This window comes from Streptococcus mitis (assembly GCF_023109105.1).
Taxonomy (GTDB): Bacteria; Bacillota; Bacilli; order Lactobacillales; family Streptococcaceae; genus Streptococcus; species Streptococcus mitis_BW.
The window spans coordinates 56,243-103,046 of the sequence record NZ_JALDTZ010000005.1 but is presented as its reverse complement, the minus strand read 5'-3'; the positions used below and the strand labels follow the sequence as shown (position 1 = coordinate 103,046).

Genomic DNA, 46,804 nt, shown 5'->3' with positions numbered 1-46,804 from the left:
CTTGACACGGATTGCCACTGGTTTTTAGGGTTTTTATCAGACTAACTTCCACTTGAATTAGCGATGGAACTTAGTTTGGGAATTTAGCTCAATTTTTTAGTTTTTCTGTTTAGAAATTCATTCACTGTAAACTTTGTCAACAATCTGTCTATTGTACAAAAAAGAAAGCTCATTTCTAAGCTTTCTTTGCAATCATTTTTTCTGCTTCTTGTTCTAAAAATAGTTCCAAAATTTTCTTTGTCAATGTAATCGCCGCTGACAAGGCAAGAGAAACGATTAAATAATTAGCTACTAAGCCGTGATCTCCAACCAATGGCGGTTTTGTCAAGAATCCGTAATCGCCACCTGTCACCAAATTGACCACAAAAATCAAGGCATTTAGGGCAAAGGTCATGAGAAAAATTCCCTTCACATCCAGCAACCGCGCATTATACTGTCTCAATAGATAAACTAGAGAGTTCCCCAAGAGTGCTAAATGCCCAAAGATAAAGGATAAAATCGCAATATGTGGGAAAGGATAAGCATCTGGCACTGGATAAACAAAGGCTGCTAATGTCCCAAATGTTCCTAGTAATGCAAAATACTGCCTAAATTTAGACTGACCAGGAAGCAAGAGCACCACAAACATAGCCATACGGCAATGGTAAAAAGGTAGACTTTCTGACAGTGGCATATGATTGACCCAATACCAACCATAAAGGAGAATTAACTGAACCGCCTGTAAAATCTGGAAAAATCGTTGGTAAGCCTTCTTTTCACGATAACGATAGGCCGTATAAAAGGTCAAGGCCAAGAGCGTAAATAGGCTAACATACCAAAAAAGGTCAAATTTGGGTGGCTCTGTTGCTTGGGTCGTAAAGAAAATATCCCATAAATTCATCTAGTCTTCCTCATGATTCAAAATTTTCCTGCATATTATTATACCACGCTACTTAAGAAAAATGGATTTAGAAATACGATAATCATCTTCTTAATCAAGATATTGCTCCCTCTGACCTTGATAAACCTGCCAAAGAATCTCTATTTGCTCCTTGGTAATGCGTTTTTCTGATAAGGTTGGCAGTTGGTCAATGGCAAAAAATTGAAGGTCAGCAATTTCTTGATTTTCTTGGAATTGTCCATCAAGAAGCTTACATTCAAAAACAAACTTTGTATATTGTTTGCTCTGTAGTTGGAAACGATTGGTATCAAAAACAGCTAGTAGTCTTTCTACTTTGGCTTCAAAACCAGTTTCTTCTTCGATTTCCTTGAGAATATTTTCGGTTGGAGAATAGCCGACTTCACCAAAGCCACCTGGCAAAGCCCAATCATTCTCTCCTTGTCCCCTAACCAGACAAATCTTTTCGTCCTCAACAATCCAAGCACGGACGTCCATTAACGGGGTCGCATAAGAGGAAGTTGGTTTCAAGACTTCTGCCACTTCTTCTGCATCAAGGTCTGATCCCTGATTCAACATTTCAGATAAAAGACCTCGCAAGTCCTCGTAGCGCTCACGGTCAAAAGGATCCTTTGTAAAGGTTAATCCAGTATCTGTAATGGCAATCATTCTTTGCAAATACTTGACAAAATCACTTGGCTTCATTTTCTAAACTTTCTACCAGCTTGGCTAAATTCATAGAGTTAGAGCCTTTGAGCAAGATTTGGTCATTAGCTCCAAGGCTTTCTTTGACCTGCTTGACTAGGTCTTCAAATTGGTCTTGGTCTTCTGTTTTCTTGAAGTAGTAGACGTGGCCGATTGGGAACATTTGACTGGCAAGTTGGGCTAATTCAGCAATGTCTTCCCCATAGAAAATCACAGTATCAATTACATCTGGTGCTAGGCTCAAAATCATCTGATTATGGAGTTGAATAGACTGCTCACCCAGTTCCTTCATATCCGCCAACACTGCAATTTTCTTGCCACCTTCATTGGCTGGAATGGCAGAGAAAGTCTCTAAAATCAGCTTCATAGCAGTTGGATTGGCATTGTAAACATCTGATAGGATATCTGCACCATTGGCTGCTTTCTTCCACTCGGTACGGTTACGCGTCAATTCAAGATTTTGGAAGGCCTGACGAATCTGCTCCTCAGTCACTCCTTCTTGCAGGGCAACATAGGATGCAATCATAGCATTAGTGGCATTGTACTTACCAGTCACTGGCAAATCAAGGGCTTGTTCCAAGAAATTAGTCTTAAATGTCAGACTGTCCTTACGCTCAACCAGTTCTGTAATTTCCAATTCTGCTCCTGGGCCAAAACGAACCACTTTTTTATCAGTAGGCAAGTAGTCCTCTACAATCGGGTCTGCTGGCGCCAAAAGCAAAGAACCTGAAGCCATACCATCTGCAATTTGCATTTTCCCTTTAGCGATCTCGGAACGGTCTTTGAAAAAGGCTAAATGAGCCTCTCCAACCAAGGTCACGATGGCTGTTTTTGGATGAGCCAATTCAGACAAGAGATGAATATCTCCCAAGCGATCCTGCCCCATCTCCAAGACTAATTTTTCTGTTCCTTCAGGCATGTGGAGAACTGTATAGGGAAGCCCAATCTCGTTATTGTAGTTGCCTTGTGTCTTGTATGTTTTGTAGGTTGTTGATAGCAAGTGCGCTAACATATCCTTGGTCGTTGTCTTGCCATTTGAACCTGTAACTGCAAAGACATCAACCGCTGTTTTTTCAAGATAGTAGGCTGCTAGTTTTTGAAAGGCAGTCAAAACATCATCTACTAAAATGTAGGGATGGTTTGCGATTTCTTTCTCAGACAGGGTTACTGTGGCACCATTTTCAAAGGCTGTTTCGATAAAGTCGTGGCCATCACGCGCTCCCTTGAGGGGCACAAACAAGTCCCCTGTAGCAATCAAACGACTATCAAACTCAGCTTTTTCTAACTGGGTATCCTCAAATATGCTGATATCATTTTTAGCTCCGACAACTTGGGCCACTTCATGGATTGTTAATTTCATTTCTACTCCTTTAAAAAGGGTCGAAGCTCGAGAACTCTAGTCACCTTGCAGTGATGGTTCTGGCTCCTACCCTCTCTTTCATTTTATAGCAAATGCGCTTCGCGCTTGTCAAAACTTTCCTTGGCAAGGTCAACCAAACGCTCGATTAGTTCTGGGTAGCTGATTCCCATATTGTCCCAAAGTAATGGATACATAGACCACTGGGTGAAACCTGGCATGGTATTGAGCTCGTTGAGGAAAACCTCTCCCTTATCTGTATAGAAGAAATCGCAACGAGAGAGACCGAGCCCACCAATCGCACGGAAGGCTGTTTCTGCATTTTGGCGCATGACAGCTACCACATCATCACTGATTTTGGCTGGGATGTCCATAGTAATCTTGTTGTCAATATACTTGGCATCGTAGTCATAAAAGGCAACATCCTTGACTACTTCCCCTGGAAGCGTGCTTTTGACATCGTAGTTGCCCAAGAGACCAACCTCGATTTCACGGGCATTAACCCCTTGCTCAACCAAGACACGGCTGTCATATTGGAAGGCAAGTTTCAAAGCTTGACGGAGTTCTTCTTGATTTTCAGACTTAGAAATACCGACACTTGAACCCATGTTTGATGGTTTTGTGAAGACTGGATAAGTCAATTTTTCTTCAACTTCGGTGATTTTAGAAGTCACATCATCGCCTTCAACGATGGCCACATAAGGAACTTGGGCAATCCCGACAGATTCTAAGACACGCTTGGTCGTGATTTTATCCATGGCAAGACTAGATGACAAGATGTTACAACCGACGTAAGGCATTTTCAAAACTTCAAGGAATCCTTGAACTGAGCCATCCTCTCCCATCGGACCATGAAGGACTGGAAAGACCACTGCACCATCTTCGTAGATAGCACTTGGTGCAACTTTCTTATCCCAATCAATGGTTTCATTGGTCATAAGACGATCCTCTTGACCTGGAGTATGGCTAAATTCTTGCGTTTTAATAAAGTCACCTGACTGGCAGATGAAGAAAGTCTTGACTGTGAAACGGTCGTAGTTGACCGCACGCATGACACTTTCAGCTGAAAGAACAGAGACTTCACGCTCTGCACTACGTCCACCGTATAAAAGAATAATCGTTTGTTTCATATTATTTGTTCCAATTCTAATAGAATACTCGTTCTTTAGTATATCATATTTGCTTCTTTTTTGAAACTTGAACCTGATACTGGTCTTCAATAAATCTAAAAAGAGACCGATAAAACAACTGTCGATCTCCGTGATTTTTGTATAAATGAATTGAGTTTGTTAATTTGTCTAGACTTACAGCTCTGTTCGATTTTCAATGGCTCGTAAGAGTGTAACTTCGTCCGCATACTCGATATCTGCTCCCACAGCGAGACCTCGTGCTAGACGCGTAACCTTGATCCCAGCTGGCTTGAGCAAACGTGAAAGATACATGGATGTCGCTTCACCATCTGCCGTAGCATTTGTGGCCACAATCACTTCTGAAACCTCGCTATCCATCAGACGAGTCATGAGACTCTTGAGATTGATATCATCTGGACTGATACCATTCATGGGAGAAATAAGACCATGTAAGACATGATAGAGTCCATGGTATTCTTGGATGTTCTCCATGGCTGCCACATCACGACTATCCTCGAGGACTAAAATCGTTTTCTGGTCACGACTTGGATCGGTACAGATAGAACAAGGATCGTCATCAGTCAAACGACCACAGATGGAGCAATAGGTTAGCTCTCTCTTAGCAGAAAGGAGATTTTTAGCAAATTCATTGACATCGTCATCAGACATTCCAATAGTATAGAAGGCCAGACGGGTAGCCGTCTTAATCCCGATACCCGGTAACTTCGAATAACTGTCAATTAGCTTAGCAATAGGTGTTGGATAAAGCATATGTTCCTTTCTAATTCATTGGATGATGTTGGTTATAGAGGTTGATAATATCGCGCGCAATAGAAGGTCCGACACCATTTGTAAGGTTGGTGTTATGAGGGAAGACAACAGCTACAGCGATTTGAGGATTATCTGATGGTGCATAAGCCACAGCATTGGTATTGTTAGCTTTTTGACCTCCCTCAACATAACTTTCGGCAGTACCTGTTTTACCACTAATGGATACAGCTGCACCATTGGAAAAGGCACGACCTGTCGTCAGAGCACTCCCACCATGTGAAACTTGATAAAATCCTTGTTGGAGGATGGAAACATCAGACTCAGAAATATTAATTTTATTCATTTCCTTGGTATCAATAGATTGGATTAAGTTCCCTAAGCCACCTTGTTCATTATTTCCATAAATTCCCTCAACAATGTGAGGTGCAATTCGAACACCATTGTTAGCAATGGTTCCAACATACTGGGCCAATTGCATTGGGGTGTAGTTATCAAACTGACCAAATGCATTGGTAATGTAATTAGCAAAATTATACTCTTTTGGTATAAAACCAGTTGACTCATCTGGAAGATCAATACCTGTTGAGGCTCCAAGACCATATTCAGCAAATGTCGAACGAAGTTTCCCCATAGCGGATTCTAAATTGTTAGTTAAAACAAACATATTGGGTTGATAGGTCTGCCCCATAATGCCCAAAGCCGTTTGAACCATATAGGCATTAGAAGAATACTCCAAGGCTTCCACAGCTGTAATCGGGAATGAACCGTAGGCTTGAGTATACCAAGAATTAATCGGAGCTGAGCCTTGGAAGACAATCGGTTGGTCTGTCAAGGTCTGGTTCCCTGACAAGACTCCATTCTCCCAACCAGAACTGATGGTCGCCGCCTTGACAACCGAACCTGGGACAAAGACATTGGTTACCGTTCCCAAGGAATCAGGCGTCAACTCTCCCGTTTTCAAATCATGTTTGAGCCCTGACATAGACAAAACTGCACCTGTTTTTGGGTTCAAAGCAACTGCATAAACACCTTCAGAATATCTGGCTCCTCCATTTCCTAACTCGGAATTGAAATAACTCTTAAGAAGATTGTCCACGCTATCTTGAAAGGCCAAATCGATGGTCAGTTTAATATTATTCCCTTTGGTACCATCTTCGATATTTTCGACACTTTCCATATTGCCATACTTGTCTAGCTGGATTTCTTTCACAGAACGTTTTCCTTGCAAGGTTTCTTCATATTGTTTTTCTAGATAAGAGGTTCCAACACGGTCATTTAGAGAATAACCCTTTTTGATATAAGCATCTGCTTCTTCAGCTGGAAGACCAGCTTTTTCACTGGATACACTTCCTACTATAGACGAAAGAGAAGTCTCTAAAACCTTTCGATCCCACGAAGTTGAAATACTGATACCAGGTAAATTCTTAGAAGCAGAAGCTATCAAGGCAATCTGAGTATCTGTCAAGGAGTCTGTGGCAATGGTCCCTGTCGCAAAATTTTCAACTGCATTAAGTTGGCTAAAGAGGTAAATTTCTTTCTTTTCGTCATCAGAGTAGGCCAATTGGCTTGGATCGATACTTTCAACAGTATTATTGTAAAGCTCGGATTCAGATAATTGATTGCCATCAGAATCAAGTCGCTTCTCACGTGGTAAACTTTCCACTGCTTTCTTATAGACATCTTGATCTGCTAGGTAGTAATCTGCCAACTGTCGATCAGTCAATGTTGGAGAAGAAACTCCCACATAAGCCAGCAACTTCTTGGCTGTTTCTTTTAAATCTGCAGCCGTCATTTTGTTGTTCCTTGTAAAAGATACAACTTGCTTGATGGTGTTTTCGACGAGAGGTTTCCCTGTTGCATCGTAGATTTGTCCACGGGCTGAACTAGTGGTCACCTTTGTTTTACTAGCCGATGCTAATTTTGCCTCATAAAAATCCTTGTTCAAAACCTGCATATAAAGCAGGCGACCAATAATGGCCATAAAAAGCAAAATAACAATTGAAAACAATAAATTAAGCCGAATCGGAATCGAATGGCTATCAAATTTTCTCATACAAGTCAGTCTCATTTCTATTTAAAATCTTACTCTTCATTGTACCACAATTTGAGAAGAAAATTATGGAAAAGGAAAAAGCTTTTTTTCGTTTTTACGGTAAGATAAGTTTTTATTTATTCATCCCTATATTATATGATATAATGAATGTAAAAGTTCGATAACCCAATTTTTTCCAATACGACTCATTTAAAGGAGCCTTCCCTATGGACAAATCAGATATAGCAACCCTCATTGATTCCCACTTCGAAGAAATGACAGATTTAGAGCAAGAAATCGCTCGCTATTTTTTGCAAGATGAGACGATTAATGATAATTTATCTTCTCAGCAGGTTACTCAAAAATTACATATCTCTCAAGCTGCTCTGACCCGCTTTTCTAAAAAGTGTGGTTTTACTGGCTACCGAGAATTTATTTTCCAATACCAACATCAGGCAGAAAATCAAACCAAACAAGTCTCCAAGCACAGTCCACTGACAAAACGAGTCCTCAGAAGCTATAGTAATATGAGGGAACAAACACAGGACTTGATTGACGAAGAACAACTAGAACGAATTGCCCAACTAATCGAAGATGCTGAGCGTGTCTACTTCTTTGGAACAGGCAGTTCTGGACTTGTCGCCCGTGAAATGAAATTGCGCTTCATGCGTCTAGGTGTGGTCTGCGAGGCTTTGACTGATCAAGACGGCTTTGCCTGGACAACCAGTATTATGGATGATAATTGCCTAGTAATGGGCTTCTCACTTTCTGGTACAACACCTTCTATTTTAGATAGTCTATTAGACGCTAAGGAGATGGGAGCAAAGACTGTACTCTTTACAAGTGTTCCCAATAAAGATAGTCTGGCCTATACAGAGACTGTTCTTGTAGCCAACCACAGCCAACCCTCCTACATCCAACGAATATCCGCCCAACTTCCTATGCTCTTCTTTATTGATTTGATTTATGCCTACTTTTTGGAAATCAATCGCGAAAGCAAGGAAAAAATCTTTAATAGCTATTGGGAAAATAAAAAACTCAACGGCTATCGTAGGCAAAAACGTATAAGAAAATCCTAGTTTGGCTGGGCCAAACTAGGATTGTTTTGTTTTAAAATGATAATAAGCTCCCAACATACCTGCTGTATTTTGATGATGAGCAAATTCTAATCTTGTTTTCTCAGCCAAACTCGGTACCAAAGCCTCTTTCAAGGCTGTGCGGATCTTGGGTTTGAGGATAGCCTCTTGTCCCATGATACCGCCACCGAGAATGACCACTTCTGGATTAGCAACGTAGCAAATATTAGCCAGACCTTTTCCTAGATAGTCTACCATACGGTCAATACCAGCCATACAAATCTTGTTGCCTTCAGTGGCTTCCTTAAAGATGCGTCGACCATTCCACTGATCAACATCTTCTCCATGTGCTTCAGCTACATATTTCACTAAAGCTGTTGTAGAAGCCAAATCTTGAAACGCTCCATCCTGCATATGCATATACCCAACTTCACAGGCTGAATTGCTAAAACCATGGAAGACTTTCCCATCCATAATCAAGCAACCACCGATACCTGTTCCAATAGTCAAGCAAAGTGTCACACTCGCTCCCTTGCCTGAACCAGATACCGCTTCAGCAAGACCTGCACAGTTGACATCATTTTCAATCTCACAAGGAATATTAAAGCTAGTCTCGATTTCCTTTTTGAACTGGGTGCCTGCGTAGTTAGGGATTTGAGGCCCAGCATAGAAAATTTCACCCTTGTCTGGATCCACCATCCCAGCAGAAGAAATGGCAACACCTGCTACTGGACCTTGTTCTAAATAGCTGGCTACGATATCTTTGGTCTTTTGTAAGATATGAGGTCCACCTTTATGCGCCTCTGTTGGCATTTCATGCGATTCAACAAGTTGGCCTTCTTGGTCGATCAAACCATATTTGATGTTGGTTCCACCGATATCAATTGCAACATAGTGTGTCATAAATACCTCCTTATGGATTAGAGGAAGCGCTCCTTGGTTTCACGAATCAATTGAGCAGCTGCTTCTACAACTGGACGATCTTCTTCGATCACTGGTGTAAGTGGAGAACGAACTGATCCGATATTAAGTCCTTCATTGATTTTCAAGACTTCTTTGATGACACAGTACATATTACCATGTGCTGCAGTCAATTTACCGATGATAGCGTTGATAGCGTATTGCAATTCACGCGCTGTTTCCAAGTCTTTCTCAGCAATCAACTCATTAAGTTTCAAGAAGAGTTCTGGCATAGCACCATAAGTACCACCGATACCAGCTTTTGCTCCCATGAGACGACCACCTAGGAATTGTTCATCTGGACCATTAAAGACGATATGATCTTCGCCGCCAAGGCTAACGAATGTTTGAATATCTTGAACTGGCATTGAAGAGTTTTTAACACCGATAACACGTGGGTTCTTCAACATTTCTGTGTAAAGACTTGGAGTCAAAGCAACACCCGCCAATTGAGGAATGTTATAGATGACATAGTCTGTATTTGGTGCAGCAGCACTGATGTCGTTCCAGTATTTTGCTACTGAGTATTCAGGCAAACGGAAGTAAATTGGTGGGATTGTTGCAATAGCATCAACACCCAAGCTTTCTGCATGACGAGCAAGTTCCATACTGTCTTTAGTATTGTTGCAAGCCACGTGAGCAATGATTGTCAATTTACCTTTAGCAACTGCCATGACTTCTTCCAAGATCAATTTGCGGTCTTCTACGCTTTGGTAGATACATTCACCTGAAGAACCGTTGACATAAAGTCCTTGAACACCTTTATCAATAAAGTATTGAACCAAAGCACGTGTACGTTCTGGACTAACTTCACCAGCATCATCGTAACATGCGTAGAAGGCAGGAATGACACCTTCATATTTTTTTAAATCTGACATAGATTTCTCCTAAGATTTCTTTTTTTCCGCTAAAAGCAGGATTTATTCTTTACGTGTATAGTATACACCTTGCGAAAAACGCTTTCAATATCTTGTGTACACTTAGATTTTAGTTTCGATATGTATTTTGAAATGTTTATGGCTTGAAAGTAGTTTCAGAAACAAGCCATCCTATTGGTATTTTGCGAAAATTTTCTCCATCAATCCAGTCTGAATAAAGACCAAGAGTCCAAATCCAAAAAGCAGGAAGGCTGAGCCACCTAAAAGTAAACTGAAGGCGGACAGATAAAGAACCATCACAATGAGAAAGAGAATAGCTAACATAAGGAAGAACCAAGGAAAGTTAAAACTTGCCAAGATAAGTCCTTTTTGTAAGACTTCTTTCCAAGTTAAATCAAAGCGCGCAGCGATGGGATAGCTAGCCAGCATCACGATAGTGAGGAAGATAAGAACGCCTAGACAGATAGCTTTCACCATTTGGAAAGGCATAGCTGTCTGACCCCAGAAGAGATAGAGATCTAAAAGGCTTAATGAGACAATACCCAACTCAAGCAGACCTAACTGAAGACCTAGCTTCAGATTTTGCTTGAAAGCTCTTAAATAGATTCTAAAGACAGGCACACGTCTGCTCTTCTTAATCTCAAACATAGTCTCGTAGAGGCTTATTTTAGCCACCCCAATCGTCACAATAGGCAAACAAGAGACGACAAAAAGAAGATTGGCTGTCACGATATCCAAGACCTTCTCACTAAAACGCATGAGAAAGTTATCTGTATCAAATGCTGCCTTGATAAGGCTTACTCCTTTTTGTGCCATGTTTGCTCCTCCTGATTTTTTAATCAATCAAAATTTTAAAGAGATATTTGCGAACCTTGTCTTCCATACCTGCATAGCCATTTGGCTGGTGTGGTTCTCCTGGAAAGAAAATCGCAAAATTGTGATACCCCAACAAGAGTGGGTATTTTTCATGACAATGAACAAAGCCAATGTCACTCGCTTCGTCGAATGCTACTGCTTCATCTTTGATACGTGAACCGTAGCTCGAATATTCATGTCCTTCTACCAGCAAATGCAAATCTGCATAGTTCTTATGATGCTCAAATTGATCATTTTCAGCTTGATTGAGGACATTTTCCTGAACAACTAGAAAGACTTTATCTCCATCAATCTCATACTTACCTAATTCGAAAGAATCTTTACGGTGTTGGTAGAGATAGTCGATAGCCTTGTCTAGGTTGGGATGAATCCCTTTGTAAAAGGTGATGTTTTTCAAATCGTCAAAAATCATACTCTTTCCTTCGTTTCTGATAGTTAACTAAAATCATAGATTAAGTTTATAAGTGTCTGACAAAATCTTTAAGGTAAGCAAATACCCAACATTTTGTAGACACTTATAACCTCTATATTCCCATAGCATATCAAGACCACTTCCGCAATCTTGATAAACTAGTTTACTTTTCTTATCCTTTAACAGCTCCCATAGTAATCCCTTGAGTAAATGATTTTTGGAATACTAAGAAGACCGTTACGATTGGCACAGCTGCAAGGGCAGCACCAGCCATAATCAAACCGTAGTTAGTTGCCATCTCAGCCTGCATGGTCGCAACCCCGAGTGAGATGGTCAAGTTTTGACGTGAAGTCAACATTACCAACTGCATGAAGTAGTCGTTCCAAGTATTGATGAAGGTAAAGATTGCAAGGGCTGCAAATCCTGGCTTTACAATTGGGAAGGCTACGCTCCAGAAAGTACGAATTTCACCACAACCGTCGATCTTAGCTGATTCGAGCAATTCTGTTGGGATGTTTTCACTGAACTGTTTCATGAGGAAGACCCCGAATGGCCATCCAATCAAAGGCAAGATAACTGCCCAAAGAGTGTCATGGATTCCCATGAAGTTGACGATACGTACCAATGGTACAAGGACAACTTGTTTTGGAAGAGCCATGGCAGCGATAAAGATAGCAAATAGGATTCGTTGGCCATAGAAACGTTTTTTAGCTAGTACATAACCTGCTAGAGATGAGGTCGCACAAACTAAGAACATGGTTACCAATGAAATAAACACAGAGTTCCACATCCACTGCATAGCAGGGTTTTGCACCATGAGTTGTTGGAAGTTTTCCATGGTTGGCATTTTAGGGAACCATTGTGGCGGAATCATAATGGTATCAGGCTGTGATTTGAAGGCACCTGTCAAAATCCAGTAGAATGGAAAGATGAACAGCACTGTCAACAAGAGCAAGATAATAGTTGAAATAACAGTGAAAGCTGTTAAAGGTTTCTTTTGTGTAGATTGCATAGCTGTCTCCTTTCTTTAGTATTCTACGTCGTTTCCAAGTACTTTAAATTGCACAAAGCTTACGATAGCAATCATGACTGCCAAGAAGACACCAATGGTATTTGCATAGCCGTACTCTGTCAATTGGAAGGCTTTTTCGTAAAGGTAGTACATAAGTGTACTTGTTGAATAGTTTGGACCACCAGATGTCAAGAGCTGAATCAAGGCGAAACACTGGAATGAGTTGATTGTTGTAATGATTGCGATATAAAGTGTTGTTGGAAGGAGGCTAGGCCATTTAATCTTCCAGAAAACTTGCAATTCAGTCGCACCATCAACACGCGCTGCTTCCACCAATGAATTGTCAATATTCCCCATGGCAGCGATATAAAGGATAATCGGCTGACCAACAGATGTAGTCAAAAGGATAATCATAATCGCCATCAAAGCCCAGTTTTTATCTCCCAACCAAGAAATATTTTGGCTAATGATGTGGCTTGACTTAAGGACAAAGTTTAGAATCCCTGATAGTGGGTCATAGATCCATTTCCAAACAACTGTTACGGCAACACTACCTGTTACAACAGGAAGGAAGAAGACGAAACGGTAGAAAGATCTGGCAATGGCATTTTGATGATAGGTCTGAGATGCTACAAAGAGTGAGAACAGAACAACAACTGGTACAGATCCAATAACCAGAATCACGGTATTGATCAAAGACTTCATAAAGACAGGATCTTTAAACATACGAATGTAGTTGTCCAAGCCCACAAACTCAAATTTAGTCATTGAGTAGTTAAAGAAACTTGTAATGAATCCCATAATCATAGGAGCCAATACAAAGATGACAAAGAAGAATAACACTGGTGCTAGGAAAGCGTAGGAAATCACTGTTTCCCGCATACGAATTTTATTGACTTTCACAGTCGGCACCTCTCTTTCACAAATAGAATATTTTGGATTTTCTTGAACTGTTTTAAAATCAAAATGAAATTTTTTAAGATTCGCTTATGTAAGAACTTCATTTTAATTTCGTGACAGTTCCTGATATTTCAAATAAAATCCTCCCTTTTCTTACATAGATTATGCACAGGGAAAAGGGAGGAGTCAATCTGATTTAGTGCTTATTGTTTTGTAGCTTTTTTAATTGTTTCGTTAGCTTTCTCAGTGAAGGCTTTCAAAGCATCCGCTGGTTTTTCGTCACCATTTGATACAGATTGCAACATTGGGAACCAAAGTGTTCTCATTTCAGCAAAACCATTGATAGTGTTGTAGTATGGTGAGTAGTATTGAGTCCAACCACTGATTGTTTCCATACGTTTGTCTTCATAAACTTTGCCAAATGAAGTACGAACTGGGAAAGCACCTGTACGAACAACGTCTTTTGGACCCCATTCTTTGTCATCCGCGATGAATTGAACGAATTTCTTAGATGCTGCAACTTTCTTGTCGTCCTTGTTGTTGAATACTGCAAATCCGTTTACAAGGTATTCAAGAGCTGGTTTACCTGAGTCTGATGGGAATGGTACTTCTACCACTTCTACTTTACTAGCTTCCAAGAGTTTAGCTTGGATACCGTTTTGAGATGGTGCCCAAAGAACTGTGTAAGATGTTTGACCGTTAGCAAAGTTTTGGATATCTGCTCCACCGTCAAATTGTGAACCGTTGTTCAACAAACCGTCTTTAATCCAGCTAGCTGCTTTTTCAAGACCTTTGACGAATTTAGGATCATCAGTTGTATATTTAGTTACTTCTTTATCAGTTACAGAACCGCCGTAAAGGTTAGAGATGAAGGCACGTGTTCCTTGGTCTCCCCCTTGACCAGAACTGAACAATGAACCTGGAGTATATCCTTTATCTTTAAGCGCTTTCAAAACTTTTTCAAAGTCGTCTGTTGTCCAACCTTCTTTAACAAGGTTAGCTACACCAGCTTCTTCCAACATTTTCTTGTTCATAGCCATGTAGAATGGTGCTGAACTGATTGGATACATATAAGCTTTATCGCCTGCTTTACTTGCTTTTATAATGTTTTCATTGTTAACATCTTTGACGAAGTCATCTGTGAAGAGGTCGTTCAACTCAGCCAATTTACCGTTTTTACCATATTGGATGATACGTCCTGGTGCGTCAAAAAGCACATCTGGAGCTGTTCCTGCTTCGATAGCTGTTGTGATTTTTTCAGGACCAGACTTGAAGTCGATGGTTTCCAATTTCACCTTTACATCTGGATTTGCTTTTTCAAAAGCTTCGATGATTGATTTTTCATATGTTCCAACACCGTCACCAGTTTTTTCTTGTGTGAAGACTGGGAATGCCCACCAAGTGATTTCTGTTTTTCCGCTATCGCTACCAGATTTTGCAGCATCTTTACTTCCGCCAGAATTACCACATGCAGCAAGGCCAAGAATCGCAGCACCCGCAAGTACTGTACAAGCTAGTTTTCTAAATTTCATTTGTATTCTCCTAATTGATAAGCGTATCCATATTGGATAATGAGTTCTTTGTGTTTGTATACGTTTTCATTTTATTCGACGCATCCACCACTCTCCTCTGTTTTGAGATTATGTTATTTGAGACCAGCAACGAAGCGTTCTGTAATCTCTTTTGGTCTCGTAATAGCGCCACCGACAACGATGCCTCGCACTCCATATCCCAGAATTTGTTTGGCTTGTTCTGGTGTATGAATTTTTCCTTCTGCAATGACATCTACACCGGCATCACAGAGTTTTTTGATTAATTCAAAATCTGGTCCGTCCACTTTAGGACTGTAAGATGTGTATCCTGATAAGGTTGTTCCAACAAAGTCAATTCCTGCTTCTACAGCTGCTAGCCCTTCTTCGAAAGTACTTGTATCAGCCATCAAGAGCTGGTTAGGATATTTTTCCTTGACCTGACGGATAAACTCCTGAATCTCCAAACCATCGTAGCGTTCACGTTTGGTACAATCCAGAGCAATTACCTCAATATCAAGTTCTGCCAATTCATCAACTTCTTTCATAGTAGCAGTGATGAAGGGTTCTTGTGGCGGATAATCTCGTTTAATTATCCCGATAATCGGAAGGTTTGTAACCTCCTTGATTTCCTTGATATCGCGAACACTATTGGCTCGGATACCGACTGCTCCACCTTGCTCAGCCGCTTTGACCAGCAAGGGAATGACTCCTCCCGCTTCTGTATAAAGCGGTTCGTGAGGAAGGGCCTGACAAGAAACGATGATTCCATCTTTGATTTGTGCAATCAAGGCTTCTTTAGTAATCTGTGGCATCCTCTTTCCTCCTTCTCTTTTTTCTTATGGGTTTATTATATATCATTTTTAAAGCGCTTTCAATACTTTGTAGTGGAATAGATTTCAGTTTCAAAAACTAGACAAGTCAAACAGCTCCTCTGAAAGTACTTTCAGAGGAGCTAGTCAACCTATAATAGGAGAATACCAAAATTTATTTTACAATTTCTGACAATTTTACTTTGCGATCTTCAAACATAGATTGAGTACAAGCATCTGCAGTAGCAATTGCTTCGAGAGCAGCTTCACCTGTCAACAATTTTGCAAATTCTTCTGATACTGGAGCTCCTTGCATAATCTCATGCAGATAGCGCATTTCTTTATCAATGACAGATGATAACCATAATGGAGTACGTTTACCAGGTTTACCATAAGCAATTGCTCCATCCATCTCTGTACTATGATAGATACGAGTACGGTCATCATCTTCTTCTTGCGATTCATGAATCAAGAAATAACTTTCTTGTCCATCTAGCTTAAGAGTTCCTTTACAGTTGAATAAGTCTAAACGGATGGCACCTTTCGTTCCTTGAATCAAGACATAATGCTCGCCCCAGCGATAAGCTGAACCCCATTCTAACAAAGCAAATCGCTTATTAGAAAATTCCATATTGACAAAAATCATATCATCTTCATCACCGAAATTTTCACCCTCATGGGCTACATTTCCACCTGTCATGGTTACAGTTTCAGGCATTCCACCCATAAGGAATTGCACGCAATCTAATTCATGAATATGATGATACAAGTGACCACCTGATTTTTCACGAATTTTTTTCCATGATACTGACGGTTGTTGTTCTTCCCAACCATTACGAGCTGTGTGACAATATAGAACGTCTCCTATAACTCCTTGATTAATTAGTTCTTTTGCATGATGGACACCATTGAAGAAGTTCATAATATGTCCTGCCATAAAGGTTACATTGTTTTCTTTACATGCATCTACCATCTCGCGACAATCTTGATAAGAAAGCGCAATTGGTTTTTCACAGAAAACATTTTTACCATGTTGTGCAGCCTTAATAACCGGTTCCTTATGAAGATTATTTGGAGTTGCGACGATAACACAATCTACCTCATCGCTAGAAACCAACTCATCTAGGGAACTTGCTACTTTTGCTCCCAATTCTTCTGCAATCGCCTCTGCATTATCTGGATCATAGAGAAGAGTAATCTCTGCTCCATCATTCTTTTGCATATAGCGAGCTAACTCAGCTCCAAAATATCCTGTTCCAACAACACCATATTTAACCATGTTTTTTCTCCTTTATTAAATAAACTTTCTAATTTTAACTTATTTCACAGATCCTTCTGATAATCCACTTGCAATTTTATTTTGAATGATAGAGAAGAAAATGATTGATGGAAGAACTACAATAACAGATGCTGCCATCATATCTCCCCAGTCTAGGATTTCTGAACCATTAAGCGAACGAAGGGCTACTGCTACTGTCATCTTTCCTGTATTGTTAATCAAGATCAAAGCATACAAGAATTCATTCCAAGCATTAATAAATGTATAAATAGCTGTTGCTACAATACCTGGTGCTACAATCGGTAGCACAACTTTATAAAATGTAACAAATTTATTCGCACCATCAATTCTAGCTGCTTCTTCAATTCCAATTGGAACTGTTTGGAAAAATCCAACTAAGAGCCAAACTGCATATGGAACACTAAAAGATAGATAAACCATCATCAAGCCAAATAAACTATTTGTTAACCCAACTTTAGCAATGGCAATTGAATATGGAATTGCTAACAAAATTGGTGGGAAAATGTAGGTAATGACGAGTAGTCTCGACATGATTGCTCCCAATTTAGGGAAGAATCGAACAATACCATAGGCTGCCATAGCAGAAATAATAATCGCAATAACGGTTGTAGCTAAGGCAATGATTAAACTGTTTCGAATATTATCAATAAAGTGCAAATCGTTGATAACATGAGTGAAATAATCTAATGTAAATTGTTCAGGCCAAAATCGTGTTGGATACTGAGTTAATTCCCCTTTCCCCTTTACAGACGATATGATAATCCATACCAATGGGAAAATTGCAACGATAGTCGCACCAATCAAGAGTGCATGTGAGAGAATATCTAAATAAATATTGGATTTCTTCTTCATTATTTTCTACCCTCCTTTTCCCACTTACTGATGATAGCAAAGTAGATAAAGCAAATCGCCACCAAGAAGATAAAGAGCAATACTGTAACTGCTGAAGCACGACCCAACAATTTAGTTCCCCAACCTAGGTTGTAAGCAAAAATTGGAAGCGTCGTTGTAGCATTGGCTGGTCCACCACCAGTAATTAGGTAGATGATATCGAAGTTATTAAAGATCCATACAGTTCTCAAAACAACTAGAAGCCCTACAACCACTTTAATATGTGGAAAGACAATAAACTTGAACACTTGCCAACTTGAAGCACCATCTATCTTAGCAGCTTCAAATTGTTCTTCTGGTACTGTTTGCAAAGCTGAAAGTACATTAACCATAATCATCGGTGCTCCGAACCAAATGTTGATAAACACCAAACATAGGAATGCCCATGTACTATCTGTCAAAAATGCAGGTGTATGATCCATTAAACCTAATTTTACGATTAGGTTAGGTAAGTAGCCATAAACCCCGTTTAGAATCCACTGCCAAGAAAAGGCAATGACGATTGTAGGAAATGCCCAAGGAACAATCAATAAGGTCCTATATAATTTCTTGAAGTGGCGTACTCTGTGAAGAGCTAAAGCCAATACAAACCCTACTAAAACTTGACCAACTAATGAGAAAACGGTCCACTTAATTGAATTAAAGAACGCATTAAAGAAGTTGGGATCTGATAGCACAGCTTTATAGTTAGCTAAACCAACAAATTTGTAATTGGGCATAATCAAATGCTTATTGGTAAAGCTATAAAAAATACTCGAGAAAAACGGATAAACAAATAGTAATCCTACAATAATAATAGCTGGCAAAACAAATATCCAGCGAGTTAAATTACGTTCTTTAACCATTCTCCTTCTCCCTTCTTTTACAAGATTGGGCTAGGGCTTTCCAGCTCACTAGCCCACCTATTTTCTAGTCTTTTACATCTACTGAACAGCCTCAAATAAATCGTTTAATTGTTTTTCTGCTTCTTTTGCTGCTTTCATAGGATCTGTTCCATTTGAAATGATATCTTGGAACATTTGTTCAATAATGTGTTGGTTAGTCAACATACCAGCTTGTACACTTGGTCCATTTTCATAACCAATAGCAGTACCTTTTTTAACAGCTTCAGTAATTACTTCCTCAGCATGTTTAAATTTCTTACGAGTTTCATTTTCTTTATAGGCTGCAGAATCGCTAATCCCTCTAATAGTTGGTAACATACCTACTGGAGTTGAATCAAGGAATTTAACGTAGTCTTCTTCGTTATAAAGTGTTTCTAAGAATGCTTTAGCAACTTCTGGATGTTTTGAATTTTTCCAAACAACCATTGGAATATTTGAGGTTTCAATTCCTTGGTCTTTATCAGACTCTTTGATTTTTGGAATAGGATAAGCATCAATCGAATCAATCAATTGAGGACTGTTGGCATTAATTCCTCCAATATGGAAACCAGAGTTAAAGTCAAATGCTGTTTTTCCTTGATAGAACAAGGTAGCTTGTTGAAGGACATTAAAGTTCAAAGAATCTTGAGGTGAGATTTCTTTATACAATTTAACCCAGTATTTAATACCATCTTGTGCAAGTTGGCTTGTCAAGTCTGCTTTAAGATCTTTTGTCAAAAGACTTCCACCACCACTACGTACGTAGAAGTTCAAGAAACGTGTTGCCATTAAGTCATTTGTTCCAAACGGAACAGACAAGCCATAAACTCCAGCTTCTTTCAATTTTTTAGAAGCTTCATAGAGTTGATCCCAAGTTTTAGGAACCTCAATATTATGTTCTTTTAACAAATCTGTTCTAACCCACATGACTTGCGCATGTGAATAAAGAGGAACAGAGTAGTAATCATCTCCGATTTTTGCTTCATTTAAGGCAGTTTCGTTAAATTTATCCTGTCCAATACGCTTGATAGAATCGTTGAGAGGAACCAAAGCATCTGAGTTTACCATTTCCATTACTTGGTTAGGAAGAGCTGTACTGATATCTGGCACATTTCCATTTGCTAAACCTGTAGTCCATTTAGTATAGAAGTCATTCCAAGAAAATGTTTCAATCTTGATTTTCGTTTTTGGATGTTTTTGCATGAAAGCATCTGCTGATTTTTGAATACTTTCTAAACGTGGTCCTTGAGTAAAGGAGTGCCACATTGTAATCTCACCAGATAATTCTGTCGGTGGTTCAGTACTAGTTGTAGCTTCTTTCTTTCCTGAACAAGCTACCAAAGCAACAGCTGCTAGCGCAACTCCAGCTAGACATAAAAACTTTCTCATTTTTCTCATTGTTCTACCCTTTCTACATTAAGAAATCGCAACTTTAAAGACTACTTTTTTCACAGGTTCATCATTTATACGAACCTTTGGTTGATGTAAATCTTCTGGAAAAGTGATGAGGCATTCGCCAGCTCTCAAATGAACTAACTGTTCCACTTTCCCTGTGTATAATTCAATATCTTTTTCTTTATCATATTTTTGGGTAACGCTTACATTTTCAGGCGACGTAACAGCCATAGCTTCTTCGTTTTCCAAAACTAAATGAATATCCAAATATCTTTGGTGAGTTTCAAAGAAGTCTCCTGCTTGGCCATCTGCTAAATATGTAAAGCAATTTCCAAACAATCGATCACCATCGATATCAATCGGACCTTCTGTCAAATTTTCTAGTCCTGTTTTTTCTAGAAAATCTATTAATGTTGCAAAATGTGGATTTACTTTCACATAAGTTTCTAAACGACTAATTCTTGTAATAATCATACCGTATCCTCCTTTCTACACATTTTTATTTATATATAGCAGCACCACAATCCCTATTTTAAAAATATATAATTTACGATATATTAATTCTCAATTCTATTAAGAATTTATTTCTGTTTCTTACCTATGATAAACTCCAAAAAAATTATTTATTACATCTCTTATAACGTGTCTTTCTTATGCCTCATTTCCCTTGTTTTATGAACCCATTATATACCTTTTTTAAAGCGCTTTCAATATTTGTTGTAAAATAGAATATACTTTTATAAATATTTTATATAACACATTATTAAGAAACTACTTTCTATACCAAATATATTAATGCTTATTTATAATTAGGTGATATAATCATAAAACAACCATTAGAAAATAGCTTAAAAATTCTTATTGTCTAAAACAACTATAAATATAACTCTAATTTTATCAATTATTAAAAAAAACTCTAGAGGCCTCACTATCTTCTTAGGCTCTAGACGGGTTTATTTAAAATTAAGATATAGCCCTCTTTGTTATAGTTCATTCAGAAAATATATGGCATGTTCTAGTCACATTATTAATGTAAAAGAGAGGTTGAACAAAAACTCAACTTCAGGAGAAAATGAAGTAAATCTTCCCATAATAAAACGCATAATATCTAGGTTGTTCAATACCTGATACTATGCGTTTTTATGATTTCAAAGGCTTTTTTCTCAGCCTCTCATTCCCCACTTCACATATTTAAAAGGAATCTCACTACCACAGAGCCAGTTGTAGACTTGGTCATTGACAAAAACATTCATGGCTTCGTGAGCATACTCTGGCATGATACGATAGGCCTTATCGCAGGTCAGGCGGTTGTAAATCGCAAACTGGGTAATAGGGTAGCAAACATCATCGTCCAAGCCCGTAATCATCTTAACCTCACCCTTGATACGATGGGCAAGATTTTTCACATCAATATAGGCAAGGGTTGCCATGATTTCCTCCTCCGTTTCATGGAAGGGGTCGTGAAACTTGAAATAACGGAAAAGTTCGTCGTAAGCCTCGCTGGTATTGCCAATCTCAAGCACTCGTCTAAAGTCTGAAATGAGAGAGATTCATTTTATATAAAACCTAGTCTAGTCTTCTTTTCGTTTCTTTCCTAATGTCAAGATAGATAAGAGACCTGCCACTAATCCTAGAGAAGTAAGGGTTGTGTTTTCTTTACTTCCAGTATTTGGTAGCTCATTTTGTTTAGCCGCTGGTGCTTGATAAGTAGCATCTTGTCCGAGAGATAACTTGCTAGCTGGACGTTCATTTGTAACTGCTAAGTCTGGTTTGGTTTCCCCCTTGTACTCTGGCTCTTCATGGACTGCCACCTCAGCGCCGTTAACATCTCCTTTATACTCAGGAAGGTCATTTGTAGCTGCTAAGTCTGGCTTGGTTTCCCCCCTGTACTCTGGCACTTCATGGACTACCGCTTCAGCACCGTTAACACCTCCTTTATACTCAGGAAGGTCATTTGTAGCTGCCAAGACAAAGTTAGCACCACCGGTATATTCCGGAACCTCATTTGAAGCTGCTAGAACTGCATTTACACCCCCTTTGAATTCTGGAAGTTCATGAACCGCTGCTTCAACAGCATTAACGCCTCCTGTGAATTCCGGTTTTTCTACTGTTGGTGCTGGCTCTTCTCCTGCTGTTGCTAATGGACCAGTGTATTTAGGAATTTTTGTAACAAGAGCTTCTACTCCATTCACTCCACCTGTAAATTCTAATGTTTCTACTATTGGTGCTACTTCTTCTCCTACTGTTGCTAGCGGACCAGTGTATTCAGGAGCTGCTTCAGTTACTGCAGCATCCTCGCCATTAACTCCACCTGTAAATTCTGGTGTTTCTACTGTTGGTGTTGTCTCTTCTCCTGCTGTCGCTAATTGGCCTGTATATTCAGGAACTTCTTCAGTTACTGCAGCATCCTCGTTATTAACTCCACCTGTAAATTCAGGAACTTCATTTGTCGCAGCTTCACTTCCATTTACTCCATGAGTAATTTTAGAACCAACTACTGAAACAGGCAAATTATGCATACTTTCGATAGAGCCTTCTGCTAAGCCTGTAACTTTTTGACCAATATCCTCAGGATCTACTGTAAACAATAGAGTCTTTGTGTCATACTGCGTCATAAAAGTAGCTGTTTTGCCATTTGCAAGCTGTAATGTTGGTGCTTGATTGACCAATACTTCTGAATCAAATTCCATGGCAATAATGCCTTGCCCCATATGAACTGCATGTGTAACTTTTGCTTCGGTTGGAGAAACCATATCCTTGCTTAAGAAATCCCAATTAAATTTCTTATAAGACAAGGTATATTCGTTTTGGTTGTGTTCTGCATGCTCATAAAGCAATCCGTATTCGCCATTTCCGAGATCTTGAATAGAATTGTAGGCAAACTTACCACTTTGAATAGGATTATGCTTAAGCCAAGTTAGCTCTCCATTTTCTTCGACACGAGCTAAGTGTACCAAACCGTTAAAACGTCCTGGTCCACCTGCATTACTAAGAACAATATATTCTTTTCCATCATGCATCGTATGAATAGCAGCCAATTGAACATAAACATCCTTGACATCTGCATAACGTTTTATATCATTTTCCCAAGTTACACCACCATCTTTACTAGTAGCAACTTGAAGGTCCCCTGTCAAGCCACGCATGAAGAGCTTGAGATCTCCATTATTTAATTGTACAACGGAAGACTCAGTATTTTGAGCATAATAATTATTCATGAAACTTGAGTCAATCACAGTGCCATCAGTCAGCGTACGATGATCATTCACACCACCTCCCATATGCCAAGTCTTACCATGGTCATCTGAGTAGATAATCCGAGATGATTGAGAACCATTTAAGTGGTTGGTCTGATTTGTTGTATACGTAGGTACAATGATTCTACCTTTATGAGGTCCAGTGTGAAGAGTAATTCCTGTTCCAGGCCCAACCCCTAGGAATTTCATCCAATCAGCTTTTACCATTAGGGTAATATCTTGAGGTGCCGACCAAGTCTTACCATCATCATCACTGTAAGACATCCATAGATAAGAATCCTTTGCAACTCTAAATGGAGACGTTTTATTGCTTGTGAAATAAATATTTCCTAATAGTTGATCCCCTTGATACAAATCACCCTTATCACTATAAGCTGGTTTAACTGGGTTTACAACAACACGATAATCGGTTGCTTTCCCACTTGGTGTATATACTGTACCATTTTCACGAATTGTGTAAGAACCTTCTTCGCCTTCTTTATAGAGAATTTGGTAAGTTTTGCCATCGATTTGTTTATAGGCTTCTTCTCTTTGAGCAGCCATTCCAAAGATTCCTTGCCCTTCTGGGAACATATCATAGACCGAAAAAATTCGTTTTGTTGCAGGATCTTGAACCAAAACCATATCGATGTTCACTGGAGAACCGATTGATGGATTAGAAGCTTTTGGATTGTCTCGTAAATTTGTAATCGTTACTCGATCGCTCCATGTTTTCCCCTTATCCTCACTTCGTCTAACGACCATGCCGATATCACCCCAGTCACTTGAATGAAGACGACGTTCATCTGCACCAGCAATCAGAGTGCCTTTATCTGTCTTAAGAAGAGCAGGAATACGATAACTCTTGATCCCGTCTTTATTTGGTTTATTATGCATACCGCCTTCAAAGACATCTTGTTTTTCAGTAACTTTAGCCCCTTCTGGTAGCTTTTGCTCCAAATCAGATCTTTCAAATAATTGGCTACGTTTTTGAACTTCCTCTGGAGTTAATACTCGGTCATAGACACTTAAATTACGAACCTGTAAATTTGCCCCCCAAACTGAGCTCCCTGCTCGATTTGTTGCACCAATTTGAGCATGTGTAATATCTGGCATATCCTTGATAAATTTACCAGACTTCAAGCTGGTACGCGATAAAACACCATTTACATAGAGTCTAACTTTTCCTCCTGGATTTTCTGCATTCGGTCTTTCTACAGTAAAGGTAACTGAATTCCACTGCCCAGGCTTAATTTTCAATGGAGCATCCGTATATTTATCATAAAATTGTGCTCCATTTGCATCGCGTCCCTCGATTAAGGCTGTATTATTGAGAACAGCCATGGTGAAGTACTCATCTTTTTTCTTATCACTAGATACTGAGAATAGATTATAAAATGCTGGAGCTTTGGCATCTGGCTTGAATTCCATATGAATGGTCGCATTTTGAAGTTTCTTCAATGTATCTAATTCACTGGCTAGATCTACACGCTGACCATTCTTCGAATTTGTTTCAACATCTTCTTTTTCCACTACTGGAGTTGCGTTTTCGATGTCTCTAGCATAATAATCTCGAGGAATCACGCCCTCTTCTTCTTTATCTTGCTCCTTGTTACTTTCTTCTGTAGTTGTAGAATCTCCTTCTTGTTTATCAGTAGGAACTGGTGTATTTTCAGCTGCAGGTGTATTTGTTGGAGTGGTTGTCTCTGTTTCAGCAGTCTCATTTTTCTTCAACTTATCCTGATCAACTTCCACACCATTGTCTTTCGCTGTTGCCAATTTTCCAGCTAGTTCACTATCTAACTGAGCAATACTTCCTGAAGAAACTTCTTTTGATAATTCTGATAAACCTTGATTATTATTTTCAGATGCAGTTGCAGTTGAGTTTCCTTGTTCATTTGCCAATACAGGATTTACTCCAAACACCACTGCACCAATGGTTACAGAGGCTACACCCACTGCAAATTTACGAATGCCATATCTTTGTTTTCTATCAAAATTCTTTGGATTCATCTTTCTACCTTTCAATTTCACAAAAAATAAAGCGCTTTCTTTTTACTTTAAAATTTTTACTCCCCATCATAGGAAAACACAAGAAAGCAATTAATAAACGAGAGTTGCTCTCTTTCTCTCTTTCAAAATTTAGCTAGCTGCAATCCAAACAGTAGCTCTTTCACTCCTTTCCTAGAGACTTTTTCTTTATTATACAATAAAGTCATAGGTTTATCTCGAGCTTGACATAGAATAGATTTTACTTTCAGTAATATTTTAATATTTTTAAAAGTAGTTTCAATGTCTAAAACAAAAAAAGAGAGCTACTAGGCTCTCTCATTCATTATTTTACGTACTTAAAAGGAATCTCACTACCACAAAGCCAGTTGTAGACTTGGTCATTGACAAAGACATTCATGGCTTCGTGGGCATACTCAGGCATGATGCGATAGGCCTTATCGCAGGTCAGACGGTTGTATATCGCAAACTGGGTAATAGGGTAGCAAACATCATCGTCCAAGCCCGTAATCATCTTAACCTCACCCTTGATACGATGGGCAAGATTTTTCACATCGATATAGGCCAGGGTCGCCATGATGTCCTCCTCAGTTTCATGGAAGGGATCATGAAACTTGAAATAACGGAAAAGTTCGTCATAAGCTTCACTGGTATTACCAATCTCAAGCACTCGTCTAAAGTCTGACAAGAAGGGATAGATGGCAACTGTTTTCTGAATTCGAGGATTGAGCGCTGCTGCAACCAGAGCTAGAGCCCCTCCTTGTGAGGCACCATAACTAGAAAGTCTCTTCTCATCTACCTCAGGTAGACTAGCAACAATTTCAACCAACTGGTAAATATCCAGATAAACATCCTTATAAAAGAGATGCTCCCGACCTTCCACAGCACCACGGATAATATGCCCCTTAACGGTATTTCCAAGAGGAGAACGCAAGCCGTCTTGCGAGTAACCTGACTGACCCCGTACATCCATGGAAACAACACCGTAACCAGCTACAGTGAAGGCCAGCATGTCGGCCCAGTCCCAGCCACGTCCCATATAACCATGGAAATGGAAGATTAGAGGAACTTTTTCCTCACTCTTTGGAAGAACGACGCGCGCATAGACCTTTCCTTCATTGGTTCCTTCAAATGTTAACTCATAGCACTTGACTTGAGGAATGTGGAAATCTCTTTCCTCCAACTGGTAGGCTGGAAGAGTTGAAACTTTTTTCACTTCCCCATCCCAGAAAGCATCAAAGTCCTCTGGAACCTCATCCCTTCCTTTATAGGTCTTGATTTCTTCTAGCAAAGCTGGATTTTTCATAGCATGCTCCTTTTATTTTGTAATCGCTATCACCACTGTAGCATATCTAGAAAAGCAATGCAAGAAAGAAGGACAAATAGAAAGTGAATTTAGATTCTTTACTTTTAGGATGACGGGCTGAAAGTAGTTTTAAAACGAAAAAAGAGCATTTCGCTCTTTCTTCCTTATATTTATATTAATTTTTTGCTTCTTTCTTTTGGAAAGTGGTTTGGTAATTTACTTTAATCGTTACTGTCATGTGAGAGTCCTCGTTTCTTTTTGATGACTCTAGTATAAGGGCCAAACCTGAAAGCTAACTTAAGATTTCCTTAGAGAAAGCTTATACTCAATGAAAATCAAAGAGCAAACTAGGAAACTAGCCGCAGGTTGCTCAAAGAACTGCCTTAAGGTTGTGGATAAGACTGACTAAGTCAGCTCAAAAAACTGTTTTGAGGTTGTGGATAAGACTGACGAAGTCAGCTCAAAACACTGTTTTGAGGTTGTGGATAGAACTGACGAAGTCAGTCACCATACATACGCTAAGGCGACGTTGACGTGGTTTGAAGAGATTTTCGAAAAGTATTAATCTAAATGTTCTTTCTTTTCCAGATGAAGGGCAATCATGCGCCACTCTGGATCCTCTTGCCAACCTTCTATGGAACTAATGTAGCTAGCAACTTTTCTAGCTTCTTCTAAAATCGGAAAATCTTCGATAATATCAGCCACTTGGAACTCTGGAAGACCTGACTGTCTGGTTCCAAAAATCTCACCTGAACCACGCATTTTCAAATCTTCCTCCGCAAGGACAAATCCATTGGTGGTTTCTGTCATAATGCGCATGCGGTCTTTCCCAGAATCGGTCTTAGGATTGGCAACAAGTACAGCGTAGGACTGCTTGTCTCCCCGACCGACACGACCTCTGAGCTGGTGCAGCTGGCTGAGCCCAAAGCGATCGGCGTCCATGATGATCATGACAGTAGCATTGGGAACGTTAACCCCGACCTCAATAACCGTTGTCGAAACCAGAATATCCGTTTTTCTCTCTTTAAAATCCTGCATGATCTGGTCTTTTTCGTCACTCTTCATCTTACCATGTAGAAGGGCCACTTCTGCCTTACCTGCAAAATGAGCTGTCAGCTCCTCTGATAAGGCAATGGCATTTTTCAAATCCAGAGCTTCTGATTCTTCAATCAAGGGAGAGATGACATAGGCTTGAGAACCTTTTTGAATTTCCCCCTCTAACCAAGTCAAGACCTGAGGTAATTGCTCATGCTTGATCCAGCGTGTCACAATAGGCTTCCGTCCTGCTGGCATCTGGTCGATAATGGAAACATCCATATCACCAAAGGCTGTGATGGCCAGCGTCCGTGGAATAGGAGTCGCCGTCATCATGAGGACGTCAGGATTGTCGCCTTTTTCCCGTAAAATACGCCTTTGTCCCACACCAAAACGGTGCTGCTCATCGATGATAATCAAACCAAGTCGAGCATAATCCACCCCATCCTGAATTAGAGCATGAGTTCCGATAATCAAATCAACCTCCCCCTTGGCAATAGCCTCCAAGACTTCTCTCTTTTCTGCAGCTTTCAAAGAACCTGTCAAGAGAGCCAGTTTCAAGTCTGGAAATAGGTTTTGTAAACTCTCAAAGTGTTGCTCTGCAAGGATTTCTGTCGGCACCATGAGGGCGGACTGATAGCCAGCCGTCACTGCCGCAAACATAGCCAAGCCAGCAACAACAGTTTTTCCACTCCCCACATCCCCTTGTAGTAGACGATTCATGTGGTGGTCCGACTTCATATCAACCAAAATTTCCTGCAAACTCTTTTCCTGAGCAGGGGTCAGGGCAAAAGGCAAACTTTCTTTGACTTCTGTCACCTTTTCCTGAGACCAATTCAGAACCAGGCCACTTCCCTGAACTCTATTTTCAGACTTGAGCGTCTGCAACTGCATTTGAAAATAAAAGAGTTCCTCAAATTTGATACGGCGAAGGGCCTGCTTGTATTCTGCCAAATCCTTAGGAAAATGCATAGCACGAACAGCCTGACAACGAGACATGAGTTTGTATTTGTCAAGCAAGGACTGGGGAAGATTTTCCTCTATCAAGAGGTCCAGTCCCTGATCAAAGGCTGTCTTGATGACCTTGACTAGACTGGCCTGACTGATTCCCTGAGCCAATCGATAAACAGGCTGGAGATCATCCTCGACTTGAGCTAAAACCTTCATACCTGTAAGGCTAGCCTTGGCACGATCCCACTTGCCAAAGACAGCCAAAGTCGCTCCTAGTTCAATTTTGTCTGCTAGGTAAGGTTGATTGAAAAAGTTAACCGCAAAAACGACCTCTCCCTGCTTAAGGCTAAAGCGCAGGCGATTACGCTTAAAACCATAATACTGAACACTAGCCGGTGTCACTACCTGACCAGATAGGACTGCCTTTTCACCGTCTTCTAGCTCTAGTACCTGTTTGGTCTTAAAATCTTCATAACGGAAAGGAAAGTAGAGCAAGAGATCTTGCAAGTTTTCAATTCCTAGTTTGGCGTATTTTTCTCCTGACTTTGGTCCCACACCAGGTAAGACATGCAAGGGTTGATGTAGATTCATGCTCCACTCCTTTCTTTTCTAATAATATTCTCTCGGAATGCGGTCGCTGAGAAGACAAACCACTTCATAGTTAATGGTTCCACGGTAAGTCGCTACCTGAGTAGCTGTGATTTCCTTGCCTCCGTTAGAACCAATTAAGGTTACCTTTGTTCCTAAGGGATAAAGCTTAGGCAAACGAATGGTGATTTGGTCCATGGATACTCGTCCAACGATTTGGCAAGCTTGGCCATCTACCAAGACAGAGAAATTCTGCATGTCACGTGTCCAACCATCCGCATAGCCGATTGGAACTGTCGCGATAATTTGCTCGCTATCCGCCTGATAGGTAGCTCCGTAGCCCATGCAAGCTCCAGCTGGAACTGTCTTGACATGGACCAGAGCAGACTCCAAGGTCAAGGCCAGAGTCAAGTCATAAGGCAAATCCAAGACCTCTCCGCTTGGGTTTAAACCATACATGGCATCTCCCATACGAACCGCATTGAAAATAGTCTCTGCATGCCAAAGAGTCGTTGCAGAATTGCTGGCATGAACCAGGTCTGGAACTTCCTTCATACTATCCAAAATAGTTTTAAACCGTTCTAACTGGGCATTAAAGTAGACTTCTGATTCCTCGTCTGCAGTAGCAAAGTGGGTAAAGATTCCCTCAACACGAGCACCGTGTTGTTTAAGCAAGTCTTGAGCTTGATTAGCCTCACTGGCCTCTCTAAAACCAATCCGTCCCATTCCTGAATCAATCTTGAGATGGACTGTCAATCCAGTTAGGTCCACTTCTTTATCTAAGAGTGCTTGAACCCACTCCAGTCCAGCCACTGTCAAGATGATGTCGTATTCTTTAGCAAGAGAAACAGCTTCGATTTCAGAAACTCCTAAAATGAGGATTTTCTTGCTGAGTCCAGCTTGTCTGAGTTCAATGGCTTCATCGATATTAGAAACGCAAAAGCCATCGACATCATCTTGAATCGCCTTGGCAACGGCAACAGCCCCATGCCCATAAGCATTGGCCTTGACCACTGCCCACTTGATCGTTCCTTGAGGGATATGGGCCCCCATTTGCTGAATATTTTGTCGAATAGCTCCTAGATGAATCAGAGCCTTGGTTGGTCTATGTGGACTAGCTTTCATGATTTTCCTCCAAAATGACACTAGCTGTCACAAACTGTTCTGTATGGCTGATAGACAGCCAAATCTTTCCTGAAAATGGTGACTGACTAAAATAAGGCGCTCCGCGTTCATTGTTCAAGACTTCCAAATCCTGAAAACCGAGCTTTCCAATACCAGTTCCCATGGCCTTGGAAAAAGCCTCCTTAGCCGACCAGCGACCAGCCAAATATTCGATTTGTCTGCGCCCTTTAAGACTGTTAAACCGTTCCATTTCCTTAGCAGTCAGCACGCGCTTAGCAAAGCCTTCATGTCGTGTAACTGCACTTTCTATCGAAGCCAATTCTTCGATATCAATTCCGTGTCCAACTATCATTCTCATCAAAAGGAGTTGAGATTCCCCCAACTCCATCCTTTTCACTTATTTTGTCAAGGTAGCATAGATTTCTTCTACCAAGGCCTCTGTATTTTCCCAACCTAGACAAGGATCGGTAATAGAGCAACCAAAGACTTCTGGTTGGTTTTGACGACCATCTGCTAGGTAAGATTCAATCATAAAGCCTCGAACTATTTTTTTGATTTTCTCATTCCAATCACGATTCTGCAATGTCTGACGAACAATTCGAATCTGTTCCATATATTGCTTGCCTGAGTTATCATGGTTGGTGTCAATGAGGATAAAGGGATTTTCAAGCCCCATAGCTTCATAGCGTTCAATGGCAGTTAGCAGAGTTTCATAATAAAAGTTAGGCTCATTTTTCCCATATTCATTAACTGCGCCACGAAGGATGACGTGGGCCAAGGGATTTCCTGAAGTCTCAACTTCTTGGCCGTGGAAGAGGAAGGTCTGTTTGTTCTGAGCGGCATAGATACCATTAAACATGACACCCAAATTTCCAGAGGTTGGATTTTTCATCCCGACTGGCGCATCAATCCCTGAGGCCACAAAGCGGTGCTCTTGGTCTTCCACAGAACGAGCCCCAACAGCATGGTAACTGACCAAATCATCTACCAAGACCAGATTTGACGGATAAAGCATCTCATCTGCCGTTGTCAAACCAGTCTCTGTAATCACGCGGTAGTGCAACTGGCGCACAGCCTGTAAGCCGTTAATCAAGCTTGGAGCCTTCGAAGTATCTGGCTGGTGAACCAAACCTTTATAACCGTCTCCATTAGTGCGAGGTTTAGCTGTATAAACACGCATAACCATGAAAATCTTGTCCGCCACCTTCTTCTGCAAGGCTGATAAACGGCGAGCATATTCCAAGACAGCCTCTTCATTATCAGAAGAGCAAGGACCAATCACCAAAAGGATACGGTCATCTTCTCCTGAAATGATGTCTGACAATTCTCTATCACGGCGCTCTTTTAGTCGCAAGGCTTCCGCAGACAATTGAGTTTCTGCCTTGATTGCTTCAATATCGATTTCTTGACCTTTTTCAATAAATGCCATACTATTCTCCTAGCGTTTGGTAGATTTCTCTGACAAGGGCTTCCGTATTTTCCCAGCCTAGGCAAGGGTCTGTGATAGACTTGCCAAATACTTCTGGTTCGTTTTGACGGCCATCTTCTAGATAAGACTCAATCATAAAGCCACGAACATACTGCTTGATCTTTTCATTCCAATCACGGTTAATCAAGGTCTGGCGGACAATTCGAATCTGATCCATGTATTGCTTACCAGAATTGTCATGATTGGTATCCACAATGATAAAAGGATTTTCCAAGCCCATTTTCTCATACTGGGCAATGGTATCCATCAAATTATCATAGTAGTAGTTGGGAATATTCTTACCATACTCATTGATTGCTCCACGAAGAATGGCGTGCGAAAGCGGGTTCCCAGTTGTTTCCACTTCTTTTCCTAGGAAAAGGAAACTTTGCTTGTTTTGAGCAGCATAAATCCCATTAAACATGACATTGAGATTTCCAGAGGTTGGATTTTTAAAACCAGTCGCGAAATCTGCCCCACTTGCAACAAAGCGGTGTTGCTGGTCTTCAACTGAACGAGCACCAACCGCCATGTAAGAAATCAGATCATCCACAAGCGGAAGATTTTCAGGATAAAGCATTTCATCAGCTGTCGTCATACCTGTTTCCGTGATGACACGATAGTGAAGATGGCGCACGGCTTTAATTCCGTTGATGAGACTAGGCGCTTCTGCTGTGTTAGGCTGGTGAATCAATCCCTTATAGCCATCTCCGTTGGTACGGGGTTTGGCTGTGTAAACACGCATAACCATAAAGATACGGTCTGCTACTTCTTCTTGTAGGATTGCCAAACGCTTAGCGTATTCAAGGACAGCTTCTTCGTTGTCAGATGAGCATGGCCCGATTACCAAGAGAATTCGTTGGTCTTCTCCACGTATAATGGCTTCTAGCTCTTGATCGCGCTGTGATTTTCTCTCCAAAGCTTGGCCTTCTAATTTTGATAAGGCACGAACTTCTTCAATATTAATTTTAGGACTTTTTGCTGTAAATACCATAACTCATCTCCTTATAAAGCAAACGGATACCAAGTAAAAATTTACTTTTCACAAGGTATCCGCCTCTAAACTATCTCATTTTATTGTCTTTTACCGTGACAGTTTTTAAACTTCTTACCAGAACCACATGGGCAAAGTTCATTCCGTCCAATCTGGCTCAAATCCAAATCTTCTGGCATATTTGCTTGGTGGGCAGCGATATTGCGAGTCGCTGTTGTACTGATATGGTGTTCTGCTTGTGGTCTTTCTTGTTCATGAATTTGTGCTTTCATCATCAAGCGTGTCACATCAAACTCAATCGAACCAATCATGTCATTAAACATACGGAAACCTTCTGCCTGATACTCAACAACAGGGTTGTTCTGAGCATAGCCACGAAGTCCAACCGCGTTACGCAATTGATCGAGGGCGTCGATATGATCTGTCCACTTGTTATCTACCACTCGTAGAATCAAGACTTTTTGGAATTCTTTCACTGCTTCTTCATCACGAAGTTTTGAAACCTGACTATCGTAAACCTTCAAGGCACGTTGGAAGAGTTCTTCCTTGATTGCCTTATCAGACAAGCCTGACAAGTCTTCCAACGTAATAGAATCTTCTGGAAGCAAGTTGTACTTAGCAAAGTTCAAAATTGCCTCTAGTTTTTCATCTTGTTTGGCACGCGCATGACCATCAACGACACGACCAATCGTGCGTTTGATCATTGACTGAATTTCAGGTGCCAAGTCACGGTCTGCAGTGATAACATCGTAACGTTGAGCGTAGATAATCTCACGTTGTTCACGCATGACATCATCGTATTGAAGGACTTGTTTACGGGTATCGTAGTTATTTCCTTCGACACGTTTTTGCGCCGCTTCAACCTGACGTGTCAACATACGAGACTCAATCGCCTCTTCAGACATGTTCAAGCGTTCAAAGATTCCCTTCAAGCGTTCTGAACCGAAACGTTTCATCAAATCGTCTTCGAGTGATAAGTAGAATTGTGATTCCCCTGGATCCCCTTGACGACCTGAACGTCCACGAAGCTGGTTATCAATACGACGGCTCTCGTGACGTTCTGTACCGATGACGCAAAGTCCACCAAGTTCACGAACACCTTCACCAAGCTTAATATCGGTACCACGACCAGCCATGTTGGTTGCAATAGTAATCGCACCACGTTGACCAGCATTCATGATGATTTGAGCTTCTCTATAGTGGTTTTTGGCATTCAATACTTCGTGAGGTACGCCTGCTTCAACCAATTTCTTAGATAGAAAATCACTGGTTTCAACGGCAACAGTACCTACCAAGACAGGCTGACCTTTTTGGTAACGGGCCTTAACATCTTCAACGACAGCCTTGAATTTTGCGTCGAGGCTAGCATATAGAAGATCTGAATGGTCGATACGTTGGATTGGACGGTTAGTAGGAATTGGAATAACACGAATGTTGTAAATTTCACGGAATTCCTCTTCCTCAGTCTTACCTGTACCCGTCATACCAGACAATTTTTTGTACATACGGAAAAGGTTTTGGTAGGTGATTGAGGCAGATGTCTTGGTCTCATCCTGAATTGGCACACCTTCTTTGGCTTCAATGGCTTGGTGCAAGCCATCAGAATAACGACGACCTTCCATGGTACGACCTGTAAATTGGTCGACAATCAAGATTTCTTGCTCTTCGCTCACCACATAGTCAATATCGAGAAGCATGATATAGTTGGCACGAAGGGCGTTATCAATAAAGTGAGTCAGAGCTACGTTTTCGATATCATAGAGGTTTTCAAGTTTGAAGTAGCTTTCAGCCTTGTCAATCCCTGAATCAGACAAACCAATAGTCTTAGACTGCACATCGATGATGTAGTCGTCTTTGTCCAAAGATTTTACATAGTGGTCTGCCATGTGATACAACTGACTAGTTTCAACTGCGTTAGCACCTGATACGATCAAAGGTGTACGGGCCTCGTCAATCAAGATTGAGTCAACCTCATCGACCAAGGCATAGTTAAGCGGACGTTGTACCATGTTTTCAGCGCGAACAACCATGTTATCACGAAGGTAGTCAAATCCGATTTCTGAGTTGGTTGAGTAGGTAATATCACACTCATAGGCTTCTTTTTTCTCCATCGGAGATTTGGCAGCCAAGTTAATCCCTACTGACAAACCAAGCCATGAGTACAATTCTCCCATCTCAGTCGCGTCACGTTCTGATAGGTATTCGTTAACCGTAACTACGTGAACCCCTTTACCTGAGAGGGCATTGAGGTATACTGGCATAGTCGCAGTCAAGGTTTTACCTTCCCCTGTACGCATTTCTGGCACGTCACCATGGTGAAGAACGATTCCCCCCATGACCTGAACCTTATATGGGAAGAGTCCTAGGACACGTTTGGCACCCTCACGAACAACCGCAAATGCTTCATAAAGCAATGAATCCAGTGATTCTCCATTTTGATAACGTTCTTTAAATTCAACTGTTTTTGCTTTTAGTTGGTCATCAGTCAAAGCAGCCATTTGATCTTCGTATTTGAAAACCTTGTCGGCCATCTTTTCCAGACGACGGATTTCTCCTTTATCATTTTCGATAATTGTTTTTAAAATATTAGCCATGTTTTTCCTTACTTTAAATTCCGAATATTTTAGAATGTTCTTTTAATTTTAGCACAATTACTGATTATTTTCAAGGAAGAATCCCCATTTTGAAAAGGAAAAAGAGGCTAGTTTCCAAGCTAACCTCTCTGACTTTTATGATACTTTAATTGCCAAAAATCGGCAAAATAGCAAACAGGATAAATAGGTTAATCCAAAGAGAAAGACAGCAGATGAGTCCAAAAACAAAGAGACTGACTTTCTTGGACAGCAAGGCCATCAAAATGGACAGAATGCCAAAAACTAGCAAGATTTTCTGCATACTAAAGAGATTGATAGATATTCCCAGAACTTCTTTATCCCAAGGAACAAAGAAGAAAGCAAGCCAGATAAGCAGGACTAAACCAATATAGACTTTAGAATAGCGTGTAATAAATGATTTTAGATGTTCCATAAGCCACCTCCTACAAATAAAAAACGATATAATACTCTTCGAAAATCAAATTCAAACCACGTCAACGTCGCCTTGCCGTACTCAAGTACAGCCTGCGGCTAGTTTCCTAGTTTGCTCTTTGATTTTCATTGAGTATAAATCAATGCCTTCCACCTTTGGACTTCCCTAGTTCTCGTCTCAAACGAAACATTTTCTTGAAAAAGATATAGTCTAACCAGTCACTGCCTAGAGATATGACTATCAAAAGCAACCAAACACCCCAAACACTAGCATCTGATACATAGTTCAGAACAAGAGGGAAAAATAAGAATGAAAAAATTGTCATATTCATACTAAAAAAAGCTAAAAGGGAAATATAAATCCAGTAAAAATAGTAGAAGATGGGGAAAATTTTACTGTTTCTGTCAGCATTATCTATCCAATAGAAAAAATAAAAACAAGGAAATAAGGGTATCAAATTAAACCAATTAAAGGACAGTTTCATCAGCGCCACCTCCTCTTTGAAATTGTTTTCTTTAGTTTCGTTCTATTAAATGTTATTACCAATATAAATCAATGCCTTCCACTTTTAGACTTTCCTAACTCCTTTCTTAGTCTAAACATTTTCTTGAAACAGGAATAAGTTAACCTATTCATACCAATAGCTAGCAGAATAAAAAGAAACCAAATGCCCCATAACTTGATATCTGTCAGATTTCTCAAGACGATATTGAAAAACAGAACTGAAACAACTGTCCAAGCAAGGCTAAAAAGAGCATAGAGGGGGATATAAAACCAGTAAAAATAATAAAAAATTGGGAAAAATTTACTATCTTTATTGGCATTTTCAATCCAGTCATAAAAATAAAAGAAAGGTGCTAAAAGTAAGAATTTAAACAAATGTTTCATCATCGACACCTCCTCTTTAAAATTGTTTTCTTTAGTTTCGTTCTACCAAAAAAATCTGGAAATGTCATTCCAGATTCTACATTTTTATTTTCGTTTTCTTGCGATGAGATGGATTGGAGTCCCTTCAAAAACAAAGGCCTTACGGATTTGATTTTCCAAGAAACGCAGGTAAGAAAAGTGCATGAGTTCTTCTTCGTTGACAAAAATCACAAAGGTTGGTGGTTTGGTTGCCACTTGGGTCGCATAGAAAATCTTGAGACGTTTTCCTTTGTCTGTCGGTGTTGGGTTGATGGCAATAGCATCCATAATGACATCGTTCAAGACAGCTGATGGTATACGTGTATTTTGACTTTCGCTGATTTGCTTGATCATCTCAGGAAGTTTGTGGAGACGTTGCTTGGTCAAAGCTGAAACAAAGATAATCGGTGCGTAAGGCAGGTATTGGAACTGCTCACGGATATCTTCTTCCCAGTTTTTCATGGTGTGGTTGTCTTTTTCAAGAGTATCCCACTTATTGACCACGATAATCATCCCTTTACCAGCTTCGTGGGCAAAACCTGCGATACGCTTGTCATACTCACGAATACCTTCCTCAGCATTGAGCACCAGCAAGACTACATCTGAACGGTCAATAGCACGCATGGCACGCATAACAGAGTATTTCTCAGTATTTTCATAGACTTTACCTGACTTACGCATACCAGCAGTATCAATCATGGTAAACTCTTGGCCGTCAGCATCTGTAAAATGAGTGTCAATGGCGTCACGAGTAGTACCAGCGACAGGGCTAGCAATGACACGGTCTTCTCCCAAAATGGCATTGATCAAGCTAGATTTTCCGACATTTGGACGACCAATCAAGCTGAATTTAATGACATCTGGATTTTCTTCTTCGACTTCATGCGGGAGATTTTCCACAATAGCATCCAGCACATCCCCTGTCCCGATACCATGAACAGATGAAATCGGTAGTGGTTCGCCCAAACCTAGAGCATAGAAATCATAGATATCATTTCGCATCTCAGGGTTGTCAACCTTGTTAACGGCTAGGATGACTGGTTTATGAGTTTTATAGAGTTTACGGGCAACGTATTCGTCCGCATCTGTAATTCCCTCTTTTCCAGACACGACAAAGACGATAACATCTGCTTCTTCCATGGCAATTTCTGCCTGGTGCTTGATTTGTTCCATGAAAGGCGCATCGACATCATCGATACCCCCAGTATCAATCATACTAAAAGAACGGTTAAGCCACTCACCCGTGGCATAGATACGATCTCGCGTTACACCTTCAACATCTTCTACGATTGAGATGCGTTCTCCCGCGATACGGTTAAATAGGGTTGATTTCCCAACATTGGGACGTCCCACAATGGCAACAGTTGGTAAGGCCATGTTTTCTCACTTTCTACAATAACTTCTTCTGCTCAAGATTTTCTCGAGTCGAGCTTGGTTCTGGATTGCCGAATTGCTCTGCCAAACGTTGACTCCAAGTTGTAGTCGCACGCGCACCTGCATATTCAGTCTGTACACGGTCATAGGCTTCGATTGCCTCAGTTGACTGTTCTTGGTATTCTTCCTCAAAGACAACATTCTCTAGTGGCAATCTTGGTTTTACATCATGCTTTTGATTTGGAACACCTAGTGCAATCCCAAAGACTGGATAGGTATAGTCAGGAAGCTTAAACAATTCTGCTAATTCAACAGACTTGTAACGCACCAAACCGATAATCACTCCACCGTAGCCTAGGCTTTCTGCCGCAAGCAAGGCATTTTGCCCAGCAAGCGCAGCATCTACTGAAGTGATGAGGAGTCCTTCCACCCCTTGAGGTTGGAAAACATCCGTATGGAGACGAGCCCCTTTTTCTGCACGGTTTAGGTCACCGACAAAGAGGAGAAAGGCTGCAGACTGGCGAATCGCTTCCTGAGGAACTAGCTCAAATAAGGCATCCTTCTTTTCTTGGCTTCTTACAACAATCACAGAATAAGATTGGAAGTTTTTCCAAGAAGAGGCCATTTGTGCGGCAGTTAAAATTTCAGTTAGGTCAGCTTGAGGAATTTCTTGTTCCTTAAAGCGACGTACTGAAGAGTGGGACTTCATTAATGTTGTAGTTTCTGTCATCGACGGTTTTCTCCTTTTAGTTGTGTTTCTTCAGCAAGGTAACGGATACGTTCCATGACACGTCTGGCTTCCCAAGTTTCGTCATTTCCGTTCTTGCCTTTTGCAAAATGTTTTTCCAAATCTTCAAAATTGAAGTTTGAAGTAAAGAAAGTCGGTAAATCTTCCTGCATGCGATACTGAAGAATCACCTGCAAGATTTCATCACGGACCCACGGTGTTGATTGCTCAGCACCGATATCATCCAAAATCAGAACTTCTGCCAGCTTGATTTCATCTACCAAGGTTTTGACAGAGCCATCCCCAATAGCATTTTTGACATCAATGACAAAGCTCGGATAGTGGAGGAGAGTTGTAGATACTCCACGTTTTTCAGATAAATCATGGGCTAGGGCTGCTGCCATAAAACTCTTACCAACTCCAAAATCCCCATATAAATAAAGACCTTTTCGGATAGTTGGATATTGTTCCACAAAAGCTAGGAGCTTTTCAAAAACAGGCAAGCGTCCAAGGTCGTCCAAATCAACTTGAGCTAGACTGGCTTTTTTGAGGCTAGCTGGAAGATTAATCAGACGAAGCCTATTTTTAATAGCTGCCTCTTTTTCTGCAGCAATTAATTCGGGAGTCTCTTCATAAGCTACGTCTGCATAACCATGATTCATCACGAGAATCGGTTTGTAGCCACGTGCGATATAGTCAGTATCACCACGGAGAAACTTATCGCGTTCCGTGATGTATTGATTAAACTTGGAGATACTACGATTTAATTCCTCTGGAGTCAAGGATTCTTGCTGGATAAAGGCCGCAACATCAGGGTCCTTCATGATTTTCTGGACCAAATCTTGATAATGAAAACGGCTAGGTTGACGTTTGAGTACGTCTCCGACACTTTCCATCTAATCTCCTCCTTTTTCTAATCGAGCTAATAGTTCTTGTTTCTTACGTTCTAATTCCAGACGAGTTTCCTCGCTGGTTTCATTTTTATAATCTGGATTGCTCCACTTGGGTACATTGGACTTAGCAGGACTAGGGTTACTGCTTTTTTGAGCCTGACTCTTCTGCCCTCGCTCACGGATGCGCAAGACTGCCTCTTCTGCCGAATGAATCTTTTGATAGGCATAGTCATTGGCTACCTTCATGGCATATTTCTCATTGATATTTGCTGAATCTACCTTATTAAAGGTCAATAAGAGAATGATATTGATGACTTCGTCCAGCAAGCCCAAGCCAGCCATCTGTTGCAAGAGTTCTCTTTCTGTTTGGGTAATGGTCCCCTTGCGTGTTTGTTTGATTTCTGCCAAGAACTGCAGGGCAGTCTTACTTTTGGCTTCTTTGATAATGGTTGCTTCCTTAGGACTAAAGTCAGAGGTAACCGGTTTTTGAGCAATTTTTTCCCGCATGCGTTTGGTTGAAATAACCTGGGAAACAGCTGTTGACTTGGCCAATTGATAAGTTTCAAACCAAGTCCATTTCTTTTCCTCAGCAATGGCAAAGAGGTTTAAGACATCGGACTGCTCATCCGCAAAGCGAAGTCCATCTCGAGCCATAAGCTGACGAAAATGGTCTAAGTCAAAATCATTGGCCACTTTCTTCTTAAGACCAAGGTCTTCTTGACTGCCTAGTTCTGCCAAATCTGGAAAGACTTGATTGAGTGAGACAGGTATTGCTTCACCATCAGCACTCTCAACTTTCAAATCCTCCACAGCAGCATCGCCAATCTTCTTCTCCAAAAGTCTGCGATAAACAGGATGCTCCAAGAAATCTTGACTAGATAGAGGAGCATGAAGGACTAGCTGATAAGTATCACCCTTTTGATAGAGGATCAAGAGATTAAAGGCAGATAGGATTTTTAAGGATTTTATCAGTCTGTCCATCCCAAAGTTGAGATGGTTGAGAATGCTTGAAAAGAGGTATTCCTTTCTACCATTGTCCCAAAAACTGATTGTATAAAGATAAAGGCTCAGCGCCTCCTGACCGATAATCGGGAGGTAGCACTGTACCAGAGATGAGGTATCTTGCGACACCCGATTATTCTTTAGATAAGAAAAACGGTCAATTGGCTTCATTTATCTTTCCTTTTTCTTTTTAGAGGACTGGGTGATTTGTTGGAGCAAGCTTTCTAGCTCACTGACATCCTTAAAGCTACGATAGACACTGGCAAAACGCACATAGGTAATCTCGTCCAATTCAGCCAACTCCTCCATGACGAGGGAACCAATGTCCTCACTTTGAATTTCATTTTCATTTCGACCACGGAGTTTCTGTTCGATACGATTGACTACCATGTTGATTTCATCACTTGACACAGGACGTTTCTGGGCTGAGCGGATAATCCCATTAAAGATTTTATCTCTGGAGAATTGTTCCCGTGTGCCATCTTTTTTAACAACCACTAAGGTTCTTTCTTCTACTCGTTCGTAGGTTGTAAAACGGTGTTGGCATTCATCGCACTCACGTCTTCTACGAATGGTGTTCCCTTCTTCTGCTTGACGACTATCGATAACACTTGACTTGGTAGCCCCACATTTTGGACAACGCATCCTTTCCCTCCTTATCGTTTTCTTTTCATTATACCATTTTTTAAGCGATTCCCAAAACAATTCTTCTTTTTGCTTGACAAGTTTTTTGTTTTGTTGTATTATTTAATTAAGACAAAAGAATAAAAGAAAGGAGACCAAGATGTCCTGGATATTTGACAACAAAAAACCCATCTATTTACAGATTATGGAGAAAATCAAGCTTCAGATTGTTTCCCATACACTGGAACCCAATCAACAACTTCCAACCGTGAGAGAGCTAGCGAGCGAGGCGGGTGTCAATCCCAACACCATCCAAAGAGCCTTGTCAGACCTTGAACGAGAAGGATTTGTCTACAGCAAGCGAACAACTGGACGATTTGTGACTGAGGATAAGGAGCTAATCGCCCAATCACGCAAACAATTATCAGAAGAAGAATTGGAACACTTCGTTTCCTCTATGACCCATTTTGGCTATGAAAAAGAAGAACTACCAGGCGTAGTCAGTGATTATATTAAAGGAGTTTAAGCTTATGTCATTACTAGCATTTGAAAATGTATCCAAATCTTATGGAGCAACCCCAGCCCTTGAAAATGTTTCCCTTGACATCCCAGCTGGAAAAATTGTTGGTCTCCTTGGTCCAAACGGCTCAGGAAAAACAACCCTGATTAAACTCATCAATGGCCTCTTGCAACCAGACCAAGGACGCGTCCTTATCAATGACATGGATCCAAGCCCAGCAACCAAGGCTATCGTAGCTTATTTGCCAGATACGACCTATCTAAATGAACAAATGAAGGTCAAAGAAGCCCTAACCTACTTCAAGACCTTCTATAAAGATTTCAATCTTGAACGCGCCCATCATCTACTTGAAGACCTAGGCATTGATGAAAATAGTCGTCTCAAGAAACTATCAAAAGGAAACAAGGAAAAAGTCCAACTGATTTTGGTTATGAGCCGTGATGCTCGTCTCTACGTTTTAGATGAACCCATTGGTGGGGTGGACCCAGCAGCCCGTGATTATATCCTCAATACCATTATCAACAACTACTCCCCAACTTCTACCGTTTTGATTTCGACCCACTTGATTTCTGATATCGAGCCAATCTTAGATGAAATTGTCTTCCTTAAAGACGGAAAAGTCGTTCGTCAAGGTAATGTAGATGATATTCGCTATGAGTCAGGTGAATCCATTGACCAACTCTTCCGTCAGGAATTTAAGGCCTAAGCAAAGGAGATTATTATGTTTTGGAATTTAGTTCGCTACGAATTTAAAAATGTTAACAAGTGGTATTTAGCCCTTTACGCTGCCGTGCTCTTCCTTTCTGCCCTCATCGGACTTCAAGCACAGACCTATAACCATCTACCTGTCAAAGAAAGTCAACCCGTTCTACTCATTTTTCTAGCTACTGTCTTTGGTGGTTTGATGATTACGCTTGGGATTTCAACTCTTTTCTTGATTATTAAACGCTTTAAAGGTAGTGTCTATGACCGCCAAGGCTATCTGACTTTGACCTTGCCAGTTTCTGAACACCATATCATCACAGCCAAGCTAGTCGGTGCCTTTATCTGGTCTGTGATTAGCACTGCTGTACTAGCTCTAAGTGCTTTTATTGTTCTGACTCTAACGGCTCCAGATTGGTTTGCAACTTCTGACTTGATACCATTTATAAGAACACACCTTCCTCAACTTTCTCTTATGGGGGTGTCCTTCCTACTAAATACCATTTCTGGAATCCTCTGTATCTACTTGGCTATTTCCATTGGACAGCTTTTCAATGAATACCGTACCGCACTGTCAATTGTAGCCTACATTGGTATCCAAATTGTCGTTGGCTTTATTGAACTCTTCTATCGTTCTAACCCTGGCTTCTACTTCCCATCAACCTCAGGAGGAGCTGATCAGTTCCAGATGGGCATTATCATGACTATTCTGGAAGAAGTTATTCTTATAGCCATCTACTATCTAGGAACTTACCACATCTTGAAAAACAAGGTTAATTTGCAATAAAAAAGGCCCAGCTAAAAAGCTGGGTTTTGATTTAACTCAATATCAAACTGGCTACGATAGGGCTGACAAAGACATAGAGAATACCGGTGACACCGATAGCCAAACCACCCATAGCTCCTGCTACAGAGCCGTATCGAAAGGCTGTTCCTGTTCCGACAGCATGACCTGTTCCTCCAAGGGAAAGACCGACAGCTACTGGATCATCTATTTTCAACCACTTCAAAAGTGTTGGGCCGATGACACTGGTTAAAATCCCAGTTGCCACTACAACCACCAAGGTCACAGTCGTCAATCCTTGCAATTTTTCTGTGATTCCCACTGCCATGGCGGTTGTTACTGACTTAGGAAAGAGAGAAATAGCTAGGAAAAAGTCCATGCCAAAAATCTTAGCCACAAGGGCTGTGAAAGAGGTATTGACAACTACCGCTAATAGACTACCAAAGAGAATACTTCGAGCATGGTGCTTCATCAAGTGAAAACTCTTATAAAGCGGAATCCCCAAAGCCACTGTCGATGGGACAATCAAGTTGTTCAGATAAACTCCACCTTGGTAGTAATCTTGGTAAGAAATGCCCGTCACCTTTAGAAAGATGATAATGAAAACAGCTGACAAAAGTAAGGGTGTTGTCAAAGGATGGGGAAAACGTCTGTAAATCAACATCCCCACTAGATAAGCTAGGATGGACAGGGCAAGCCCAAACAGGGGATTGGAAACAAATTCACTCATTTGGCATCTCCTTTCTCATAATCTCCCTCAAACCGTCTCTTGATGAACTGAACTACCACGGCTATGAGGATAATATTGATGACTGCTGCAAAAAAGACAATCAAAACGATGGGCAAAAGATAGGGAGCAATCACATCAAACTTCTCCATAATTCCCACTGCTGGTGGCAAAAAGAGAATGGTCATATTGGCCAGCAAGAAATTCCCCACCATATTGACATGTCTAGTTCTCAGCCACTTGAATTGCAGGGCTAGAAAGAGAATGATCAAGCCGATAATACTGCCTGGGATGGGCAGATGAAAGAAACTGGAGATTCCCTCTCCGATTAGAGAAATCACAAAGAGAATCATTAATTGAACATATAATTTCATCCTAAACTCCACGAAATAGACTTCTTGCATACCAGTTTACTCTTTTTTCAGAAAATTTCAAGGAAATGCGCAAGAATCATTAAAAATTAGAGAGGAAAGGGGATACAAACAATTCTTGACTTGTGAAAACTGGCATGATTTAGGATAAAAGATACCTGCGTTCTTCTTGCCAGCTTGATTTAAAAGTAGTATAATTATTGCATGCGCAATCATCTTGTAATACAGAGATTATCCGTGAATGGACTTTCTTCTATTTATACTCAATGAAAATCAAAGAGCAAACTAGGAAACTAGCCGCAGGTTGCTCAAAACACTGTTTTGAGGTTGTGGATAAGACTGACGAAGTCAGCTCAAAACATGGTTTTGAGGTTGCAGATGAAACTGACGAAGTCAGCTCAAAACACTGTTTTGAGGTTGTAGATAAGACTGACGAAGTCAGTTACATATATCTACAGCAAGGCGACGTTGACGTGGTTTGAAGAGATTTTCGAAGAGTATTACAACTCTAAAAAGAAAGGAGATACTATGACTTATTTGGAAAAATGGTTTGACTTCAATCGGCGTCAGAAAGAAATTGAAAGTCTTTTGGAAGAGACTGTTGCCCAGCGGAGCGAGCAAAGTCTGACCCTGAAAGAGTTTTACCTGCTCTACTATCTGGACTTGGCCCAAGAAAAATCTCTACGCCAGATTGACCTGCCAGATAAACTTCATCTGAGCCCAAGCGCCGTTTCTCGAATGGTGGCTCGCTTGGAAGCTAAAAATTGCGGTCTACTCAGTCGCAGGTGTTGCGATCAAGATAGGCGCTCTAGCTTTATCTGCCTGACAGGTGATGGGCAAAAGACACTGGCCTCACTACAAAAGGCTATCGAAGAAAGCTTGGAAACAGGTTTGGATTTCTTGATTTAAGATGATTTTAGAAAAAAAGTTGCGTGCGCAATCATTTTTCTTGACATTCTCTTTTACAAGGAGTAAAATAAAGTCATCATTAAACAAAGGAGTTTTTAAAATGATTGAAATTACCTATCTAGATGCCAGCAAGAACGAAAGAACTGTAACTTTCGAATCTTATGAAGACTTTGATCGTTCACAACAAGCTTGCCTTATCGGCGTCGCAGACTACTACCCTGTCCAAAAATTAACTTACAACGGTCATGATTTGGACTACCATGGGACTTACGGAGATATCTTCTTCTATCTCAAGAAACAAGATTTAAGCCAATATAACTAAAAAAGGAGAAATACAATGGCAAAAGCAATTACAGATGCAACATTCGAACAAGAAACAAAAGACGGTTTGGTCTTGGTAGACTTCTGGGCAACTTGGTGTGGTCCATGTCGCATGCAAGGTCCAATTTTGGACAAATTATCTGAAGAACTTTCAGAAGATGTTTTGAAAATCGTTAAAATGGACGTGGATGAAAATCCAAACACAGCTCGTGCTTTTGGAATCATGTCTATCCCAACTCTTCTCTTCAAAAAAGACGGCCAAGTAGTGAAACAAGTTGCTGGTGTTCACACAGCAGAACAAATCAAGGCTATCGTTGCTGAATTGAGCTAATCATACTAGAGACCAAGTACTTGCTTTGGTCTCTTTTTTCTTACCCTTTGCCATTTTTCAAAAAATATGCTAGACTGTAGGTATAATATTACGATGTTTGGGACATGCCATCGCTAAAAAAAACCTCTACTTGGTATTTTTTAGCTCCCTCAAGGGAGCTTTTTGCGTGCTCTGAACATTCCCCATTTTGGAAGGAGTACTATGAAACGTCAATCAGCCTTGGTCGTCTTTAGTGGCGGTCAAGATTCTACAACCTGCCTCTTTTGGGCTAAAGAACACTATGAAACTGTCGAAGCCGTCACCTTTGCCTACGGCCAACGCCATCATCTCGAAATTCAAGTTGCTAGAGAAATCGCTAAGGAACAAGGTATTCGTCATCACATCTTAGATATGTCTCTGCTGGGGCAAATCACTGAAAATGCCCTGACCTCTGATCTGGAAATTGAGCAAAAAGAGGGAGAGGTTCCCAATACCTTTGTTGATGGTCGCAACCACCTCTTTCTATCCTTTGCGGCAGTTCTTGCCAAACAACGAGGCATTAAAGACATCGTGACAGGTGTCTGTGAAACAGACTTCTCAGGCTACCCTGACTGCCGTGATGTCTTTGTTAAATCCCTCAATGTCACCCTCAACCTTGCCATGGATTACGACTTTGTTATCCAAACACCTCTCATGTGGCTAGACAAGGCTGAAACTTGGGAATTGGCTGACCAACTCGGTGCCTTTGACTATGTTCGTGAAAAAACCTTAACCTGCTACAATGGGATTATCGGAAGTGGCTGTGGAGATTGCCCAGCCTGCCACCTACGTCAACATGGTCTAGATGTTTATCTCTCACAGAAAGGAGAGTCCTAATGTTTTTTGCACCCAAAGAAATCAAACAGGAAACTGGGGAGCCTCTTGTCTACAACCCTCACAGAACCTTGGTATCAAAAGAATTTACCTTTGACGCTGCCCACCACCTTTTTCACTACGAGGGAAAATGCAAATCCCTGCACGGCCACACCTATCATCTGCAGATTGCTGTCAGTGGATTTTTAGATGAACGTGGCATGACCTACGACTTTGGAGACATCAAAGCCATCTACAAGAACTAC

At 40.7% G+C, this 46,804-nt stretch carries 48 protein-coding genes and 1 pseudogene (1 of these 49 only partly in view); 11 read left to right on the top strand and 38 right to left on the bottom strand.

Annotated elements, in window-relative coordinates:
• Nucleotides 1-175: 175 nt before the first annotated feature.
• From M1F37_RS04780 to pbp2b, 6 genes are all read right to left on the bottom strand, one after another.
• The gene (locus tag M1F37_RS04780) at nucleotides 176-880 is read right to left on the bottom strand and encodes a TIGR02206 family membrane protein (RefSeq protein WP_247934933.1); all 705 of its coding nucleotides are present in this window, start codon (nucleotides 878-880) and stop codon (nucleotides 176-178) included.
• Between the two features lie 90 nt (nucleotides 881-970).
• A complete protein-coding gene (locus M1F37_RS04775; RefSeq protein ID WP_247934932.1) occupies nucleotides 971-1,582 on the bottom strand; it encodes an NUDIX hydrolase N-terminal domain-containing protein in 612 nt (203 codons plus the stop codon).
• Entirely contained in the window at nucleotides 1,569-2,942 is a 1,374-nt protein-coding gene (locus tag M1F37_RS04770) for a UDP-N-acetylmuramoyl-tripeptide--D-alanyl-D-alanine ligase (protein WP_247934931.1), read from the bottom strand. The genes M1F37_RS04775 and M1F37_RS04770 overlap by 14 nt, the downstream gene beginning before the upstream one ends.
• An 83-nt stretch (nucleotides 2,943-3,025) precedes the next feature.
• The gene (locus M1F37_RS04765; RefSeq protein WP_247934930.1) at nucleotides 3,026-4,069 is read right to left on the bottom strand and encodes a D-alanine--D-alanine ligase; all 1,044 of its coding nucleotides are present in this window, start codon (nucleotides 4,067-4,069) and stop codon (nucleotides 3,026-3,028) included.
• 174 nt (nucleotides 4,070-4,243) lie between these two features.
• The gene (recR, locus tag M1F37_RS04760; protein WP_060628648.1) at nucleotides 4,244-4,840 is read right to left on the bottom strand and encodes a recombination mediator RecR; all 597 of its coding nucleotides are present in this window, start codon (nucleotides 4,838-4,840) and stop codon (nucleotides 4,244-4,246) included.
• 10 nt (nucleotides 4,841-4,850) lie between these two features.
• Nucleotides 4,851-6,908 (bottom strand): penicillin-binding protein PBP2B, encoded by a 2,058-nt coding sequence (gene pbp2b, locus M1F37_RS04755; RefSeq protein ID WP_247934929.1) that lies wholly within the window; start codon nucleotides 6,906-6,908, stop codon nucleotides 4,851-4,853.
• 191 nt (nucleotides 6,909-7,099) lie between these two features.
• Here pbp2b and M1F37_RS04750 point away from each other — a divergent pair, with 191 nt between their 5' ends.
• Complete coding sequence (locus tag M1F37_RS04750) at nucleotides 7,100-7,951, top strand: MurR/RpiR family transcriptional regulator (protein ID WP_247934928.1); 852 nt, start codon at nucleotides 7,100-7,102, stop codon at nucleotides 7,949-7,951.
• 15 nt (nucleotides 7,952-7,966) lie between these two features.
• On the opposite strand, the gene M1F37_RS04745 is transcribed toward M1F37_RS04750, so the two are convergent.
• The 16 genes and pseudogenes from M1F37_RS04745 to M1F37_RS04670 all read right to left on the bottom strand — a co-directional run bounded on the left by M1F37_RS04745 (nucleotide 7,967) and on the right by M1F37_RS04670 (nucleotide 26,328).
• A complete protein-coding gene (locus M1F37_RS04745) occupies nucleotides 7,967-8,851 on the bottom strand; it encodes an ROK family protein (protein ID WP_247934927.1) in 885 nt (294 codons plus the stop codon).
• 17 nt (nucleotides 8,852-8,868) lie between these two features.
• Entirely contained in the window at nucleotides 8,869-9,786 is a 918-nt protein-coding gene (locus M1F37_RS04740) for a dihydrodipicolinate synthase family protein (protein ID WP_247934926.1), read from the bottom strand.
• A gap of 171 nt (nucleotides 9,787-9,957) precedes the next feature.
• A complete protein-coding gene (locus M1F37_RS04735; RefSeq protein WP_247934925.1) occupies nucleotides 9,958-10,602 on the bottom strand; it encodes a DUF624 domain-containing protein in 645 nt (214 codons plus the stop codon).
• Nucleotides 10,603-10,621: 19 nt separating this feature from the next.
• Complete coding sequence (locus M1F37_RS04730) at nucleotides 10,622-11,074, bottom strand: YhcH/YjgK/YiaL family protein (RefSeq protein ID WP_247934924.1); 453 nt, start codon at nucleotides 11,072-11,074, stop codon at nucleotides 10,622-10,624.
• 172 nt (nucleotides 11,075-11,246) lie between these two features.
• Nucleotides 11,247-12,086: a carbohydrate ABC transporter permease gene (locus M1F37_RS04725; RefSeq protein WP_020901679.1), complete on the bottom strand. Its 840-nt coding sequence runs from the start codon at nucleotides 12,084-12,086 to the stop codon at nucleotides 11,247-11,249.
• A 15-nt stretch (nucleotides 12,087-12,101) separates the two neighbouring features.
• Nucleotides 12,102-12,968 (bottom strand): carbohydrate ABC transporter permease, encoded by an 867-nt coding sequence (locus M1F37_RS04720; protein WP_161683542.1) that lies wholly within the window; start codon nucleotides 12,966-12,968, stop codon nucleotides 12,102-12,104.
• A gap of 221 nt (nucleotides 12,969-13,189) precedes the next feature.
• Nucleotides 13,190-14,518, bottom strand: a complete 1,329-nt coding sequence (locus M1F37_RS04715; RefSeq protein ID WP_247934923.1) for an ABC transporter substrate-binding protein — start codon at nucleotides 14,516-14,518, stop codon at nucleotides 13,190-13,192.
• 113 nt (nucleotides 14,519-14,631) lie between these two features.
• Nucleotides 14,632-15,330, bottom strand: a complete 699-nt coding sequence (locus M1F37_RS04710; protein ID WP_001135679.1) for an N-acetylmannosamine-6-phosphate 2-epimerase — start codon at nucleotides 15,328-15,330, stop codon at nucleotides 14,632-14,634.
• A gap of 172 nt (nucleotides 15,331-15,502) precedes the next feature.
• On the bottom strand, nucleotides 15,503-16,606 hold the full coding sequence (locus M1F37_RS04705; RefSeq protein WP_000241736.1) for a Gfo/Idh/MocA family protein: 1,104 nt from the start codon (nucleotides 16,604-16,606) through the stop codon (nucleotides 15,503-15,505).
• Between the two features lie 39 nt (nucleotides 16,607-16,645).
• Nucleotides 16,646-17,479: a carbohydrate ABC transporter permease gene (locus M1F37_RS04700; protein WP_247934922.1), complete on the bottom strand. Its 834-nt coding sequence runs from the start codon at nucleotides 17,477-17,479 to the stop codon at nucleotides 16,646-16,648.
• A complete protein-coding gene (locus M1F37_RS04695; RefSeq protein ID WP_247934921.1) occupies nucleotides 17,479-18,363 on the bottom strand; it encodes a carbohydrate ABC transporter permease in 885 nt (294 codons plus the stop codon). The genes M1F37_RS04700 and M1F37_RS04695 overlap by 1 nt, the downstream gene beginning before the upstream one ends.
• A gap of 78 nt (nucleotides 18,364-18,441) precedes the next feature.
• Nucleotides 18,442-19,779, bottom strand: coding sequence for an ABC transporter substrate-binding protein (locus M1F37_RS04690; protein WP_247934920.1), 1,338 nt, complete (start codon nucleotides 19,777-19,779; stop codon nucleotides 18,442-18,444).
• A gap of 18 nt (nucleotides 19,780-19,797) precedes the next feature.
• Nucleotides 19,798-20,250, bottom strand: coding sequence for a YhcH/YjgK/YiaL family protein (locus tag M1F37_RS04685; protein ID WP_247934919.1), 453 nt, complete (start codon nucleotides 20,248-20,250; stop codon nucleotides 19,798-19,800).
• Nucleotides 20,251-20,939: 689 nt separating this feature from the next.
• Nucleotides 20,940-21,317, bottom strand: a pseudogene (locus M1F37_RS04680) (acetylxylan esterase); the annotation flags it as partial.
• Nucleotides 21,318-21,347: 30 nt separating this feature from the next.
• Nucleotides 21,348-25,025, bottom strand: coding sequence for an SIALI-17 repeat-containing surface protein (locus tag M1F37_RS04675; RefSeq protein ID WP_247934918.1), 3,678 nt, complete (start codon nucleotides 25,023-25,025; stop codon nucleotides 21,348-21,350).
• Between the two features lie 322 nt (nucleotides 25,026-25,347).
• The gene (locus M1F37_RS04670; RefSeq protein ID WP_247934917.1) at nucleotides 25,348-26,328 is read right to left on the bottom strand and encodes an acetylxylan esterase; all 981 of its coding nucleotides are present in this window, start codon (nucleotides 26,326-26,328) and stop codon (nucleotides 25,348-25,350) included.
• Between the two features lie 436 nt (nucleotides 26,329-26,764).
• Between M1F37_RS04670 and M1F37_RS09985 the strand changes: the two genes are divergently transcribed.
• Nucleotides 26,765-26,893: a hypothetical protein gene (locus M1F37_RS09985; RefSeq protein ID WP_282184471.1), complete on the top strand. Its 129-nt coding sequence runs from the start codon at nucleotides 26,765-26,767 to the stop codon at nucleotides 26,891-26,893.
• Here M1F37_RS09985 and recG read toward each other — a convergent pair.
• The 14 genes from recG to nrdR form a co-directional block, all read right to left on the bottom strand.
• Nucleotides 26,890-28,905: an ATP-dependent DNA helicase RecG gene (recG, locus tag M1F37_RS04665; protein WP_247934916.1), complete on the bottom strand. Its 2,016-nt coding sequence runs from the start codon at nucleotides 28,903-28,905 to the stop codon at nucleotides 26,890-26,892. The genes M1F37_RS09985 and recG overlap by 4 nt on opposite strands.
• An 18-nt stretch (nucleotides 28,906-28,923) precedes the next feature.
• Nucleotides 28,924-30,027, bottom strand: coding sequence for an alanine racemase (gene alr, locus M1F37_RS04660; protein ID WP_247934915.1), 1,104 nt, complete (start codon nucleotides 30,025-30,027; stop codon nucleotides 28,924-28,926).
• The gene (acpS, locus tag M1F37_RS04655; RefSeq protein ID WP_247934940.1) at nucleotides 30,017-30,379 is read right to left on the bottom strand and encodes a holo-ACP synthase; all 363 of its coding nucleotides are present in this window, start codon (nucleotides 30,377-30,379) and stop codon (nucleotides 30,017-30,019) included. Before acpS ends, alr begins: the two co-directional genes overlap by 11 nt.
• Nucleotides 30,380-30,424: 45 nt before the next feature.
• Nucleotides 30,425-31,456, bottom strand: a complete 1,032-nt coding sequence (locus M1F37_RS04650; RefSeq protein WP_247934914.1) for a 3-deoxy-7-phosphoheptulonate synthase — start codon at nucleotides 31,454-31,456, stop codon at nucleotides 30,425-30,427.
• A gap of 1 nt (nucleotide 31,457) precedes the next feature.
• Nucleotides 31,458-32,489 carry a 3-deoxy-7-phosphoheptulonate synthase gene (locus tag M1F37_RS04645; protein WP_247934913.1) on the bottom strand — a complete coding sequence of 344 codons (1,032 nt, stop codon included), beginning with the start codon at nucleotides 32,487-32,489 and terminating at the stop codon, nucleotides 31,458-31,460.
• An 80-nt stretch (nucleotides 32,490-32,569) separates the two neighbouring features.
• Nucleotides 32,570-35,083: a preprotein translocase subunit SecA gene (gene secA / locus M1F37_RS04640; RefSeq protein ID WP_247934912.1), complete on the bottom strand. Its 2,514-nt coding sequence runs from the start codon at nucleotides 35,081-35,083 to the stop codon at nucleotides 32,570-32,572.
• A gap of 145 nt (nucleotides 35,084-35,228) precedes the next feature.
• The gene (locus M1F37_RS04635) at nucleotides 35,229-35,516 is read right to left on the bottom strand and encodes a hypothetical protein (protein ID WP_247934911.1); all 288 of its coding nucleotides are present in this window, start codon (nucleotides 35,514-35,516) and stop codon (nucleotides 35,229-35,231) included.
• Between the two features lie 139 nt (nucleotides 35,517-35,655).
• Nucleotides 35,656-36,000, bottom strand: coding sequence for a hypothetical protein (locus M1F37_RS04630; protein WP_247934910.1), 345 nt, complete (start codon nucleotides 35,998-36,000; stop codon nucleotides 35,656-35,658).
• Nucleotides 36,001-36,068: 68 nt separating this feature from the next.
• Nucleotides 36,069-36,404 carry a hypothetical protein gene (locus tag M1F37_RS04625; RefSeq protein WP_247934909.1) on the bottom strand — a complete coding sequence of 112 codons (336 nt, stop codon included), beginning with the start codon at nucleotides 36,402-36,404 and terminating at the stop codon, nucleotides 36,069-36,071.
• Nucleotides 36,405-36,488: 84 nt separating this feature from the next.
• The gene (gene der, locus M1F37_RS04620; protein ID WP_247934908.1) at nucleotides 36,489-37,799 is read right to left on the bottom strand and encodes a ribosome biogenesis GTPase Der; all 1,311 of its coding nucleotides are present in this window, start codon (nucleotides 37,797-37,799) and stop codon (nucleotides 36,489-36,491) included.
• A gap of 13 nt (nucleotides 37,800-37,812) precedes the next feature.
• Nucleotides 37,813-38,526, bottom strand: a complete 714-nt coding sequence (locus tag M1F37_RS04615; protein ID WP_247934907.1) for an NADPH-dependent oxidoreductase — start codon at nucleotides 38,524-38,526, stop codon at nucleotides 37,813-37,815.
• Entirely contained in the window at nucleotides 38,523-39,419 is an 897-nt protein-coding gene (gene dnaI / locus M1F37_RS04610; RefSeq protein WP_247934906.1) for a primosomal protein DnaI, read from the bottom strand. The genes M1F37_RS04615 and dnaI overlap by 4 nt, the downstream gene beginning before the upstream one ends.
• On the bottom strand, nucleotides 39,420-40,589 hold the full coding sequence (locus M1F37_RS04605; protein WP_247934905.1) for a replication initiation and membrane attachment family protein: 1,170 nt from the start codon (nucleotides 40,587-40,589) through the stop codon (nucleotides 39,420-39,422).
• Entirely contained in the window at nucleotides 40,590-41,063 is a 474-nt protein-coding gene (nrdR, locus tag M1F37_RS04600; protein WP_001203672.1) for a transcriptional regulator NrdR, read from the bottom strand. It abuts the gene before it with no gap.
• 139 nt (nucleotides 41,064-41,202) lie between these two features.
• On the opposite strand from nrdR, the gene M1F37_RS04595 reads away from it, so the two are divergent.
• The 3 genes from M1F37_RS04595 to M1F37_RS04585 are packed head-to-tail and all read left to right on the top strand — an operon-like array spanning nucleotide 41,203 to nucleotide 43,051.
• Nucleotides 41,203-41,568 carry a GntR family transcriptional regulator gene (locus M1F37_RS04595; RefSeq protein ID WP_247934904.1) on the top strand — a complete coding sequence of 122 codons (366 nt, stop codon included), beginning with the start codon at nucleotides 41,203-41,205 and terminating at the stop codon, nucleotides 41,566-41,568.
• Nucleotides 41,569-41,572: 4 nt separating this feature from the next.
• A complete protein-coding gene (locus tag M1F37_RS04590) occupies nucleotides 41,573-42,268 on the top strand; it encodes an ABC transporter ATP-binding protein (protein WP_247934903.1) in 696 nt (231 codons plus the stop codon).
• A gap of 15 nt (nucleotides 42,269-42,283) precedes the next feature.
• Nucleotides 42,284-43,051, top strand: a complete 768-nt coding sequence (locus M1F37_RS04585; RefSeq protein ID WP_247934902.1) for a hypothetical protein — start codon at nucleotides 42,284-42,286, stop codon at nucleotides 43,049-43,051.
• 31 nt (nucleotides 43,052-43,082) lie between these two features.
• Here the strand turns inward: M1F37_RS04585 and M1F37_RS04580 are convergent, their stop codons facing one another.
• Nucleotides 43,083-43,778, bottom strand: a complete 696-nt coding sequence (locus M1F37_RS04580; protein WP_001288952.1) for an LrgB family protein — start codon at nucleotides 43,776-43,778, stop codon at nucleotides 43,083-43,085.
• On the bottom strand, nucleotides 43,775-44,149 hold the full coding sequence (locus M1F37_RS04575) for a CidA/LrgA family protein (protein WP_000781327.1): 375 nt from the start codon (nucleotides 44,147-44,149) through the stop codon (nucleotides 43,775-43,777). The genes M1F37_RS04580 and M1F37_RS04575 overlap by 4 nt, the downstream gene beginning before the upstream one ends.
• 263 nt (nucleotides 44,150-44,412) lie before the next feature.
• On the opposite strand from M1F37_RS04575, the gene M1F37_RS04570 reads away from it, so the two are divergent.
• The 6 genes from M1F37_RS04570 to queD all read left to right on the top strand — a co-directional run.
• Nucleotides 44,413-44,628 (top strand): hypothetical protein, encoded by a 216-nt coding sequence (locus M1F37_RS04570; protein ID WP_247934901.1) that lies wholly within the window; start codon nucleotides 44,413-44,415, stop codon nucleotides 44,626-44,628.
• Between the two features lie 46 nt (nucleotides 44,629-44,674).
• Nucleotides 44,675-45,055 (top strand): MarR family transcriptional regulator, encoded by a 381-nt coding sequence (locus M1F37_RS04565; RefSeq protein WP_247934900.1) that lies wholly within the window; start codon nucleotides 44,675-44,677, stop codon nucleotides 45,053-45,055.
• A gap of 100 nt (nucleotides 45,056-45,155) precedes the next feature.
• Nucleotides 45,156-45,377, top strand: a complete 222-nt coding sequence (locus M1F37_RS04560) for a DUF4649 family protein (protein WP_000570255.1) — start codon at nucleotides 45,156-45,158, stop codon at nucleotides 45,375-45,377.
• 15 nt (nucleotides 45,378-45,392) lie between these two features.
• Nucleotides 45,393-45,707, top strand: coding sequence for a thioredoxin (gene trxA, locus M1F37_RS04555; protein ID WP_001029581.1), 315 nt, complete (start codon nucleotides 45,393-45,395; stop codon nucleotides 45,705-45,707).
• 201 nt (nucleotides 45,708-45,908) lie between these two features.
• On the top strand, nucleotides 45,909-46,562 hold the full coding sequence (gene queC / locus M1F37_RS04550; RefSeq protein WP_247934899.1) for a 7-cyano-7-deazaguanine synthase QueC: 654 nt from the start codon (nucleotides 45,909-45,911) through the stop codon (nucleotides 46,560-46,562).
• Nucleotides 46,562-46,804: the 5' portion of a 6-carboxytetrahydropterin synthase QueD gene (gene queD / locus M1F37_RS04545; protein ID WP_247934898.1), read on the top strand. The gene runs 201 nt beyond the window's last position; 243 of the gene's 444 nt are visible here — the first part of the coding sequence; the start codon lies at nucleotides 46,562-46,564; the stop codon falls past the right edge of the window. Before queC ends, queD begins: the two co-directional genes overlap by 1 nt.

Bases quoted from the DNA above. Each gene is read 5' to 3' on its own strand.
- alr (WP_247934915.1), bottom strand. From the start codon at position 30,027: ATGAAAGCTAGTCCACATAGACCAACCAAGGCTCTGATTCATCTAGGA.
- M1F37_RS04705 (WP_000241736.1), bottom strand. From the start codon at position 16,606: ATGGTTAAATATGGTGTTGTTGGAACAGGATATTTTGGAGCTGAGTTA.
- M1F37_RS04565 (WP_247934900.1), top strand. From the start codon at position 44,675: ATGACTTATTTGGAAAAATGGTTTGACTTCAATCGGCGTCAGAAAGAA.
- M1F37_RS04675 (WP_247934918.1), bottom strand. From the start codon at position 25,025: ATGAATCCAAAGAATTTTGATAGAAAACAAAGATATGGCATTCGTAAA.
- M1F37_RS04560 (WP_000570255.1), top strand. From the start codon at position 45,156: ATGATTGAAATTACCTATCTAGATGCCAGCAAGAACGAAAGAACTGTA.
- M1F37_RS04645 (WP_247934913.1), bottom strand. From the start codon at position 32,489: ATGGTATTTACAGCAAAAAGTCCTAAAATTAATATTGAAGAAGTTCGT.
- M1F37_RS04745 (WP_247934927.1), bottom strand. From the start codon at position 8,851: ATGACACACTATGTTGCAATTGATATCGGTGGAACCAACATCAAATAT.
- acpS (WP_247934940.1), bottom strand. From the start codon at position 30,379: ATGATAGTTGGACACGGAATTGATATCGAAGAATTGGCTTCGATAGAA.
- M1F37_RS04710 (WP_001135679.1), bottom strand. From the start codon at position 15,330: ATGCCACAGATTACTAAAGAAGCCTTGATTGCACAAATCAAAGATGGA.
- trxA (WP_001029581.1), top strand. From the start codon at position 45,393: ATGGCAAAAGCAATTACAGATGCAACATTCGAACAAGAAACAAAAGAC.
- M1F37_RS04580 (WP_001288952.1), bottom strand. From the start codon at position 43,778: ATGAGTGAATTTGTTTCCAATCCCCTGTTTGGGCTTGCCCTGTCCATC.
- der (WP_247934908.1), bottom strand. From the start codon at position 37,799: ATGGCCTTACCAACTGTTGCCATTGTGGGACGTCCCAATGTTGGGAAA.
- M1F37_RS04695 (WP_247934921.1), bottom strand. From the start codon at position 18,363: ATGGTTAAAGAACGTAATTTAACTCGCTGGATATTTGTTTTGCCAGCT.
- M1F37_RS04595 (WP_247934904.1), top strand. From the start codon at position 41,203: ATGTCCTGGATATTTGACAACAAAAAACCCATCTATTTACAGATTATG.
- M1F37_RS04585 (WP_247934902.1), top strand. From the start codon at position 42,284: ATGTTTTGGAATTTAGTTCGCTACGAATTTAAAAATGTTAACAAGTGG.
- M1F37_RS04570 (WP_247934901.1), top strand. From the start codon at position 44,413: ATGAAAATCAAAGAGCAAACTAGGAAACTAGCCGCAGGTTGCTCAAAA.
- M1F37_RS04625 (WP_247934909.1), bottom strand. From the start codon at position 36,404: ATGAAACATTTGTTTAAATTCTTACTTTTAGCACCTTTCTTTTATTTT.
- M1F37_RS04575 (WP_000781327.1), bottom strand. From the start codon at position 44,149: ATGAAATTATATGTTCAATTAATGATTCTCTTTGTGATTTCTCTAATC.
- M1F37_RS04630 (WP_247934910.1), bottom strand. From the start codon at position 36,000: ATGAAACTGTCCTTTAATTGGTTTAATTTGATACCCTTATTTCCTTGT.
- M1F37_RS04605 (WP_247934905.1), bottom strand. From the start codon at position 40,589: ATGAAGCCAATTGACCGTTTTTCTTATCTAAAGAATAATCGGGTGTCG.
- M1F37_RS04690 (WP_247934920.1), bottom strand. From the start codon at position 19,779: ATGAGAAAAATGAGAAAGTTTTTATGTCTAGCTGGAGTTGCGCTAGCA.
- dnaI (WP_247934906.1), bottom strand. From the start codon at position 39,419: ATGGAAAGTGTCGGAGACGTACTCAAACGTCAACCTAGCCGTTTTCAT.
- secA (WP_247934912.1), bottom strand. From the start codon at position 35,083: ATGGCTAATATTTTAAAAACAATTATCGAAAATGATAAAGGAGAAATC.
- recG (WP_247934916.1), bottom strand. From the start codon at position 28,905: ATGAATCTACATCAACCCTTGCATGTCTTACCTGGTGTGGGACCAAAG.
- M1F37_RS04725 (WP_020901679.1), bottom strand. From the start codon at position 12,086: ATGCAATCTACACAAAAGAAACCTTTAACAGCTTTCACTGTTATTTCA.
- M1F37_RS04775 (WP_247934932.1), bottom strand. From the start codon at position 1,582: ATGAAGCCAAGTGATTTTGTCAAGTATTTGCAAAGAATGATTGCCATT.
- nrdR (WP_001203672.1), bottom strand. From the start codon at position 41,063: ATGCGTTGTCCAAAATGTGGGGCTACCAAGTCAAGTGTTATCGATAGT.
- M1F37_RS04615 (WP_247934907.1), bottom strand. From the start codon at position 38,526: ATGACAGAAACTACAACATTAATGAAGTCCCACTCTTCAGTACGTCGC.
- M1F37_RS04780 (WP_247934933.1), bottom strand. From the start codon at position 880: ATGAATTTATGGGATATTTTCTTTACGACCCAAGCAACAGAGCCACCC.
- M1F37_RS04700 (WP_247934922.1), bottom strand. From the start codon at position 17,479: ATGAAGAAGAAATCCAATATTTATTTAGATATTCTCTCACATGCACTC.
- queC (WP_247934899.1), top strand. From the start codon at position 45,909: ATGAAACGTCAATCAGCCTTGGTCGTCTTTAGTGGCGGTCAAGATTCT.
- M1F37_RS04770 (WP_247934931.1), bottom strand. From the start codon at position 2,942: ATGAAATTAACAATCCATGAAGTGGCCCAAGTTGTCGGAGCTAAAAAT.
- M1F37_RS04750 (WP_247934928.1), top strand. From the start codon at position 7,100: ATGGACAAATCAGATATAGCAACCCTCATTGATTCCCACTTCGAAGAA.
- M1F37_RS04740 (WP_247934926.1), bottom strand. From the start codon at position 9,786: ATGTCAGATTTAAAAAAATATGAAGGTGTCATTCCTGCCTTCTACGCA.
- M1F37_RS04650 (WP_247934914.1), bottom strand. From the start codon at position 31,456: ATGGCATTTATTGAAAAAGGTCAAGAAATCGATATTGAAGCAATCAAG.
- M1F37_RS04670 (WP_247934917.1), bottom strand. From the start codon at position 26,328: ATGAAAAATCCAGCTTTGCTAGAAGAAATCAAGACCTATAAAGGAAGG.
- M1F37_RS04735 (WP_247934925.1), bottom strand. From the start codon at position 10,602: ATGGCACAAAAAGGAGTAAGCCTTATCAAGGCAGCATTTGATACAGAT.
- M1F37_RS04715 (WP_247934923.1), bottom strand. From the start codon at position 14,518: ATGAAATTTAGAAAACTAGCTTGTACAGTACTTGCGGGTGCTGCGATT.
- M1F37_RS04765 (WP_247934930.1), bottom strand. From the start codon at position 4,069: ATGAAACAAACGATTATTCTTTTATACGGTGGACGTAGTGCAGAGCGT.
- M1F37_RS04635 (WP_247934911.1), bottom strand. From the start codon at position 35,516: ATGGAACATCTAAAATCATTTATTACACGCTATTCTAAAGTCTATATT.
- M1F37_RS04685 (WP_247934919.1), bottom strand. From the start codon at position 20,250: ATGATTATTACAAGAATTAGTCGTTTAGAAACTTATGTGAAAGTAAAT.
- M1F37_RS04720 (WP_161683542.1), bottom strand. From the start codon at position 12,968: ATGCGGGAAACAGTGATTTCCTACGCTTTCCTAGCACCAGTGTTATTC.
- M1F37_RS04730 (WP_247934924.1), bottom strand. From the start codon at position 11,074: ATGATTTTTGACGATTTGAAAAACATCACCTTTTACAAAGGGATTCAT.
- pbp2b (WP_247934929.1), bottom strand. From the start codon at position 6,908: ATGAGACTGACTTGTATGAGAAAATTTGATAGCCATTCGATTCCGATT.
- M1F37_RS04590 (WP_247934903.1), top strand. From the start codon at position 41,573: ATGTCATTACTAGCATTTGAAAATGTATCCAAATCTTATGGAGCAACC.
- recR (WP_060628648.1), bottom strand. From the start codon at position 4,840: ATGCTTTATCCAACACCTATTGCTAAGCTAATTGACAGTTATTCGAAG.